This is a genomic window from Dietzia sp. NPDC055340 (genome assembly GCF_053645335.1).
In genome coordinates, this window is the sequence record NZ_JBSHML010000011.1 from 1 (window position 1) to 57,671 (window position 57,671).

Consider the following 57,671-nt stretch of genomic DNA (forward strand, 5'->3'; position numbering starts at 1 on the left):
GCCCGGTCCCATTCCGAACCCGGAAGCTAAGCCTGCCAGCGCCGATGGTACTGCACTCGCGAGGGTGTGGGAGAGTAGGTCACCGCCGAACACAATTTGATAGACAGCGGGAGGGACACCACGTCCCTCCCGCTGTTTCTATTTGTCATGAATGTCTATCTGTAAACCCGAACCCGAGCCGGCACCCCGGCGGACGTAAGGTGAACGACGTGAACGAACCCCGGTCAGACAGCGCAGACCAGTCGCCCAGCCGCGGTGACCGCGACGTACCCCGTCGTGGTGACCGGGCCGAGACCTCCGGTCGACGGGACAACAGCTCCTACGGTGAACGTCGCGGCAATCGGTACGACGGCACCGACCGCGGCGCCGGCGATGGCGGAGCGCGTCGCGGCCGGCCGTCGGACGGTGAACATTCCGGCTCACGCGCCAGCGATGATCACCGGGGCGGCGGCGACCGTCGTGCCGCGGGCGCCCGCCGGGAGGACGGTCCTCGTCGTGACGGGGGCGGCCCCCGTCGTGCTTCCCGGCCGAACGACCACCGGGGCGGGTCGCGGACGCGGAGTGGCGGCGTCCGCTCCGAGGGCGACCGTCGGCACGCCGGAGACCGGCGCGAGGGTTCTGATCGCCGATATGGTTCGGATCGCTCCGGGGCGGGGCGTCCCGGCCAAGATGCACGGGCCGCGGCCCGAGCTGACGAGCCTGCGCTTCCCGAGGACATCGAGGCCGCGGATCTGGACATGGAGATCCGACGGGATCTCCGAAGCCTGGACAAGGCCAATGCCGAGATCGTGGCGAAGCATCTCGTCGCGGCGATGTTCTTCGTCGACGAGGACCCCACGCTGGCTCTGGCCCACGGTCGAGCTGCCAAGAACCGTGCCGGCCGCATCGGCGTCGTGCGGGAGACGCTGGGCGTACTGGCGTATCGCGCTGCGGAGTGGGCTGAGGCTCTCGGGGAGCTGCGTGCCGCTCGACGAATCTCGGGCGGCCCCGGACTGCTGGCCATGATGGCGGACTGCGAACGTGGTCTCGAGCGACCTCAGCGGGCTATCGAGATCGCCCGCGGTGAGGAGTCGCGCATGCTCGAGGGCGAGGATCTCGTGGAGCTCCGCATCGTGGAGGCCGGGGCCCGCGTGGACATGGAGCAGCTCGATGCGGCCCTGGTGACGCTGCAGGACGCCGGAGTGTCGGCGGAGGCGCAGGGTGAGTCCGCCGCGCGTCTCGACTACGCCTACGCCGAGGTGCTGCTCGCCGCGGGTCGCAAGTCCGAGGCCGCGGAGTGGTTCGGGTACGCGGTGGCGGCGGACCCGGAGCAGAACACCGACGCCGAGGCGCGACTCGCAGAGCTGGGGGACTGATTCGGCGGTGAGTACGTCCAGCCTGTCCAGACTTCACGATGCTCTTCTCGTCGACCTCGACGGCACCCTGTTCCGGGGGAGTGAGCCCATTCCGGGTGTGGCGGAAGGTCTCGAGCAGTCCGGCATTCCCGTCGTCTACGTGACGAACAACGCGAGCCGCGCCCCGGCGGATACTGCCGCTCACCTGCGGGACCTCGGCTTCGCGGCCGGGGCGGACGAGGTCATGACCAGCGCGCAGGCCGCGGTCGTCATGGTCGCGGCTCAGGTGCCTGCCGGTTCCAAGGTGCTCGTCGTGGGCCACGACAGCTTCCGGGACCTCGCGCGACAGGCGGGTTTCGAGGTGGTCCTGTCTGCGGATGACAATCCCGACGCCGTGCTTCAGGGACTTTCCAGGGAACTGACCTGGGGTGAGCTCGCCGAAGGCTGCCTCGCGATCCGCACGGGGGTCCCGTGGGTGGCCTCCAATACCGATGCGACCCTGCCGACCGAACGGGGACTGTTGCCGGGTAACGGTTCGCTCGTCGCCGCGATGGAGACGGCGACCGACCGCAAGCCTCTGGTGGCGGGTAAGCCCGCGGCCGGGGTGCTCCGCGCCGCCGCCGACCTAGCCGGCTCGACGCGTCCGCTTGTCATCGGTGACCGTCTCGACACCGATATCGAAGGTGCCGTCGCAGCGGGTATGCCGTCGCTGATGGTCCTGACCGGAGTCCACGGTGCCACGGACCTGCTGTCGGCGCCGCCGGCTCGTCGGGCTACCCATCTCGCCCGGGATCTGACCGCGGTGAACGTGGAGGGCGAGGACTTCCTGATCGCCTCCGCAGCCGAGATCGGCGTGTCCGCCCGGGATGGGGTCCTCCATGTGGACTCGGTGCCCGATCACCTCGGGGATGTGCCGCTCGCCCGTTCCGTGATCCGGATGGCCTGGGCGCAGGATGTCGACCGTGTGGACGGCGATACCCCGGGCATCACGTCCCGGTTGACGGATGCGGGTTTCGTCGTCGGCTAGCGTGGAGTCGTGAGCTCTCCCGCACCGCACCCTCGACCCGGGCCCTCGGGGCCCGACATCGACGCGCTCCGCGTGGCATTCGACGACCTCCTCGTTGAGTCCGCAGGGCTGGCCGGCCAGAGCGGCGGTGAGGAGATCGGCGCCGTTCGAGACGACCAGGTGGCGGCACTCGATGCGGCGCACGAGTTGCTGTCCGACGCGCTCTCGGCACTGGACTCCCAACGCTGATGGCCGCACGCCGTATGCGACTCGACGCCGAGTTGGTCCGCCGAAAGATGTGCGACAGCCGGGAACGGGCAAGGGATCTGATCGCCGCCGGCCGGGTGATCGTCAATGGTGTGGCGGCGAGCAAGCCGGCGACCCAGGTGGAGCCCACCACCTCCATCGCGCTGACCGCCTCCGACGAACCCGACTGGGCCTCGCGCGGCGCCCACAAACTGCTCGGCGCCCTAGACGCCTTCGACGTCGTCGTCGACGGGGCCCGCTGCCTGGATGCGGGAGCGTCGACCGGTGGGTTCACCGACGTGTTGCTCAGTCGTGGGGCCGGCCGTGTCGAGGCCGTGGACGTCGGGTACGGCCAGTTGGTGTGGAGACTGAGGAGCGACGAGCGCGTCGGTGTCCACGACAAGACAAACGTTCGATCGCTCACCCCCGAGGACATCGGGGGACAGGTCGACCTCGTGGTCTCGGATCTCTCGTTCATCTCTCTGGCGCTGGTCCTGCCGGCGTTGGCCCGCTGCGTGCGCCCGGAAGGAGTCCTGCTGCCCATGGTCAAGCCCCAGTTCGAGGTAGGACGCGACAGGGTCGGGCAGGGAGGAGTCGTCCGCGATCCGGCGCTGCGGATCGAGGCGGTGACCGAGGTCGCCAGAGTCGCTGCGGAGAACGGGCTCGAGGCGATGGACTGCGTTGCGAGTCCCCTGCCCGGCCCGTCGGGCAACGTCGAGTACTTCCTGCACTTGCGTAAGGTCGACGCCGGACAGACCGTGGAATGTGGTGACTCCGCGGTGGCCGCGATCCGTAAGGCTGTAGAGGAGGGGCCCAGATGAGCACATCGGAGCCGTCAGGCCAGGGTCGTCGGATCCTGCTCGAGCCAAACTTCGGCCGCCCGGACATCGTGGCGACCGTGGCGCAGGTCGTCGAGGCGTGTGCGGGACACGGGATCGCCGTGCGGATGCTGGAGGACACCAGTGCTCATGTGGCCACCGGTATCGGCGTGGAGACGGTTCCGGACACGCCGGACGCTGCGGACGGGTGTGAACTCGTCCTGGTGCTCGGGGGTGACGGGACCTTCCTCCGGGCCTGCCAGTACGCCAACGCGGCAGACGTGCCGGTGCTCGGGGTGAACCTCGGGCACATCGGCTTCCTCGCCGAGTCAGAGGTCGAATCCCTCAGCGGTGTGGTCGAGCAGATCGCCGCCCGCGACTACCGGGTGGTCGAGCGGATGACCGTGGAGGCGACCGTTATCCACGGCGACGAGGTACTCGGTCGGGACTGGGCGCTCAACGAGGTCAGCATCGAGAAGACCTCCCGTCAGGGGGTGCTCGAGGCATCGGTGGAGATCGACGGCCGGCCGGTGAGCGACTACGGATGCGACGGCATGCTCGTCTCCACGCCGACCGGCTCCACGGCGTACGCGTTCTCCGCCGGCGGTCCCATCGTGTGGCCCGAACTCGACGCGATCCTCGTCGTCCCGAACAATGCCCACGCGCTGTTCGCCCGCCCGATGGTGGTCGCTCCCACCTCGCGGGTCGCGGTCGAGACCGGCGTGCGGTCCGGTTCTTCGGCGGTGGTGCTCGACGGGCGCCGGACGATCGACGCGCCGGCGGGTAGCCGGGTCGAGGTAATCCGAGGTCGGCGGCCGGTCAAGTGGGTCCGACTGGACGACTCACCGTTCACCGACCGGCTGGTGACGAAGTTCGAGCTTCCCGTCACAGGGTGGCGCGGGCGGTCAGGTGTCCGTCCCCTCGCCTAGGGTGGGTGCGTGCTCACGGAACTCCGGATTAGCGGCCTCGGCGTCATCGACGAGGCCGTCGCCGACTTCTCGCCCGGCCTGTCGGTTCTCACCGGGGAGACCGGGGCGGGAAAGACGATGGTGGTCACGGGCCTGAGGCTGCTGGCTGGCGGCCGCGCCGACCCCGGCCGCGTACGCCGTGGTGCGGACAAGGCGCTCGTTGAAGGCCGGTTCGACCTCACGGCGGCTTCCACGATGGACGAATCCGATCGGCGGGAACTCGACGGACTGCTCGAGGACTCGGATGCCGAGTTCGATGAGGACGGCAGCGTCATCGCCGTGCGGCGCGTAGGTGCTGACGGTCGCTCGCGCGCCCGGCTCGGGGGCCGATCGGTTCCCGCCGGGACCCTGGGACGCTTCTGTGCCCCGCTGCTCGCGGTTCACGGACAGAATGACCAGCTTCGCCTGCTGCGGGCGGATCATCAGCGTGATGCCGTCGACACCCATGGCGGGGACGCGGCCAGGGCTGCCCTCGAGGCCTATCGCGAGACCTTCCGCCGCTGGCGCCGGGCCGAGGCGTCGCTGGCCGAACGCACGGGCAGAGCCCGCGAGCTCGCGCGCGAGGCGGATCTGTTGCGGATGGGGCTCGAGGAGATCGACGCGTTGGCCCCGCAGTCGGGCGAGGGCGCCGAACTCGACGCGCTCATCCGTCGGCTCACCGATTCGGAGGAATTGCGGGAGATCGCCGGCCGGGCACACGAGGCCCTCGCCGGCGACGGCGAGACCGCGGAGCCGATGGTCGGGGTCCTCGATCAGCTCCGTCAGCGGCTGTCGGGCGCTGACGACCCGGCGCTTGATCCCATCGCCACCAGCATCGGCCAGGCCGTGGCGGCCCTCGGCGACGCAGCCACCGAACTCGGCCTCTACCTCGCTGAACTCCCGGTCGATGCGGCGGATCTCGACTCGGCGCTCGAGCGCCGGCACGATCTGCGGGCATTGACCCGCAAGTACGGCACCGATGTCGACGACGTGATGGACTGGGCCGAGAAGGCCAGGGTCCGGTTGGCCGAGGTCGACACCTCGGACTCCGCGGTCGCCGAGCTCGAGGCCACCGTCGCGCGGCTGGCCGCCGAGCTGGCCGACCGGGGCGCAGCGCTGACGGACGTGCGGCGTGCAGCGGGCGCGGACCTCGCGGACCGCGTCTCCGCCGAACTGGCGGACCTGTCGATGGGCGGAGCGCGGCTCACGGTCCGGGTCACCCCTTCAGGGGACGGCCTGGAAGGGGCGACCGAGTCCGGTCTCGACGATGTCGTCCTCGAGCTGGACGGCCCCTCGGGCGCGGTGCCGCTGGGCAAGGGGGCGTCCGGAGGCGAACTCTCTCGCGTCATGCTCGCCCTCGAGGTGGTGCTCGCCGAGCGCTCCGGGGGAGGGACCCTGGTGTTCGACGAGGTCGACGCGGGGGTCGGCGGACGAGCGGCGCTGAGTATCGGTAAGCGTCTGGCCAGGCTCGCCCGAACCCATCAGGTCATCGCTGTCACGCACCTCGCACAGGTGGCCGCCTACGCGGACACCCACCTGGTCGTGCACAAAGACTCCGACGCGGACGCGGGCGACACCGTGGTCTCGGGCGTCCGTGCGGTCGCCGATACCGACCGGGTCACCGAGCTGGCACGGATGCTGGCCGGCATGGAGGACACGGACACCGGGCTCGCCCACGCCCGCGAGCTGCTGGAGACCGCCCAGAACCAGAAGTCTCAAGCTCTGGTCGACCGTTAAGCCGACACGCCGGGTCGACCTCCCTGTTCACAGGAATCACACGCGTGATACTCGTGCACATGAAGATGTCGGGTCTGCTCAACCGTCGTTCCAATGATCTCGCCGGTGTCGTCGGTGCTGTCCGCCAGGTCCCCGCGGGGGCACCGGCTCCGAAGAGGCTCGGCGGCAAGGACGTCGTCGTGCTGGACCTCAACCGCACGTCCGCTGCGACCGCCCGGGCGCTGGTCGACGCCGAGGTGGCCGCGGTCGTCCACGTCGCTCGTCCGGGAGAGGAGATGTTGCCGCGCGCGGCATTCCGCATCCTCGCCGGATCCACGGTGCCGGTGATCGAGGACGCGGACCTGTCCGAGGTGGCGGACGGCACCCGTGTCCGCATCGACGAGGGCGTGGTCTACGCGGTCAAGACCGACGAGGAACTGGCCACCGGACGCGAGGCCGGCTCGACCGATCTGCTCGCCGAGGTCGACGCGGCAGAGAGCTCCTACGTCGAATCCGCGCTGGCTCACCTGGCCAATTCCACCGAGTTCCTGAGCATCGAGCACCAGCTCCTCCTGGACGGGGAGGGGCTACCGGAGATCGACGTGGACTTCGTCGACCGTCACGTGGTGGTGGTGACCGGCTCGGAGGCCTCGAAGGATCAATTGGCGGACCTCAAACCGTTCATCCGCGAGTACCGGCCCGTCCTGGTGGGTGTCGACGGCGGCGCCGAGTTGCTGCGCGCAGCGAAGCTGACCGCCGATCTCGTCGTCGCCACCCCCACCGCGGTCTCCGACGAGGTTCTCACCGACGGCGCCGTCCTCGTGGTGCCCGCGGATCGCGACGGTCGCGCGGAGGGCCTGGAGCGCATCTCCGAGCTGGGGATCGGTGCGACGACCTTTCCCGCCGCGGCGACCGCCCGCGACATGGCGCTGCTGCTCGCCTACCACGGCGGCGCCGAGATGATCGTCGCCACCGGCGAGGCCCGGGGGCTCGAGAACGCCTTCGGCGCGTCGTCGTCCCCGTCGTCGACCATGGTGGACACCACCGTGGCGTCCCGCCTTGTCCATGCCGAGGCCTGCGCGACCCTCTACCGCTCGCGTGGTGCCGGGATCGGCCTGGCGCTGGTCGTGCTGGCCGCTCTCGTCGCCGTCGCGGTGGTGGTGCTCATGCGCGATTCCGCGCAGGACCTGCTCGTCTGGGCTGTCGAGAGCTGGAACTCCTTCGCGCTGTGGGTCCAGGGGCTCATCCGGTGATCTCCCTGCGTCGCCACGTCCTCACCCTGGTCGCGGTCTTTCTCGCGCTCGCGGTGGGGGTGGTACTCGGATCGACGTCCGTGGCGACGTCCATCCGGGACGCGGTGGTCGACAAGGAGGAGACGACCGCCGGGCAGCTCGAGGCCGCCCAGCGGGAACTGGACCAGAGCCGACTGGCGAACGATCGACTCGGCGCCCTGGCCGGCGATCTCACCCCCGCTGTGGTCGACGGTCGACTCGCGGACCGGCCTGTGCTCGTCGTGGTGGCCCCCGGTGCTTCGGCCGAGGACGTCGACGCGGTCACCGAGGCGATCTCCCTGGCGGGTGGGATAGATGCCGGCCGGATCCGACTGACGGACCGGGCTGTCGACCCGGAGGCCGACTCCGAGTTGGCGGCCCTCGTGGCCAATCTCCCCATCGGGGACGCACCCGCCGGGGACGCCGACATGGGAGCCCAACTGGGTACGGCTCTCGGGCGGGCCGGCCTTCTGCGCGGCGAGGACGCCGAGCCGCACCTCGACGACGAGGACCGGGCGACAGTGCTCACCACGTTGGCCGACGCGGAGATGATCGCCTACGAGCCGGGGACCATCCGTCCCGGCCAGCTGGCCGTGCTCGTGACAGGGCCCGGGGGCGACGAGGCGGCTGCTGTGCGGACCGCCTCCCTGGCCCGGACGCTCGACAGCGAGGGCGCAGGCGTGGTCGTGGCGAGCGCGATCGGTGCCGGGGCGGGTCAGGACGCCGTCCTGGTACTCCGGTCCTCGGGGCAGGAGGACGCGTCGACCGTGGACAACGCGGGTACCGCGGCCGGGCGCCTGGCCACGGTCCTGGCGCTGGCGGAACAGCTCGAGCGCGGGCAGGGTGACTATGGCCTGCGACACGATGCGACCGCTGCGGCGCCGTCGCTCCCCCCGACGCAGACTCGGTGATAGCCTGAAGCCCCGTGGGGTGCACCGGAGCCGCACCAGCTTTCATCCATTCCGGAGTCTTGACACGGGAGTCCCCTTGGCACTGAACCGAGCCGGATCGCGGTCCGCGACCAAGCATATTTTCGTCACCGGTGGCGTGGCGTCGTCGCTGGGCAAGGGGCTCACCGCCTCGAGTCTGGGGCAGTTGCTCACCGCCCGCGGGCTCCGGGTGACCATGCAGAAGCTCGACCCGTACATCAATGTCGATCCCGGTACGATGAACCCGTTCCAGCATGGTGAGGTGTTCGTCACCGAGGACGGCGCGGAGGCGGACCTCGACCTCGGACACTACGAGCGGTTCCTCGATCGGGATCTGAGCGCCAATGCCAACGTGACCACCGGTCAGGTGTACTCGGCGGTCATCGCCAAGGAGCGTCGCGGCGAGTATCTCGGCGACACCGTGCAGGTGATCCCGCACATCACGGATGCCATCAAGGAGCGCATCATCGCGATGGGCGCCCCCGACGCCGAGGGCCGGACCCCGGACGTGGTGATCACCGAGGTCGGTGGGACCGTCGGCGACATCGAGTCGCAGCCGTTCCTCGAGGCATGCCGGCAGGTGCGCCACTCGGTCGGCCGCGAGAACATCTTCTTCCTCCACGTCTCCCTGGTGCCGTACCTCGCGCCGTCCGGTGAGCTCAAGACCAAGCCCACCCAGCACTCGGTGGCAGCCTTGCGCTCGATCGGCATCGTGCCGGACGGGCTGGTGCTGCGATGCGATCGTGACGTCCCCGACGCGCTCAAAGCCAAGATCGCGCTCATGTGCGACGTCGACCTGGAGGGTGTGGTCTCCACCCCTGACGCGCCGAGCATCTACGACATCCCCAAGGTGCTGTTCTCCGAGCACCTGGACACCCACGTGATCCGCAAGCTCAACCTGCCGTTCCGCGACGTGGACTGGACCGTCTGGGGCGACCTGCTCGCGCGCGTGCACGAGCCGCGCGAAGAGGTCGAGATCGCTCTTGTCGGCAAGTACATCGACCTGCCGGATGCCTACCTCTCGGTCACCGAGGCCCTGCGTGCGGGTGGCTTCGCCCACCACGCCCGGGTCAACATCCGGTGGGTCGAGTCCGACGTCTGCGCGACCGAGGCGGGCGCGCGGGAGGCACTGCGGGGCGTCGACGGCATGCTGATCCCCGGCGGGTTCGGTATCCGTGGCATCGAGGGCAAGCTCGGCGCCATCTCGTGGTCGCGCAAGAACCGCATCCCGTTGCTCGGGCTGTGCCTGGGCCTGCAGTGCTCGGTCATCGAGGCCGCCCGCTCGGTCGGGCTCGAAGATGCCTCGTCCACCGAGTTCGAGCCGGACACCCAGCACCCGGTGATCTCGACGATGGCCGATCAGGTCGACGCGGTGTCCGGCAACGCGGACCTGGGCGGCACGATGCGACTGGGCGCCTACCCGGCCGTTCTCGGCAAGGGCTCCCTCGTGGCGGAGGCCTACGGTGCCACGGAGATCTCCGAGCGCCACCGTCACCGCTTCGAGGTCAACAACGCCTACCGCGACAAGGTCTCCGAGTCGGGTCTGCAGTTCTCCGGCACGTCCCCGGACGGCCACCTGGTCGAGTTCGTCGAGTACCCGCGTGACCAGCACCCGTTCTTCGTGGCCACGCAGGCCCACCCGGAGTACAAGTCCCGGCCCACCCGTCCGCACCCGCTGTTCGCGGCGTTCATCAAGGCTGCGTTGGACTACGAGAACGAGATGCGTCTGCCCGTCGAGCCGTGGCGCGAGGGTCAGCAGGGCGAGACCGCCGTGGCGGACGACGACGGCTGAGCCATGTCGGATCCAGGTACTCCCGGTTCGCATGACTACCGGACTGTGGCGAGTCGCGAGATCTTCGACGGCCGCGTCGTCCGCCTGCGCGTCGACACCCTGACCATGCCGGGCGGGGGCACCGCGGACCGGGAGATCTGTGGCCATGACGACGCGGTGGCCGTAGTCGCGCTGGACTCCGAGGGGCGGATCGTCCTGGTCCGCCAGTACCGCCACGCCGTGGGAGAACGCCTGTGGGAGCTGCCCGCAGGCCTGTGCGATGTCGAGGGCGAGCCGCCGGTGGAGACCGCGCGGCGCGAACTCGTCGAGGAGGCCGGGGTCGAGGCCGACGACTGGCGGTCGGTCGTGGAAATCGTCCCGTCCCCGGGTTTCAGCACCGAACGTGTCCACGTCTACCTGGCCACCGGCCTACGTGACGTCGGTCGGCCGGAGGCCCGGCACGAGGAGGCGGACATGGAGGTCACGCGCATGCCGCTGGCAGACGCCGTCGACGCGGTCCTGGACGGTCGGATCGTCAACGGCATCGCCGTGGCGGGCATCCTCGCGGCCCGGACGCTGCTCGACCGGGCCTGACGGCTCGTCAGAGCATGGTCGAGACGGTGACCGTGGAGTCGCAGATCCGCGGGTATCTCGATCACCTCGTCGTCGAACGGGGGGCCTCGACCCACACCCTCGCCGCCTATAGGCGCGACCTCGACCGGTACCGGCGGCACCTCGACGCGGCGGGGGTGACGGACCTCGGGGCGGTGAGCGAGTCCCACGTCGAGGACTTCCGCACCGCCCTGTCCACCGCGGACCCCGAGGCCGGCCGTCGAGCACTCGCGCCCAGCTCGGTCGCGCGGGCACTCGCGGCGGTGAGGGGCCTGCACCGTTTCTCGACACGGGACGGGGCGACCCCCGTCGACGCGGCTGCGGCGGTCACACCCCCCAGCCCGCCCCGCAGGCTCCCCAAGGCCGTACCGGTGGACCGGATGATCGCGATGATCGAGGCCGCCGGCGGGACGGAGACCGATACCGAGCCCGCCCGCCTTCGTGACCGCGCCATGCTCGAGTTGCTCTACGCCTCCGGGGCACGCGCCGCCGAGCTGATCGGACTGGACGTCGATGACCTCGACGGACTCGACCGGCCCGAGGGGGGTGCGGTGATCCTGCGCGGAAAAGGCGGTAAGGAACGCATCGTGCCCCTGGGGCGGCCGGCGTGCGAGGCGGTGAACGCCTACCTCGTGCGGGCCAGGCCCGCACTGGCGGTGAAGGGCGGAGCCGCCCTGTTCCTCAACACCCGCGGCGGCCGTCTCTCCCGACAGACACTGTGGAACGTCGTGTCCGCTGCGGCGCGACGCGCGGGCTTGGCAACCGATGTCTCGCCGCACTCTTTCCGGCACTCGTTCGCCACCCATCTTCTCGACGGCGGCGCGGACATCCGGGTGGTCCAGGAGCTCCTCGGACACTCGTCGGTCACCACGACCCAGGTGTACACGCTCGTCACCGTCGACACGCTGCGCGAGGTCTGGGCCGAGTGTCACCCGCGGGCACGGTAACGTGGCCGGGGATACGGCCCGGGTGCGGGTGAGGGCGACGAGAGGAGACGCGGGTGGCGCAGAACACTGGGGCGATGGACCCCGCACTGTTCTCCCGCGCGGAACTGTTGGGAGCCGACGACCCGGCAGCAGGTGAGGGTTTCTCCGCGATCCCCGACCCCGAGCCGCTCACCACGCACGGCCCGGCGATCGTCCTGTCGATGTGCAACCAGAAGGGCGGCGTCGGCAAGACCACCAGCACCATCAACCTCGCGGCCGCGCTCGCCGAGTACGGGCGTCGGGTGCTCGTGGTGGACCTCGACCCGCAGGGCGCGCTCTCCGCGGGGCTGGGGATCCGGCACCACGAACTCGAGTTGACCGTCTACAACCTGCTGGTCGACCACAGCGTCTCCACGGAGGAGGTGCTGGTGCGCACTCGGGTCGAGGGCGTGGACCTCATCCCGGCCAACATCGACCTGTCGGCGGCCGAGATCCAGCTGGTCAACGAGGTCGGGCGCGAGCAGGCCTTGGGTCGGGCGCTGTACCCGGTGCTGGACCGCTACGACTATGTGCTGGTCGACTGCCAGCCCTCGCTCGGACTGCTCACGGTCAACGCGCTGGCCTGCTCCGACGGCGTGCTCATCCCCATGGAGTGCGAGTACTTCTCGCTGCGTGGTCTGGCACTGCTCACCGACACGATCGACAAGGTGCGCGATCGGATCAACCCGCGCCTGCACCTGACGGGCATCCTCATCACCATGTTCGACCGCCGCACCGTCCACGCGCGCGATGTGCTGGGTCGGGTGGTCGAGGTGTTCGGCGACAAGGTCTTCGACACCCTGGTCACCCGGACCGTCCGGTTCCCGGAGACGACCGTGGCCGGCGAGCCCATCACGACGTGGGCGCCGCGTTCGGGCGGCGCCCAAGCGTACCGGGCGCTGGCCCGCGAGGTCATCCAGCGCGGTAGATGAGCGGCCCGGTGTCCGACGTACAGGCCCCTCAGGGGGAGGGGACACCGACGGTCGACGAGGCGATCGCTCCGGAGGAGGCGGTCGCCCGCGCTTTCACCGTTCACCTGACCAACTTCACGGGCCCGTTCGACCTGCTCCTCAAGCTGATCGATTCCCGCCGCCTCGACGTGACCGAGGTGGCGCTCCACGCCGTCACCGACGAGTTCATCGCCCACACGCGGCAGCTGGGGGCGGAGGCCGGACTCGAGGAGGTCACCGAGTTCCTCGTGGTGGCCGCGACGCTGCTCGATCTCAAGACCGCGCGCCTGGTGCCCTCGGGTGAGGTCCAGGACCCGGAGGACCTGGCACTACTGCAGGCCCGCGATCTGTTGTTCGCCCGGCTACTGCAGTTCCGGGCGTTCCGGCGGGTCGCCGAACTGTTCGCCGAACTCGATCGCACCGCGCGCCGCGCGTACCCGCGGACCGCGGGCCCGGACGAGGAGTTCCTGGGCCTGCTGCCTGAGGTCGAGCTGGGGGTGGATGCAACCCAGCTCGCCACCATCGCTGCGGTGGCGTTTCGGCCGCGCCCGGTCGACGAGGTGGGTGTGGCGCACGTCCATGCGCCCGCAGTGTCGGTGCCGGAACAGGCGGGCCGGGTCCTGGAACTGTTGCGGTTCCGGGGGCACGGGGAGTGGGTGGACTTCCGTGAACTCGTCTCCGGGTGTGAGGAATCCCTCGTCGTCGTCGCACGCTTTCTGGCGCTGTTGGAGTTGTACAGGGCGCGCGCGGTCGCGCTCGCCCAGGACGAGGCGCTGGGCGACCTCCTGGTGAGTTGGACGGGCGAGGAGGCCGACGAGGTGACGCGGGGAAGGGACGAGTGGACGTGAGTGACGACGACGACAACGCCGGAGCCCCCGGCACGGACACGGGCCTGGCGGCGGACCCGGATCCCGATGCTCCGCCCCTGCGCGCTCGACTGGAGGCGCTGCTGCTGGTGGTGGACCAACCCACGCCGGAGTCGGCACTGGCCTCGGCCGCCGGTGCATCGGTCGGTGAGGTGGACGCCGCCCTGCGGGCCTGGCGCGATGAACTGACGGCGACGGGCAGCGGGATGGATCTGCGACGCACGGGCGAGGGGTGGCGCCTCTACACCCGTCGCGAGCTCGCCCCGTATGTAGAGCGGCTCCTGACGGACGGCACGCGGTCCACGCTCACCCGCGCGGCGCTCGAGACCCTCGCGGTGATCGCCTACCGCCAGCCGGTCACGCGTTCACGCATCGCGGCGGTGCGCGGCGTCAACGTCGACGGCGTGATGCGGACCCTCGTCGCGCGCGGATTGGCCGTGGAATGCGGCACTGACGCCGATACCGGGGGCATCCTGTATAGGACCACGGAGCTATTTCTGGAAAGATTGGGCCTCGTGTCGCTCGATGAGCTTCCGGACATCGCCCCGTTGCTACCGGACGTCGACCTGGTCGATGAGATGAGTGACGATCCCGCGGAGGATCCGCGGATCCCCGTGGGGCGGCGCCGGACGTCGGCGACCGCACCCGAAACCGAACCCGACCACGAAGAGATGTGACATCCCCATGACTGAATCCGCTGGCCGAGAAGGCGCACCGGTCCGGCTCCAGAAGATCCTCGCCCAGGCAGGTGTGGCCTCCAGGCGCGCCTCCGAGGACCTGATCGCGAGGGGAAGGGTCGAGGTCAACGGCCGGGTCGTCCGCGAGATGGGCATCAAGGTCGATCCCGCGACCGCGGTGATCCGCGTGGACGGCACGAGGATCGTCCTCGACGACACCCTGGTCCACCTCGCCCTGAACAAGCCGCGCGGCTACCACACCACGATGTCCGACGAGCGGGGACGGCCCTGCGTGGGCGACCTGGTCGCGGACCGCATCGACGCGGGGCAGCGACTGTTCCACGTGGGTCGGCTCGACGCCGACACCGAGGGCCTGCTCCTGGTCACCAACGACGGAGAGCTGGCGCACCGGCTCATGCACCCGTCGTACGAGGTGTCCAAGACCTACATGGCGACCGTGACCGGTGTCGTGGGCAGGGGAGTGGGTAAGCAGCTGCGGGACGGTGTCGAGCTGGAGGACGGCCCGGCGAAGGTCGACCAGTTCTCACTACTCGACGTCCACGACGGCAAATCGCTCGTCAAGGTGGTCCTGCACGAGGGACGCAAGCACATCGTCCGCCGGATCCTCGCCGAAGTGGGGCACCCGGTCGAGGCGCTGGTGCGGACCCGGTTCGGCGCGGTGGCGCTCGGTGACCAGCGCGCGGGGAGCTTTCGCAAGCTCAACCGTAAAGAGGTCTCCGACCTGTACGCGGCGGTGGGGCTGTGAGCGCGTCACGTCCGAGCCGCCGTATCGCGATCGACGGGCCCGCCGGAACGGGCAAGTCCACGCTCGCACGTACCCTCGCCGGGCGTGTCGGTGGTGCCTATCTCGATACCGGCGCGATGTACCGGGTGGCGACCCTGCACGTGCTCCGTGAGGGGATCGACCCCGAGGACGGCGAGGCGGTGAGCGCCGCGACCGCGGATCTCCCGCTGGAGATCGGTACCGACGCCGGGGCCGAGCGGATCCTGCTGGATTCCGAGGACGTGAGCGAGGAGATCCGGACTGCCCCCGTCACCGCGAACGTCTCCGCGGTGTCCGCAGTCGCGCAGGTGCGGGAGAATCTCGTGAGGTTGCAGCGCCGTCTCGCGGCCGGCGGCGGCACCGTGGTCCTCGAGGGCCGGGACATCGGGACTGTGGTCCTGCCCGACGCGGAGGTGAAGGTGTACCTCACCGCCAGCCCCGAGGTGCGGGCCCGGCGGCGTACCGATCAGGACCGGGCCGCAGGACGCGCGGCCGAGTACGACGAGGTGCTCGCCGCGGTCATCGAGCGCGACCGCAAGGACTCCACGCGCGCGGCGAGCCCGCTTCGGCCGGCGGCCGACGCCGTGGTGATCGACACCTCAGACCTCACCCTCGAGGAGGTGCTCGACCGCCTGGTCGCGCTCGCCGAGGGAACCGAGGCGTCGCAGGGCGCCACCGTAGAAGGGAACGCACAGTGACCGGCACCGAGGATTTCGACCTGCCCACCGGCCCGGCCGAGGAGACCGTCGAAGACGGCTGGAGCGACGAGACCGACTGGGAGTCGATCGCGGCCGAGTACGCGGACCAGATCGGGACGGAGGCCGAAGGCGTCGAGATCCTACCGACCGTCGCGATCGTCGGCCGGCCCAACGTCGGAAAGTCCACCCTGGTGAACCGGATCATCGGACGGCGTGAGGCGGTCGTCGAGGACGTCCCCGGCGTGACCCGGGACCGCGTGTCCTATGAGGCGCTGTGGAACGGCCGGGCGTTCATGGTGCAGGACACCGGCGGCTGGGAGCAGGACGCCAAGGGGATGCACCGGTCGATCGCCCAGCAGGCGGAGATCGCGATGGGGACCGCCGACCTCATCGTGTTGGTGTGCGACGGCACCGTGGGGATCACCTCTGGGGACGAGACCGTCGCCAAGTCGTTGCGCCGGTCCGACACCCCCGTGATCCTCGCGGTGAACAAGGTCGACAGTGAGAAGGCGGAGCTCGAGTCCGCCGAGTTCTGGGCGCTGGGCCTGGACCAGCCGTATGCACTCTCGGCCGCGCACGGACGGGGCACGGGCGACCTCCTGGACGCGATCATGAGCGGGTTGCCGTCCAAGGCGACGATGCGGGAGGTGACCGACGTCCCCCGACGCGTCGCGCTGGTGGGCAAGCCCAACGTGGGCAAGTCCAGTCTTCTCAACAAGCTCACCGGCGAGGACCGCTCGGTGGTCGACAACGTCGCCGGCACGACGGTGGACCCGGTGGATTCGCTGGTCGACCTCGGTGGCCGGACCTGGCGATTCGTGGATACCGCGGGCCTGCGCCGAAAAGTCAATCAGGCCTACGGGCACGAGTACTACGCGTCCCTGCGGACCCGCGGCGCGATCGAGGCGGCCGAGGTGGTCGTGTTGCTCCTCGACGCCTCCGAGCCGATCACCGAGCAGGACCTGCGGGTCATCTCGATGGTCGCCGACGCCGGGCGCGCATTGGTGATCGCGTTCAACAAGTGGGACCTCGTCGACGAGGACCGGCGTTACGACCTCGACCGGGAGATCGACCGCGAGCTGTCCAAGGTTCTGACGTGGGCGCATCGCGTCAACATCTCCGCCCAGACGGGACGGTCACTGGCCAAGTTGGTCCCCGCGATGGAGACGGCCCTGGAGTCGTGGGACAAGCGGATCCCGACCGGACCGCTCAACACGTGGATGAACGAGGTCGTGGCGGCCACGCCACCCCCGATGCGGGGTGGGCGTCTGCCCAGGATCAGGTTCTGCACCCAGGCGACCACCCGGCCGCCCACGTTCGTGTTCTTCTCGACCGGGTTCCTCGAGGCGAATTACCGCCGATTCCTCGAGCGACGGCTGCGGGAGACCTTCGGGTTCGACGGTTCCCCGGTGCGCGTCAATGTGCGGGTCAAGGAACGCCGACAGCGGAAGTGACCCCGATTTCCAGTTGCGACCGGGGGTGCGATACTCTGTTGCAGTCGCCGCGGTGAGAGCCGCGGGAGACGGGCTGTGGCGCAGCTTGGTAGCGCACTTGACTGGGGGTCAAGGGGTCGCAGGTTCAAATCCTGTCAGCCCGACACTAAAGCCCTGGTGGGAATTCCCGCCAGGGCTTTTTGTCATTCCTGCGCGTGAGGCGAATTCTGGGGACGTTGCAACACCTGAGTGCATTTGAGATGTTGCGTTGTGGCTGTTGAGGGCTCTTCTTGGGAGTGTCCGTCGGCGCATTCGCGCACTTGGCCGGTGGCGGCGGCGTAGCGGCATTCGACCGGTGATGAGCGTGCCGCGATCAGGGCTGCTTTGGCGTCGGGAATGGAATCGATGGATGTTGCTCGCGCGGTCGGTGCCAGTTCGTCGTTGGAGTATCGGGCCGGGATGGCTGCCGGGCTGTGAGTACGCCACCCAGAGGGATGACTCGTACGTCCATGGCCGAGCGGTGCGGGTACCACTTGTTGCGGGCTCGAGCGATGGATCGTCGCGGAGCTGCCGTGCCGGTTGAACCGACCTCGGCGTCTTCGGCCCTGTGGATCTCGAGCACGTAGCCCAGGAGCACAACGGCCGACCCTGCACGACCCTGAACCTAGACACACCCGCCGGGCGGATGCGAGACCTTACAGCCTCAGTTTAGGGATCATCGCGCTGCGACGATCTATAGAACCCACGTGACCGTTGTGTCCCGGGTGCAGATGGAACCCGATCCGCGCCACAGGATCTCGAGGTGGCGTGGTCGGCCAGCAGAGGTGTGAGCGGCGCCCAAGTCTGCAAGTACCGATACGTCTGTGCGCTCATCAGGGATGGCTTATATTTCTGGGGTACCGTTAGGCCAGCTGGGAGGCAAGAGGGCCGGAGGGTCATTGAGGTTTGCCGGAAAGCGACCGACCATCCGTTCACGTCGTCCGCCCTGCTATCCGATAGCCGAGAGAAGTGAGGACCCACGTGTCAGAGACGTACCGCGACGCCGCTTCGCAGTCAGCCGCTACGCAGCTGGAGATCAACCCGGTGTTCGCACGTCCGGGTGAGGCGACTTCCCTGCCCAAGTTCAAGATGCCCGAGGACATGATGTCCGGTGAGACGGCCTATCAGATCGTCCACGATGAGGCCATGCTCGACGGGAACTCGCGATTGAATCTCGCGACGTTCGTCTCCACCTGGATGGATGAGAACGCGCAGAAGATCTATGCCGAGACCGCCGACAAGAACATGATCGACAAGGACGAGTACCCGGCCACGGCGGCCATCGAGGATCGTTGCTGGCGAATTCTCGCCGACCTGTGGAACGTCCCGGACACCGAGGACACCATCGGAACCTCCACTGTCGGGTCCTCCGAGGCCTGCATGCTGGGCGGGCTCGCGCTCAAGCGCCTGTGGCAGGAGAAGCGCAAGGCAGAGGGTAAATCCACCGAGAAGCCCAACCTCATCCTGTCGGCCGGCGTCCAGGTCGTCTGGGAGAAGTTCTGCAACTACTGGGACGTCGAGGCCCGCTACGTGCCGGTCACCGAGGAGCACCTCGTGCTCGACGGCTTCGAGCTGGAGAAGTACGTCGACGAGAACACCATCGGTGTGGTTGCCATCCTCGGCCAGACCTACACCGGTCTTTACGAGCCGGTGAAGGAGATCGCCGCAAAGCTGGACGAGATCCAGGCCTCGACCGGTCTCGATGTGAAGATCCACGTCGATGGTGCCTCGGGAGCGATGGTCGCCCCGTTCTGCCAGCCGGAGCTGGAGTGGGACTTCAAGATCGACCGCGTCAACTCGATCAGCACCTCGGGCCACAAGTACGGTCTGGTCTACCCCGGCGTCGGCTGGGTTGTGTGGCGGAACAAGGCCGTCTGCCCGGAGAGTCTGATCTTCCACGTGAGCTACCTGGGTGGCGACATGCCCACCCTGGCACTGAACTTCTCGCGTCCGGGTGCGCAGGTGCTCTTGCAGTACTACCAGTTCCTGCGTCTGGGCCGTGAGGGCTACCGGGCGGTCCAGCAGGGATCGATCGACGTCGCGACCTACCTGTCCTCCGAGATCGGGAAGATGGGTCAGTTCACCCTCGTCAGTCGAGGTGACACGATCCCCGTCTTCGCGTGGAAGCTCAACCCGGGTGACCGGAACTGGGACCTGTACGACCTCGCCGATCGTCTGCGGATGCGCGGGTGGCAGGTGCCCGCTTACCCGATGCCCGACAACCTCTCCGACATGGTCGTCCAGCGCATCGTCGTCCGCCTCGGCCTGAGCCGGGACCTCGCAGGCCTGCTGCTCGACGCCATCAAGGAAGAGGTCGATTTCCTGGAGAACCTCGATGCGCCGATCCCACGCGAGCGTCCCCGGACCAACTTCACGCACTGACGTGAGCCGGGGCCGAGCCCGTTGCGCCCGGCCTGGGCGCGACGGACGCGCCCTCAGCGGATGAACCGCCCGGGCCGGAGGTTTCCGGCCCGGGCGGACTTCCGTCTCCGACCCCCTGCACTCTTCTGACCCGCTGGATGGTGGACATTTCCATGACCCGTTCCCGAGCTGGCTCTGCCGCCGGCCGAGCGCTCCCGATCCTGGTTCCGACGCTGACCAAGCAGTCCTGGTCCTTCATGATCGGATCAACGTTGTTCGCGGTGGGCGCGGCAGTGGCGATCTGGGATCTCGGCTCGTCGAACCTGACCAACATGCTCTGCTTCATCGGAGCGTGGTTCTTCACCGCCGCAGGACTCATGCAGACGATCCTCAGCGGGCCGGCCACGACCGAAGTCGACTACGGGCGGGGGAGGATGTTCCGGGCAGTCTGGCTGGCCGCAGCCATCCAGAGCGTCGGCACGATCCTCTTCAATGTGAGCACCAGTGCGGCTCTGAGTGCACAGACCGTGCAGGCTGATGAGCGACTGGTGTGGAATCCGGACGCCGGCGGTTCTGTCGCCTTCGTCATCAGCGCCGCGTTTGTTTACGTCGCCTACTATCGCGAGCGGTCCACCCTGTGGGAACCGGGCCAGTCCGGGTGGTGGTCCGCGCACATCAACATGGTCGGCTGTATCGCTTTCGGCGTCTCCGCGGTAGGTGCGTTCGTCCTCTCGAACGGCTCGCTCGAGAACGCGACGGTGGCCAATTGGGGCACCTTTATCGGTGCAATCTGCTTCTTCTCCGCCTCGGCTATCGCGCTACCCCAGCTCAGCTGGAACCATCGGGAATCCGAAGCCGCGCCAGCGGCATCCTGACCCGCGCGCCCACAGTTTTTCAGACAAGATCCATGAGAAAGGACGTGCCTCTCACATGTGCACGCGAGTTTTGTGGCCAGATGCCAACGGGGCGGTCATCGTCGGCAGGAATATGGATTTCCACATGGACCTGCTGACCAACCTCTGGAAGGTCCCGCGAGGGGTCGAGCGGAATGACGGTGTGCAGGGGAACCTCACGTGGACCGCGAAGTACGGCAGTCTCGTGGCCACCGCCTTTGATCTCATCGCCACTGACGGAATGAACGAGGAAGGGTTCGCAGGCCACATCCTGTGGCTGACGGAGTCCGACTATGGAAAGCCCGAGCCGACGTCAACGCAGCTCAGCCAGTCGGTCTGGCTGCAGTACTACCTGGACAACTTCGCGACGGTCGCCGAAGCGGTGGAGTGGACCCGGTCCACCGAGGTCGGGATCGCCCAGCTCTTCGACCCCACGGGACACCTCGTCCCCACGCTGCACCTGGCGATCAACGACGCGACCGGCGACTCCGCCATCATCGAATACGTCGATGGCACGCCCACCATTTACCACAGTCGTGACCACAAGGTTATGACCAATTCTCCGACGTTCGACAAGCAGCTTGAGCTCGTAAAGCAGATCCGGGGACTCGGGGGAGACGCACCGCTCCCCGGCTCGACGTTGGCGAGCGACCGTTTCGCGCGGGCGTCGTTCTACGTCGAGAACCAGGTCCAGCCCGAGACCCAGCTCGACGCGATCGCCGCGATGTTCAGCATCATCCGCAACGCAGCCCAGCCTTTCCGCACCCCGGAGCCGGGTAAGCCGGATGCCTCTCAGACGATCTGGCAGGTGGTGCTTGATCTGACCAACAAGCGCTATGTCTTCGAGTCGACGACCCGCCCCAACATCGTCTGGGTGGATCTCGCGGACATGGACTTCGGCGAGGGCTCCGGCAGTAGCCGGCTCGACCTCGTGGGACGGATGGCCCTGGAGGGCGGACTCGCGGGAAACGTGTCCGAGGAGTTCCACGAAGTGGACGACTTCACCTCTGAGGTGCTCGCCACCGGCGTCCGGGCTCTTGAGTACATAGCCCGGAAGCAGGACGAGTTCGCCGTGCTGGCAGCCTCCGTGCAGAACCTGGTCGGCACCCGGAAATGATGCAGCTGGGACGCAGGGGCGCCGGCCATTGCGTGCCGGCGCCCCTGGGTCGTCTCCGCGGTGACGTCGGAATTCGGTAGCAGCGCGAAACGGTGACGGCCCCGGCAGCAGAGCGCGAAACCACGGGTGACGAGGAGATTCCGATGACGACGAAACTGACGATCGGCACGGTCGCCGGTGAACCCGGGGCTGACGCGGTGCTGGATGCGAGACGCTTCAACCGCCACACCTTCTGGTGTGGTCAGAGTGGTAGCGGAAAAACCTACGCGCTGGGCGTCGTGCTCGAGCAGTTGTTGCTCGAGACGGACCTGCCCATGGTGATCTTCGACCCCAACGCCGACTATGTCCGGCTGTCCGAACCGAGGGTAGACGCAGACCCTGCTGACGCCTCCCGATTGACGGATCGCGATATCAGGGTCTTCCGCTCATCCTCGGGGGTAGGGGAGCCGCTGAGGGTCCGCTACCTCGACCTGTCGTCGTCATCCAAGGCGGCGCTGCTCCAGCTCGATCCGATCGCCGATGCAGAGGAGTACAACGTCCTGTTGCGTGCCGACGTGCGCCGCGACGCGTTCGACGAGGACACGGTGGTCGAACGGCTGCGGACGTCGTCCGACCCCGGTGAGGTGCGGCTGTCGTATCGGATGGAGAACCTCGAGGTGCTCGAGTGGAGCCTGTGGTCACGCGGTTCCGGTTCTGTCATCGACGAGATCGACCGGCGTCCGCGGGCGACGGTGATGGACCTGGGCGGGTTCCCCCACCCCTCGGAGTCGAAGGTCGCGGCGTTGGCGGTACTGGAGCACTTGTGGGAGCGACGGGAGGAGCGGCGACCGCTCCTCATCGTGATCGACGAGGCGCACAACGTGTGTTCACCCGCGCCCGAGACCGACGTCGAGCGTGCCCTGACCCGGCAGCTGATCCAGATCGCCGCGGAGGGACGGAAGTTCGGCCTCTGGCTCCTGTTGTCGACCCAGCGTCCGGGCAAAATCCACCCCAATGTGCTGTCCCAGTGCGACAACCTGGGTCTCATGCGGATCAACTCGCCGCGAGACCTGACGGAGCTGGCCGAGGTGTTCGGCTTCGTCGGAGACGATCTGATCCAGCAGGCGAGCGGTTTCCCACAGGGGCAGGCTCTGTTCGCCGGGGGCTTCATCTCCGCGCCGAGCGTCATCCAGATGGGTCGTCGTCTGACAGAGGAAGCCGGAGGTGATGTGATGGTGCCGATTCCCGGGATGGAAGGGGAACAGGCGTGACTCGTCCTTCGTTATATCCGTTGTGGTATCCCGTGACATCGAGGTGCCATTGTGGGTACCGGGCGAGGAGGGTGCATGGAACGCGAGAGCACGGCGCGCACGGCACGGGATCGGATCGTCTCCGACGTCGACAGGATGTGTCACGGGGAGGGCGACCCCCCGATTTCCGAACTGTCAGACCGCGCCGCTCTACTGGTGGCATGTGGCCTGGTGGAACCACGGATAGCTGAAGTGGTTCGCGCCCGGCTGCACCGCAACCTCGCGTTCCCCACAGTCGGCGGCTTCCACCAGGTCAGGGTCATCGAAGAGCAACGCCATGATCTACGGCGGATCATCGACTCCCCGGCACCGTCGATGCTTCGGATGGCGCTTCGCACCCGATTGGCTGACCTCGATCGTAAATACATGGTCTTACGTACGGGCTTCACCAGGGGCGCCGGGGTCTTCGCGTTCCGCATCAAGGACATCCGGGCAGATCGCAGGAGAGGTGTCCACCTGGACACCGACGACCGAGGGCGTCTGTTCGATGCGTTGGCGTCGACTCCGACCATGGCACCGGTGCCACTGGTGCCTCGCACCCTGGGGGAACTCGGAACCGTCGCCGCCGCATTCGGGCAACGCGAGATGGGACGGGTGGTTCTTCCACAACGGATGCAGTCCGTCGTTCAATCGCTGCCGTCGCTGCCTCAGATCCGTTCGGATCGTCGGAGGATCCCGGAGATGTACACCGCGATGCTCATGGAGGTCGGGGGTCTGTATGACCGGCTGTCGGCGGCCTTCGTACGCGGTGGTCGCTCCGTGGAGGAGATCCGCCTCCAGTTCGATGCGGAGAGCGAGGTCATCGGACTTTCCGGCGATCTGTGCCGTCTTCGCGAGGCCGCGGCGTCGGCCGGGGTGCCACCGGCCGGTGACGGCTTCACCACACTCACCGGTATGGGGGCGTTGATCGACGGGGCCTGGGCCGAGGTGGTCGAGCGGGCCGTAGCGCTTCGAGAGCTGGTGGAATCCGTGGAAACACGTGCCGACACGGCTGTCGCCGAAGCGGAACGGCTCGCCGGGATCGCCAGGGCGAACGGCGTTCGTCCGCCTTCGTCACGTCACCAGCCGAGTCACGCTGACCTTGCCGCCGAGCATCTGGCGGCCCGGGCGGGGGACCGGATGCTCTCGACAGAAGCGATGCGCAGATTGCGTGGGCAGATCGACCCGGATCAGTAGTGCCCGCGACCGGCGGGGCGAGGGCCCCGGCCTGTCGTGGTCTGCGTACGGTGGGAGCATCTGTTCGTGACCGGGAAGGACGCCGCGCGTGGGATTCGCCAACCGCTTCTGGAAGCTGATGGGCTCCACCCAGGGCCGGGACACCTCACGTGCGCAGAGCGCGGTCGAGGCCTCGCATGATTTCGACGACTGGGCGGCCGGATTGGCCGACGGCGAGTTCGCGGACACCGCCCACCGGTTGAAGCTCTTCGGCGAGTCCGCGGAGGACCTCGCCCGGTTTCTCGCGCTGGCCAGAGAGTCGGCCACCCGGACGGTCGACCTTCGACCGTTCGACGTCCAGCTCCAGGGCGCGCTGAGAATGTTCGAGGGAGACGTCGTGGAGATGGCCACCGGTGAGGGCAAGACGCTCTCCGGTGCCATCGCGGCAGCCGGCTACGCCCTCCAGGGCCACACGGTGCACGTGATCTCGGTGAACGACTACCTCGCAGTCCGCGACGCCCGGTGGATGGGACCGATGTTCGAGCTCCTGGGCCTTTCTGTCGGCTTCGTGACAGAGGGGGCGACGCGCGAGGAACGGCGCGCGGCGTATGCCAGCGATATCACCTACGGTTCGGTGTCGGAGATCGGATTCGACGTGCTGCGCGAGCAGCTCGTGACCGATCCCGACGACCGGATCTCGCCGGCCACCGATGTGGCGATCGTGGACGAGGCCGACTCGGTTCTCGTGGACGAGGCCCTGGTCCCGCTGGTTCTCGCCGGTTCGAAGTCGGGAGACGCGCCCACGGGAGAGGTCCTGGCGGCGGTGAGAAAGCTCCGTCCCGGACGGCATTACGAGACCGACTCGGAACGACGCAACATCTATCTGACCGATGATGGCGCGGAGGCCGTCGAGAAGGAACTGGGGATCAACGACCTCTACGACGCGGACCATGTGGGCAGCACTCTCGTCCAGGTCAATGTGGCGTTGCACGCGTGCTTCCTCCTGCGGCGGGATGTCGACTACATCGTCCGTGACGGCAGAGTGCAGTTGGTCAATGCCTCGCGTGGTCGCGTGGCCGAGCTGCAGCGCTGGCCGGACGGCCTCCAAGCAGCGGTCGAGGCCAAAGAGGAGGTGGCCGTATCGGAGTCGGGAGAGATCCTCGACAGTCTCACCGTCCAGGGGTTCATCGGTCGTTACGCCAAGGTCTGCGGGATGACGGGAACCGCGTTGGCCGCCGGCCCCCAGCTACGGGAGTTCTATTCGCTCGGGGTCTCGCAGATCGAGCCCAACCGGCCGAACATCCGATTCGACGAGGCAGACCGGACCTACATCGATTCCGACAGTAAGACCCGCGCCATCGTCGATCATGTCGCCTCGATACATGAGACCGGGCGGCCCGTGCTCGTCGGCACACATGACGTCGCCGAGTCCGAAGCGCTCGCGGCCCGGCTGGCGGAGAAGGGCGTCGAGTGCGCCGTGCTCAACGCCAAGAACGACGAGGAGGAAGCGACGATCATCGCGGAGGCCGGTGACATCGGCAATGTCACGGTATCCACGCAGATGGCCGGTCGAGGTACGGATATCCGTCTGGGAGGATCCGATGAGTCGCGTCGCGATGAGGTGGTGGAACTCGGTGGCCTGCACGTGGTCGGGACCGGCAGGCACCGTACCGAGCGCCTCGACAACCAGCTCCGAGGCCGGGCCGGACGTCAGGGCGATCCGGGCAGCTCGGTCTTCTTCGTCGCCATGGACGACCCGGTCGTCACCTCCGCCCTCGAGCCGGAGAAGCTGCCCACCGCCCACGACCGGATCTCCGGGGTACTCAAGGGCAATCGCGGGCGGGATGCCGTGGATCATGCGCAGCGGGTCACTGAGGGACAGATGCTGGAGATCCACTCCAATACCTGGCGTTACAGCCGACTACTGGCGGAGCAGCGTGACATCCTCGCCGAGAGACGCTCGACGCTCCTGCTCACTGACAAGGCGTTCGAAGAACTGACAGAACACGACCCGGAGCGCAGCGCGCGCCTGGTCGACGCCCACGGTCGGGACGCCGTGGTCCGGGGCTGTCGGGAGATCATGCTCTGGCATCTGGACCGGGGCTGGGCCGAGCATCTGGAAGCGATGAACGACGTCAGGGAATCGATCCACCTTCGCGCCCTGGGTCGTGAGAACCCACTCGATGAATTCCACCGGATCGCTATCGATCACTTCCGGGATCTCGCCTCCGATGCGGTCACCGAGTCGGAGAAGACCTTCGACGAGATCGAGTTCTCCGACTCCGGTGTGGATCTCGCGGCCAACGAGATGGCGCGGCCCACCTCGACCTGGACATACATGGTTCACGACAACCCGATGGCGGCCGGAGGAAGTGTCTTTTCCGGGATGATGTCCACGTTCCGATGAGCGCGGCACGCGACGGCAGGCGAGAAACAGATCTGCGCGAATGGCGAACCGGCGAGGGCAAGGTTCTCGGGGCCAAGATCCCGCCGCCCCGGGGAGGACACCTCTCGGCAGCGGTTCCGCCGGGGCTCGGCGCCGAGGTGTCGCCCCGCGCAAGAGGGGTGAGCGACCGATTCTGGACGCTTCCCAACGCGATCTCGCTCTGTCGTATCGCCCTGATTCCCGTCCTGGTCGTGGCGGTCCTGGTGTGGGACGCACCGACGCTGGCACTGTGGTTGCTCGGGGTGGTCGTCGTCTCCGACTGGCTCGACGGCAAGATCGCGCGATTGTGGAACATGCGGTCGACCTGGGGGGAGAAGCTGGATCCGATCGCTGATCGGATCCTCGTCGCGGTCGTCCCCGTCACGTTCGTGATAGCCGGCTATATCCCTCTGTGGGTTGTCGTCGTGCTGCTCGTCCGTGACGCGTTGCTGCTGGTGACGCTGCCGGTCTATCGCCGGCGGGGACTGGAGCCGGAGGTGACCTACCTGGGCAAGGCGGCGACGTTTGCGCTGTTCTGGTCCCTGCCGCTGATTCTGGCGGGTAATGCGGGGGTCGTGGGAGCCCCGGGTCTGGAGGTCGTCGGCGAAGCATGTCTCTACTGGGGCGTCGGTCTCTATGTCTGGAGTGGGGGCATCTATGTCTGGCAGGCACGCAGAACCACTGTGGCTCTTCCCGCTCGTGACGGATCGACTGATGTGAGGGCGTCCGACGGTGTGTAATGTCGCCAGATGGAATCTGTAGTGAGCCACTCGAGAAGGGCACGTCAGTGAGCGATCAGAACATCCCCGACCAGCTCCGGTACACCGATGAGCATGAGTGGGTGGAGCGGGTGTCGGATACCCGCGTCCGCATCGGCATCACCGAGTACGCGCAGTCCAAGCTCGGCGATATCGTCTTTGTCCAGCTCCCTGAGGTCGGCGGGGAGACGGAGACCGGTGAGTCCTTCGGCGAGGTCGAGTCCCCCAAGAGCGTCTCCGATCTGTACGCACCGCTGACCGGAAAAGTCGTCGAGGTCAACTCGGCGCTCGAGACTTCTCCGGAACTGGTCAACTCGGACCCGTACGGGGAGGGTTGGATCATCGTCCTGGAGATCTCCGATGTCGACGACCTCGAGGCGCAGCTCGAGCAGACCCTGGACTCGGACGGGTACGCCAAGATCACGGAGGGGTGAGCGGATCGACTGGTCCGCCCCCCGGCCCCGCGGATGGGTAGTCCGGCATAGAATCAATTGCAGCGCACCGTGAGCCCCACGCCCGGGCTCAGACGAGGAGAGACGAACGTGACCGAGAACAAGAACATGCCCGAGGCGACCGCCGAGACCACCTCCGTGTTCCGCGCGGAGCTCCTCAATGAAACCGATCAGCAGGCGGCTCAGTCGGACTCGTCGGTGACCGGTGTCGAGGGGCTCCCCGAGGGGCAGGCCCTTCTCGTGGTCAAGCGTGGCCCCAACGCCGGATCGCGCTTTCTGCTGGACCAGGCCACGACCTCCGCCGGTCGGCATCCGGACAGCGACATCTTCCTCGATGACGTGACGGTGAGCCGACGGCACGCGGAGTTCCGCAGCGAGGGTGGCAGCTTCACCGTCGTGGACGTCGGGTCGCTGAACGGTACCTACGTCAACCGCGAGCCGGTCGATTCCGCGTCGCTCGCCAACGGCGACGAGGTGCAGATCGGCAAGTTCCGTCTGGTGTTCCTGACGGGTACGCCCGGGCAGTGACCGCAGCCGGTCATGGCGCCGCCGGGGAGGAGTTTCTCTCCATCGGCGGGGTCATCGCACTACTGACGCCGGAGTTTCCGGATCTGACGGTGTCAAAGGTCCGGTTCCTCGAGAACGAGGGGTTGGTGACGCCGCAGCGGACGCCGAGTGGTTACCGGCGGTTCAGCGTCGAGGACCGCGAACGACTCCGGTATGTCCTGACGGCGCAGCGTGACCGGTATCTCCCGTTGAAGGTGATCCGGCACGAGCTGGATGCCCTCGACGCGGCGATCGCCGACGGATCGACGACCACTCTGCTTCCGCGCCCCGGATCCGAGGGCGTTCCGGGGTCCGAACCTGACGATTTCCGCAGCGATGCGCTGAAGCGGATGACCCGCGAGAACGTTGTCGAGCAGGCCGGCGTGGAGGCGGAGCTCGTGGACTCCCTGATCGACGCCGGACTCATCACGGCCGGACAGGGTGGCTTTTTCGATCCCGAGTCGGTGCTGATCGCTCGCGCCGCCCACGACCTGGGCGCCCATGGTGTGGACGTCCGGCACCTGCGGGGCTTCCGGACGGCGGCGGATCGCCAGACCGGCCTCATCGCTCAGATCGCCGGGCCGGTCGCGCGCCAGGGGGATGCCGATGCGCGCGACCGTGCCGCAGAGTTGGCTCGTGAGATCGCGGCGCTGTCTGTTGCGCTTCACTCGACTCTCGTGACCGTCGCCGTGCGCCACGCGCTCGAATCCTGAACCTGCCGGCCCGCCCGGCGCGCGCTCCGCTCGCCGGGCCGCGGATGAAGGCTACGCTGGAGATGTCGAGAGGCGGAGACAATGGTGAGCAATATGCGTGAGGTCGACGTGGTCGGAATCCGTTTCGAGGAGCCCGAGTACGCACCCGTCCTGGTCCTGCATGAGAAGGAGGGGGGCCGGTACGTGCCGATCTGGATCGGCGCGTCCGAGGCCGCCGCGATCAGTCTCCAACAGCAGGGCGTCAAGCCGAGCAGACCACTGACCCACGACCTCGTGGTGACTCTTCTCGAGACCTTCTCTCAGTCCCTGGAGCAGGTCGAGATCGTCGGGGTGTCCGAGGGGACGTTCATCGCCGAGCTCGTGTTCGGAACGACGAGGGTCTCGGCGAGGCCGTCCGACGCGGTGGCCGTGGCGCTGCGCACCTCTGCACCGGTCCTGGTGAGCAAGGAGGTACTCGACGAGGTCGGGATCTCTCTGGTGGAGCAGGGCGAGGAGGAGGTCGAGGCCTTCCGCGAGTTCCTCGACCAGGTCAGTCCCGATGACTTCCTCGGAGAGGGCGGGCCGACCGAGGATCCCGGAAGTCCGTCGTCCTGAGTGTGCTGACCTGCAGTTTTTCAAGTCACATGAGTCACTTGACTACCTTCTCCCAGGCAGGCGAAGACTCTAAAGTTCAACTTGAGGTTGAGGTTTACCGCGTGTCCTATTGATCGAGGGGGACGGCAGGCATAGCGTTGCCCTCAGTGAACTACACCGATGGTGTTCACGCGTCCAGGATTCGGGCCTCGCGGCCCGGTACCGTGCGGCCACGAAGGTGGCGGCACCCGCAGCTTGAGGGAGCAAACGTGGCCGACCACCCCCGGATTCCGGAGCCGACCGTCGTTGCAGAGTCGAACAATCCCTTCGGGGATGTGAACGAGGCCACGCAGGCCACGTTCGACGAGGTGCAGCCCGGGCTGTTCCCGGACGACGGGATCCCGGACGGAACGAGCGGATACCGCGTTCCGATCGCCTGCCAGATCGCGGGCATCACGTACCGTCAGCTGGATTACTGGGCTCGTACGGACCTGGTGGTGCCGTCCATCCGCAACGCGGCCGGGTCGGGAAGCCAGCGCCTGTACTCGTTCAAGGACATTCTCGTCCTGAAGATCGTGAAGCAATTGCTGGATACCGGCATCTCGCTGCAGAACATCCGCAAGGCCGTGGATCAGATCCGGTCGCGCGGTGTTCAGGACCTGGCCACGATCACTCTCTTCTCGGACGGGCGAACGGTGTTCGAGTGCACCTCCAAGGAAGAGGTGTTCGACCTCCTGCAGGGTGGACAGGGAGTATTCGGGATCGGCATCGGCGGTGCCATGCGCGAGCTGGCCGGGTCTATCTCGGAATTCCCGGCGGAGACCGTCACCGAGGACGACATCGTCGCCCCGTTCGAGGACGAGCTCGCCGCCAGGCGGCGTGCGCGGGCGTCACGGCGTACCGGTTAGGGCGCCCGCGTCGTCTAGACTCGGGGACGCGTTCACGCGACTCACGGGAGAGTCCCGCGGCCTCGTGCCGCGGGCGCCGAAGGAGCAACTCCTCTCCGAGAATCTCTCAGGCACCCGGACCGTGTAGTCGACGAGCGCCTCTGGAGAGCGGTGGAATCGACCACCCGCCCACGGGGAAAGTCGGCCGGCGGTCCGGTCGGCGAATCTCTCAGGCGCCGGCGTCAGTCGGCAGGGGACAGAGCGGAGAGGGTAGCACCGGCCCGCCGGCCGCCCATCCCGGGTGGCCCCGCCCTTCGAGGAGCACCTGTGACGACGACCCCGCACACCGCCCGGACCGGAGGCGAGTTCGTCTCCCGCCATCTGGGGCCCGACGACGACGGGCTCGCCCGCATCCTGGACACCATCGGGGTGTCGTCTCTCGACGAACTCGCGGACAGGGCTTTCCCGTCGGTGATCGTGGACGAGGTGGGGTCTGACGGTCGCGCCGCCGGAATCGATGCCCTCCCCGAACCACTGTCGGAGGCGGACACGCTCGCGGCGCTGCGAGCATTGGCGGACCGCAACACGGTGGCGGTGTCGATGATCGGTCAGGGCTACTACGACACGCTCACCCCGCCGGTCCTCATCCGGAACATCATCGAGAGCCCCGCGTGGTACACGGGCTACACCCCGTATCAGCCGGAGATCAGCCAGGGGCGACTCGAGGCCCTGCTCAACTTCCAGACGATGGTCTCGGACCTGACCGGTATGGACATGGCCAACGCCTCCATGCTCGACGAGGGCACCGCGGCTGCCGAGGCCATGACGATGCTGCGGCGGGCCAACCGTTCGTCCAAGAGTCACCGTTTCGCCGTCGACGTCGATGTCTTCGCCCAGACCGCGGCGATCCTCGCCACTCGCGCCGAGCCCCTGGGCATCGAGATCGTCACCGCGAATCTCATCGACGGCGGCCTGCCGGAGGGCGAGTTCTTCGGCGCCCTCGTCCAGACCCCCGGCGCCTCGGGCCGGATCGCGGACGTGTCCAAGCTGATCGAGGAGTGCCACGAGCGCGGCGTGATGGTCGCCGCTGGAGTGGACCTGCTGTCGGCGACCGTTCTGACCCCGGCGGGGGAGAAGGGTGCGGACGCGTGCTTCGGCACCACCCAGCGCTTCGGTGTGCCGATGGGGTTCGGCGGCCCGCACGCCGGTTTCCTGGCCTGCCGGACCGCGCACGCCCGTAACCTCCCCGGGCGTCTGGTGGGCGTGTCGACGGACGCGGACGGGCGCGTCGCGTACCGGCTCGCGTTGCAGACGCGGGAGCAGCACATCCGCCGGGACAAGGCCACGTCGAACATCTGCACCGCGCAGGTACTGCTCGCGGTGCTCGCCGCGATGTACGCCTCCTACCACGGTGCCGAGGGACTCACAGCGATCGCGCGGCGCGTCCATGCGCACGCGGCGGTGCTGGCGGACGGGCTCGTGATGGCCGGCGTCGAGGTGGTCCACGATGATTTCTTCGACACGGTTCTGGCACGCATCCCGGGCCGTGCCGACGAGGTGCTCGCCGCGGCGGCCGAGCGCGGGGTCAACCTGTGGAAGGTCGACGACGACCACGTGTCCATCTCCTGTGACGAAGCCACGACCGGGGACCACGTCTCCCTCGTGCTCGAGGCCTTCGGAGCCCGGGTCGAGGACGTGGCCGACGCCGCCGGCCTCGAAGTGATGGTCGACCCGACCTACGGTGACCGCACGAGCTCGTTCCTCGAGCACGAGGCGTTCGTCCGCTACCGCACCGAGACCGCGATGCTTCGCTACCTGCGTGCGCTGTCGGACAAGGACATGGCGCTGGATCGCACCATGATCCCGCTCGGCTCCTGCACGATGAAGCTCAACGCGACCACGGAGATGGAACCCATCACGTGGCCGGAGTTCAATCGGCTCCACCCGTTCGCGCCGGCGGACCAGAACGCCGGTATCCGGCAGCTGGTCGGCGACGTCGAGCAGTGGCTCGTCGACATCACCGGGTATGCGGCCGTCAGCCTGCAGCCGAACGCGGGGAGCCAGGGCGAGTACGCGGGTCTGCTCGCGATCAGCGCCTACCACCGGTCCCGCGGGGACGACGACCGCACTGTGTGTCTCATCCCGTCCTCGGCCCACGGCACCAACGCCGCCTCGGCGGTCATGGCGGGCATGAAGGTCGTCGTGGTGAAGTGTCGCGAGAACGGCGACGTGGACGTGGACGACCTCAAGGCCAAGGTCGACAAGCATGCGGGTGAGCTCTCGGCGATCATGATCACCTACCCGTCGACCCACGGGGTCTACGAGCACGATATCGAAGAGATCTGCGCGATCGTCCACGATGCCGGCGGCCAGGTGTACATCGACGGTGCGAACCTCAACGCGCTCGTGGGTGTGGCTCGTCCGGGCCGTTTCGGTGGCGATGTCAGTCACCTCAACCTGCACAAGACGTTCTGCATCCCGCACGGCGGAGGCGGCCCGGGCGTCGGGCCCGTGGCGGTGGCCGAGCACCTGCGCGAGTTCCTGCCGGGTCATCCGCATGTGGACGGTCTGGGCTCGGGCGGCGTGGTGGCCGCGGCGCCCTTCGGCTCGGCGTCGATCCTGCCCATCACCTGGGCCTATATCCGAATGATGGGGGCCGACGGCCTGCGGCGGGCCACGCTCACCGCGATCGCCAGCGCAAACTACCTGGCCCGCCGGATCGGCGAGCACTTCCCGGTCCTCTACTCGGGCGAGGGCGGCTGGGTGGCACACGAGTGCATCCTCGACATCCGTCCACTCATCGACTCGGTGGGCGTATCGATCGACGACGTCGCCAAGCGGCTCGCGGACTATGGCTTCCACGCCCCCACCATGAGCTTCCCGGTCCCCAACACCCTCATGGTCGAGCCCACGGAGAGTGAGGATCTCGCCGAACTCGACGCGTTCTGCGATGCGATGGCGTCGATCCGGGCCGAGATCGACCGCGTCGCGGCCGGGGAGTGGCCGGTCGACGACAATCCGCTGCGCGGCGCCCCGCACACCGCGGAGAGCGTGTCCGCGGACGAGTGGGGCCACCCGTACCCCCGCAGTGTCGCCGGCTATCCGCTCGGCACCACGTGGCGGCCGAAGGTGTGGCCTGCGGTTCGTCGAATCGACGGCGCCTACGGCGATCGGAACCTGGTCTGCTCGTGCCCGCCGTTGGAGGCGTTCGCCGACGACTGACCGGCTCCGGGGCCCGTTGATGTCGGACCCGCGTGACACCGTGAGGGTATGACCACGACCGGACCCGGCCACATTCCACCGCTTCCCGAGGCCTGCGCCGACTGGTGCAGGGTGCAGCCGCCGGCGCTGCTGGTGGCGGACGAGTACGTGGGGGTGGATCTCGACCTCTGGAATCTGAGACTGGCGGAGAAGGGCGTCGACCTTCGGCTCGTGGGTGGGGGTCCGGATGGTGGCCGGGTCGAGACAGGTACCGGCTATCTGCGGCGGAGCGACCTGTGGGCTGCGGGGAGACGGGCGCGGGGCAGTCTGGAGGAATCCGTGGTCGCGTTGTACATGTGCGCGGCCTGGTTGTCCTCGCATCCCACACGCTCGGGGATCAGGCGTGGCCTCCCGGATTTCCGGGCACCCGATCGGGACCGGGCCGGGTGGCGATCCGTCTCCTCCCACGGCTACCCGCTCGTCCTGCATGACGTCGTCGACTGGCTCGACGCCCCCGCGGAGGCGATGAACCTGCTGCGGCACGGTGCCCCCGAGGGGAGGGCCGGCCGAGGGGTTCCCGACCTCGGCTACCCCTTGGCGTCGCTCTATCTGTCCTCGCTCGCGATGGCGTGGTCCGATCAGCGCATCGTTCCTGTCGACCCCGCGGGGATCGGGACGTTGATCCACTCGGGTTGGACCGAGGTGGACTCCGCGTCGCGGCTCACCCCTCGTCGGTTCCAGCGCTACCTGGACGTGGTCGAGGAGTGGGCGGCGGAGTGCGCCGTCGATCCCCTGGTGGTGGAGATGTGGCTCGTCCGGGTCTGGCATCATCGCCGCTCGCGGACAGCGGACGCGGCCGCGGTCGCCCGGCCTCCTCGGGACAGGCGGCCACGGTGAGCAGTCCGAGGCGATAGTGTCCGGCCATGAGGCTCCGCAGCAGGACGGTCGACATCCAGGTCGGACAACTCGATGTGCTCGTGTGGGATGCGGTCGAGCCGCTACCCGGTGGACAGCCGGCGCCCACGGTACTGGCTCTCCACGGCTTTCCCGAGAGTGCCCACGAGTGGCGGCCTGTGGCGGAGCTTCTCACTCGCAACGGTGTGCGGGTCGTGGCCCCGTTGCAGCGCGGGTACTCGCCCGGGGCCCGGCCGGCCGAGGTCGGGGACTACGCGATCGAGCGCCTGACGGAGGACGTCCTCGCCGTTGCGGGGCATCTGGAACTCGGGCCCGTCCATCTCCTCGGACACGACTGGGGCGCGTCCGTGGCATGGTGGCTGGCAGCGCACCGGCCGACCGCGCTCGCGTCGTTGACGGCGGTCTCCGTTCCCCACCTCGGAGCATTCGCGGACGCGGTGGCGACGGATCCTGACCAACAGCAGCGCTCGGCCTATTTCGCTCTGTTCCGCCAGCAGGGAAAAGCTGAGGACGTTCTGCTGGCGGACGGGGCACGGCGGCTGCGGGAGATGTTCGCCGGCGACGTCCCCGAGGAGCTGGTGGCCGAACACCTGAACGTGGTGGGTGTTCGAGCCGGATTGACCGGAGCGCTCAACTGGTACCGGGCGATGCGGAGATACGAGTTGCCGGACGTGGCCGTGCCCACGACCTTCGTCTGGGGAGACCGGGACATGGCGATCGCACGCAGCGGTGCGGAGGCCACGGCGAGCCGGATGGCCGCCGACTACCGGTTCGTCCCGGTCCGGGGAGGGGGACACTGGTTGCCGGAGCAGTACCCTGAACTGATCTCCGAAGAGGTGCTGGCCCGGATTCGTCGGAGCACCGTGTGATCGATACGCCAGCGTCCCCGGGGCGGGACCGGCTCAGTCCTGCCGGAGCTCGCGCTTGAGGAGCTTGCCGGACTGGTTGCGGGGGAGTTCATCGACAAAGACGACGCGCTTGGGCACCTTGAACGGTGCGAGGTGGGCGCGGGTCCCGTCGATGATCTCGGCCTGGGTGGCGTCGGCGCCGTCCTTGAGGACGACGACCGCGGTGACGGCCTCGATCCACTTGGGATCCGGGGTGCCGATCACGGCGACCTCGGCGACGCGCTCGTCCCGGTAGACCGCGTCCTCGACCTCGCGTGAGGCCACCAGGACCCCGCCGGTGTTGATGACGTCCTTGATGCGGTCGACGACCTCGAGGAAACCCTCGGAGTCGCGCACGACCAGGTCCCCGGAATGGAACCATCCGCCGCGGAACGCCTCCTCGGTGGCCTCGGGCTTGTTCCAGTAGCCGCTGCACAGCTGGGGCGAGCGGTACACCACCTCTCCGCGCTCCCCGTCGGGGACCTCCGCACCCGTCTCGTCGACGACACGGGCCTCGACGAAGAACACTGAGCGACCGGCGCTGGCCGGGCGGGCATCGTGCTCCTCGGGCCGGAGTACACAGGCGAGCGGGGCGACCTCCGACTGGCCGAAGCAGTTGTAGAAACCCAGGTCCGGGTACTTCGTCCGGAGCCGCTGGAGGACGGTGACCGGCATGATCGATGCGCCGTACTGCGCCTTGGTGAGGCTGGACAGGTCGCGCGTCTCCAGATCCGGATGCGAGGCCAGCGGGACCCAGACCGTCGGCGCCAGGAAGAGGGACCTGATGCCGTCCTCTTCGACGCGGCGGAGGATCTCCGGGATGTCCGGCGCGGCCATCAGATGCACCGTGGCGCCGAGCGAGAGGTACGGCAGCGCGAAGACATGCATCGCCGCCGAGTGATAGAGGGGCATCGCGACAAGCGGCTCGTCGTCGATGTCGAAGTCCAGCGCCAGGATGCAGCTCACGTACTCGTGGATGAGCGCGGAATGCGTCATCATCGCGCCCTTGGGCCGCGAGGTGGTCCCCGAGGTGTAGAGAAGCTGCGCCAGGCTGGTGCCGGAGGCGGGGGAGTCCACGGGCGTGGTCTCACCGGACGCCAGTGCGGTGCCGAGCACCGTACCGTCGACGTGCCCGCCGGCGGCGGGCTGAAGGTCGAGTGAGCTGAGGCCGGGCAGGTTGCCGAGCACCGCATCCAGCGTCGGCGCCTGCGCCGGGTCGACGAGCACCAACGACGCCCCGGAATCGGTGAGGAGGTACTCGAGTTCTCCGCCGGTGAGCGCGTAGTTGACAGGGACGTGGGTGTAGCCGGCGCGCGAGGTCGCGAGGAAGGCGATGAGATACGCGTCGGAATTGACCCCGTAGGCCGCGATGCGGGAGCCCGGTTCCAGGTCCCGCGAGGTGAGCTCGGCTGCGACCCTGTCCACGGCGGCGTCGAGTTCCGAGTACGACCAGCGGCGGTCGGCGAAGGTCAGGGCGACCCGATCGGGGAATCGGGAGGCGGAACGGCGAAGCACGGCATCGACGGTCCCGGCGCTCGCGGCCGACATGACGGGGAGAGGGGGTGTTGTCATGTGGTGACCCTATAGCGGGTGCCCTACTCCCGTTCGGGCGACGTCAGTCTTCGGCGCGGAGAATCTCGAGGACCTCCGGCGGGATGTGCCCACTGGCCTCGCGTGGGGTCCAGTGCTCGCTCGGAACCCATTGCGAGCCACAGCCCCGGCAGGCGAACAGCGGCTCCCCGCGACGCTCCACGGGGGTCGCGTTCCAGTTGCACAGGTCTCGACACGACCGGACCCGCAGAGGTGCGAGATCGGGGTCGGAGCGGCGGCGCGCGAGCGACCGCAAGGAGGAAAGGGAGGCCATGACATGGGCCAGGCTAGTCCCTTCCGTCGCCCGAGCACGGCGCCGCGCGCCCGAACGGGGGCGGGACCCCGGGTAGCCTGGCCGGGCGCTGAACGAACGGAGAACACCATGACCCCATGCCCGTGCGGAGGCGCGGACTACCGGCACTGCTGCGGACCCCTCGTCGATGACGGGGTCCCGGCGAGGACCGCCGAGCAGCTGATGCGGTCCCGCTATACGGCGTTCGCGCTGGAGCGACCGGACCATCTCTGGCGCACGTGGCACCCACGGACCAGGCCCGAAACCGTGGAGGTCGGCGGGACGAAGTGGACCGGGCTCACCGTCCTGGAGGTGGTCGCGGGAGTGGATGACGACGACGGCGGCGTCGTCGAATTCGAGGCGCGCTTCACCGACGTGGACGGTCCCGGCATCATGCGGGAGCGATCCGAGTTCCGGCGCCGCGGCGGACGCTGGGTGTATCTGGACGGCGCGTGATCCGGGCGGCTCAGGATGCGGACGAGTTGGTCGTCTGGACGGCGGGATCGGCGGGCTGGAGTGTGACGGTGACCGAGGCCAGCGTCCGCGGCGTGGTCACCTCGAGACGACCGATGCGGTCCGTGGCGGGCATCTTCCACGCCACCATGCCCCGGATCTCCTGACCCGGTGAGGTCATGACGGTGGGGACGAGCGGGTCCGGTATCAGCCCGGCCGGGTCCTCGATCCGTTCGAACTGAGCACCGGAGGGGGAGTAGGCCGTGATGGTCGTTGGTCCGATCTCGGGTTGTCCGGCGGACTGGACCGCGCGCACGTCGACTGCGAGCACCGTGTCCGCGTAGGCGCTGGCGGGGACTATCCGGAGGTTCGAGAGGGTGACGGTCGCGTCCCAGGATTCACCGGCGACCGGGAACGGGCGGTCGAACTGCCGGGATGTCGGCACCGGACCCGCAGCCGAACCGGCCGGGGCGTGGGTGGGGCGATGCTCGTCGGAACCGAACGGGGACGACGAGCAGGCGCCGGAAACGGCTGCCGTGGCCGCGAGTATGGCGGCGAGGACGACGCGGCGCATGGGACGCTCCTGGGACGGGCCGTACACCGGGCCGGTCCCGGCAGAGTCACATATTACTGTTCGCCGGGCCCGGAGTCGTCAGCAGAGTGCAGGTCGCGCCATTGTTTGCCGGCGACGCGACGAGCGAGATCCGAGTAGACATCATCCAGTTCCGCCACGATCTCGGCGAGTTGGATCTTGAAATTGACCGGGACGAAGACCCTGTCGACGAATTCCGACTCGGCCACGATGGTCTTGCCGTCGAAGACGTACCGGCACCACTGCGAGTCACGATTGAGGATCGCCACTTCCGTCTCGGCGGCGGCGGCGTCCTCCACCGTCGAGACCAGCGGGCTGCGGAACACGATGAGGGGCATCGATCTGTGTGCCCGGACGAACAGGACCACACAGCCGGCGGGAACGGTGAACACGTCATGCTCGTCCGCCTCGACGCGGCCGTGGTACACCTCGGACAACGCCGCGCCCAACGCCCGGGTCGCCTGGTCCGGGTCGGTGATCGTGATCGGCCGGAAATCGACGTCGTCGGCCACCGGAGCTGCCGGGCCGGCGGTGGCCGCCAGAGCCGTCTCGTGATGGTTGTGCGGGCCGGCGCCGGGGCGGCTGCCCTGAGCGGCCGCATCGGAATCCACCACGTCATGCAGGAACACGGGGTGGGGGATCCCGAACACACGCTCCATGGTCCCGGCCACCAGGTGCGAGAGATGACTGGCCTCGTACGCGGGCAGTCGTAACCGGGGGCCGGCGGTCGACGACAGCTCGTTCGGGATCTCCCAGCCCAGGCCCGCGAGCTGGTCGAGTTGGGCGGTACGCAGCGGGACCGGGTCGTCCTCGGTACCTCCACCGGACACCTCCGCCTCGACCGAACCCGGGCCGGCGGCCGCCCCGGGGGTGTCGGCAGCGTCCGATGCGGTGAATCGGATGAACGGCGGTTGCCCGACATGCGAGCCCAGTACGGGCACAGTCAGGTCGACGATCGCGCCGGGGACGAGGTCACGCAGAAACCCGGCCAGGCGGACGGCGAAGCGCTCCCACCCGGCCGCGATCGACGCATCCACGTCGAACTCGAAATCCGGCATGCCTCGCAGTCAACCACCGAGTCACGCTGTCCGTCAGCGGTTCGCGAGTGTCCGACGCGGGCGTTCAGGCTTCGGCCCCGGCGTGGCCTCTCTGATAGTCCGCCCAGTACTCGTCGGAACCGTCGAACCCCACCCGGATACCGCCCTGATGCTCGAGGATCGCCGGCTCGATCGGGGCGATCGACCGCTCCGAGGCGAGGGCCGACGCCACGTCGTCGAACTGCGACAGGGTGTGAAGCTGTACCCAGGTGGGAGGCAGGAGCATGGACCGCCCGGAGCGGAAGTCGCCCAGCAGATCGGCCGGACGCGCCCACATCGTCAGGTCGACCTCGGTCGTCTGATCGTCGGGCTCCTGGCCGACGGGCAGTGCCGCGACGAAGAACCGGGTGTCGTAGCGACGCTTCTCCACGGCGGGGGTGATCCAATGGTCGAACGGGCGGAGGCGGCCGGCTGCCAACGAGAGTTCTTCGGTGGCGAGGAAGTTGCTGAAGGTCATGCGATGGCCCTCGAGTTCGGCGCGCGCCGCGTGATAGCGCCCGGCGTCCGAGACCGGGGAGCCGTCGAGATGATCGGCCAGCAGTACGCCGCACTCCTCGAAGGTCTCCCGCGCGGCGGCACAGACGAGCCGACGGGCCCGGGCTTCCTCACATCCGAGGCGGTCAGCCCACCAGTGCGGCTCGGGGCCGGTCCAGGCCAGGTCCGGATCGTCGTCAGCGGCATCCACTCCGCCGCCGGGAAATACCGTCATCCCGCCGGCGAACGCCATTCCCCTCACCCGGCGGGCCACGAACACCTCGGGGCCCGCGTCGGAGTCACGGATCACCATCACAGTGGAGGCGTCCTTCACGGGACGCTCGGTGTTGTGCTCTGCCTCGCTCATGAGGCCAGTCTGACCCGTCGCCGTGACGAGGCCGGCAACGGGGTGCGGTTCCGAGCCTTCCGCGCACGCTCCCGGGGGAGGTTTTCAGCGCGATTCGGCGCCGACCGCGGATGCGGCGGCCAGGGTCCCGTGGAGCACCCGCCGCACATGTTTGCGGAGTTCCCCGCGGTGGTCGAGATCAGGCGATCGATCGACTCCGGAGCGCACGATCGTCATGTACATGACGTCGAAGACGGTCTGGGCCGGACCGGTCAGCCGCGCGGCGGTCGCCGTTCCACCGCAGTGCCGCGCCAGCACTTCGGCGATGCTGCCGCGGAGCTCCACGAGGATCTGCTGGGCCTCGTCACGGTGCGGACCGGGCTCGCCGAAGAGCGTCTCCCGGTGGTAGGCGGCGACGTTCTCGGGTTGCCTCTCGAGTGCCCGGACCAGTGGTTCACACAGTTCGACGAGATCCTCGACCGGGTCGCCGGTGTCAGGGACGGATTCGACCATGAGCCGGAAGTCCTCGTTGGCGATCATGCACAGCAGTTCGCCCTTGGATCGGGCGTAGCGGAACAGGGTCCCCGTGCCGACCTCGGCGAGTTCCGCCACCTCCTGGGTGGTCACGGACGAGTAGCCGCGCGAGGAGAACAGCTGACGAGCCGCCTGGTGGATGCGCCGCTGCTTGTCCGCCTTGTTCAGTTCGCGTCGCCCCGGTTCGCGCGTGGAGCTCAACTGAACCACTCGGTCGGCTTGCCCGCGACCAGGAGAAGCGTGAAGACGATCGCCACGACGATCACCGTCACGATGAGAGCGAGGATCGGGGAGCGAAGAGCGGTCGCGAGGAGCCGCTCCGGCAGCGACCGGGGGGACTCCCCGTCCTTCCCCAGCCGCCAGGGGCCGGCGAGCAGCCCACGTCGCTGGACGGACCTCTCGAACGGGTAGGTGGCGTAGGGGATGATCGCGGAGGCCAACCCGAGGACTCCCGTGCCGAAGGACCAACGTTTGTCGATCCAGACGGCGACGGTCGTCACCGCGTAGCAGAGGAACACGAACCCGTGGATGCTGCCGCCGACAGTCGTGGCCCACTCCAACCCGAAGGCGTACTTGCCGATCATGCCGAGGATCAGCAGGGTCCACGTCACCATCTCGGCGAGCGCGAGCCTCAGGTACAGGGTGCGGGGGGTCACAGGTGTCCTCCAATGATCGTGTCAGGGTCCGCTCGATATCGTACGGACTCTCTGACCAGCCATTCGGAGCAGGCTCCGGAAGCGTTCACCCGCGCAGCGCGATCGAGGCGAATCTGGCTTCGCCGGCCTCGTCACTGGCTGCCAGATCCACCACGGCCTCGATCGCCCAGCCGTGGTCCCCCTGCGGATCGTCGAGAACCTGGCGGACGCGCCACGTGCCGGCATCGACCCCCGGGCCGGACTCGGTGACGGAGAACAGCGCAGGGCCTCTGGCGCCGGGTCCTGTCCCGATCTCGTCGTACTCGTCCCAGTACGGGTCGATCTCGGAATCCCAGTCGGGATGCTCGGGGACGGCGTCGTCGAGTTCGACGAGCCGTTCGATGTCGTCCCGGGCGAGCAACTCCACCCGGCGGAACATGGCGTTTCGCACCATCACCCGGAAGGCGCGCCGATTCGCGGTGACAGGCCTGGACGCGCCGGCCGATTGACCGAAGGCCAGCTCCGCGACCTGTTCAGAGGACACGTCGGGATCGGTGAGCAGCTCCCATTCGTCGAGCAGGCTCGAGTCGACCTGACGGACCAGCTCGCCCAACCACTCCACGAGGTCGTCGAACTCCTCGGACCTCAGGTCGGCGGGGACCGTCTGGCGGAGGGTCCGGTAAGCGTCGGTGAGATAGCGCAGGACCGCCCCCTCCGAGCGGCTGAGACCGTATGCCGAGATCAGGTCGGAGAAGGTCATGCCCCGCTCGACCATCACCCTGATGACGGACTTGGGTGACGGCTCGATCCCCGTAACCCAGGGATGCCCGGCCCGATAGGCGTCGTACGCGTCGGACAGGAGGTCGTCGAGCGGTCTGGGCCACGTGATGTCCTCGACGAGCTCCATCCGCTCGGAGTACTCGACACCGTCGGCCTTGAGCGAGGCGATCGCCTCGCCGCGGGCTTCGCGCTGCTGCGCATAGAGAACGGGCCGTGGGTCGTCGAGGACGGCTTCGATAACCGAGACGATGTCGAGCTCCGGGGTTGGGGAGTCGGGGTCCAGGACCTCCATCGCGGCCAACGCGAACGGCGCCAGCGGCTGGTTGAGGGCGAAATCGCGCTGGAGGTCCACAGTGAGTCGAACGTGCCGTCCGTCGTCGTCGGGCTCTGCCAGCCGCTCCACGATGCCCGCGGTCTCCAAGCCACGGAACAGCTCGATCGAGCGCAGTACGTGGTGGCGTGTGCGGGCCCGGGTCTCGTGGGACGAGAGCAGGAGGTGCCGCATGTGGCCGTAGCAGCTGCCCGGCCGCGAGATGACGTTGAGCAGCATCGAGTTGCTGACCTCGAACCGGCTGGTGAGCTGCTCCGGCTGGGCGCCGACGAGCTTGTCGAAGGTCGATTGTGACCAGTTGACGAAACCCTCCGGCGGCTTCTTCTTTGCGGTCCTGGCCTTCTTCTTGGGGTTGGCCAGGGCCTTCGCCGCCGCCTTGGCGTTCTCGATCTCGTGCTCCGGGGCCAGCACCACCACGAACCCCTCGGTGTCGAATCCGGCGCGCCCTGCGCGCCCGGCGATCTGGTGGAACTCCCGGGCCTTGAGGACTCGCTGACGGCGGCCGTCGAATTTGGTCAACCCCGTGAACAGCACCGACCTGATGGGGACGTTGATCCCCACCCCGAGGGTGTCGGTGCCGCAGATGACGTTGAGCAGGCCATCCTGCGCGAGCTTTTCGACGAGGCGGCGATACTTGGGGAGCATCCCCGCGTGGTGGACACCGATCCCGTGGAGCAGGAGCTTGCGGAGGGTCCGGCCGAACGACGTGGTGAAACGGAACCCGCCGATCTCGTCCGCGATGGCTCGTTTGCGATCACGGTCGGCCACCGAGAGGGACGTGAGCGCCTGGGCCTGCTCGAGCGCGGCAGCCTGGGTGAAGTGCACGATGTAGACGGGTGCCTTGCCCTCGCGCAGCAGGATCTCCACCGACTCGTGAACGCCGCTGAGGGCGTAGTCGAAGCTCAGCGGGACCGGACGCTGCGTGCCGCCGATGTGGGTGCAGGGCCGACCGGTGCGTTCCTCGAGGTCGGCCTGCAACCAGCCGACGTCTCCGAGCGTGGCGGACATCAGCAGGAACTGCGTGTCGGGGAGCTCGATGAGCGGCACCTGCCAGGCCCATCCACGGTCGGGCTCCGAGTAGTAGTGGAACTCGTCCATCACCACTTGGCCGATCTCGGCATCGGCCCCCTCGCGAAGCGCGATGTTGGCGACGATCTCGGCGGTCGCGCAGACGATCGGCGCATCGGGGTTGACCGAGGCGTCCCCGGTGATCATTCCCACGTTCTCGGCGCCGAACACCTCGCACAGCGCGAAGAACTTCTCGCTCACCAGGGCCTTGATCGGCGCGGTGTAGTAGCTCCGCACGCCGCGGGCCATCGCGGCGAAATGCGCACCCAGCGCCACCAGCGACTTACCGGACCCCGTGGGGGTGGCCAGGATGACGTGGCTGCCGGCGGCGACCTCGAGGACCGCTTCCTCCTGTGCCGGGTACAACTGCAGGCCCCGGTCCGCGGCCCACGCCACGAACGCGTCGTACACCGCCTCGTCGTGGAGGCCGGCGGGAACGTCGTCGAGGTCAGCGAGCAGATCGGGCAGATGCACCCGTCCGAGCCTAGTCGCCCGGCCTCGTCACTCGCCCGGCTGCGGTCCGCCGTCGGAGTCGCCGCCTGACTGCTGGGCGAGGAAGCGCTCGAACTCCGCACCGATCTCGTCGCCGGAGGGCAGCGGCTTGCCTCCGGGATTGAGCGAGTCCGAGCCCATCCGTGCCTCCATGAACTCGTCGTACTGCTTCTCCATGTGCTCGATGGCCGTGAGGATCTCCGCGTTGTGGGCGATCTGCGCGTTCACCTGGGACGTGAACTCCTCCGCTGACTTCTCCAGTTCCTCGGTGGGCAGATCGAGTCCGCCGACCTTGGCGATGCTCCCGACCAGGTTGAGCACGGCCGCCGGGTAGGCGGTCTGCGAGAGGTACTGGGGCACGTGAACGGTGAATCCCGCCGACGGGATGCCGTGCTCGGACATCCGGAGTTCCAGGAGGGAGCTGACGTTTCCAGGCACCGAGAACTCACCGGGCCAGGCGGTGAAGCCACGGATCAGGTCCACGTCGCTGGCGTGGGCGCTGGCGTTGGTGGGCCGGGTGTGGGGCACGCCGAGGGGGATCGAACCGAGCCCGATGGACATGCGGACGCCGAACGCCCCCGCCAGATCGATGACGGACTCGGTGAAGCCGTCCCACCGCAGGTCCGGCTCGAGACCGGACAGCAGCAGGAAGGAGCCTCCGTCCGCGTCCTTGACGGCATGGATCTGAATCGTGGGCTCGTCGTAGCTCGCGAAGTGGTCGAAGGAGTACTTCAGATGCGGGCGCCGTGATCGATAGTCGACGAGCTGATCCGCGTCGAACTCGACGATCAACTGCGAGTCCAGGGAGTCACGGAGGTGCTCGGTGGCGCCCTCGATCGCCTGCCCCGCATCGGAGAACCCCTCGAGTCCGTGCACGAGCACCGGCCCCCGGCCGTCCGCGGACCGCAGATCGGGAAGGGGTTGGATCAGTCGGTACAGATCGCTGTGCCTGGCCATGTCGACTCCTCTCATCACCGCACCTCGTCAACGGGGCGACGAAGCTCGCGCGGTCGTCCATTCGGGACGGGTACTCACCCCTTTGCCAACGTCAGGCCGCGGCGGATGATTCCCCGCGCGCACCGCTTCCTCCACAGGCGCGCGTCACAGACGTCCGCAGGAGCGGGCGGCGCGACCCGGATGCATGAGGGTTGGGGCGGTGGAGGACACCCGCGGACCGCGCTCCCAGATCCGGGACGGGGCCGCGCGAGGAGAGACGGGTGGACGGCGATGACGACACGAGGCCGAACCGGAGACGACGGTCGGGACGAGCGGGAGCGGGTGGTGATCAGTTCGCCGGAGGAGATGATCGCCTCCGTCCCGGCGATGCTCGGTTTTCCTCCACCCCCGGGGTCAGTCGTGCTGGTGGGCGGGAGGATGTCCGACGGCGGCAACGCGCCGGTCATGCGGGTGGATGTGCCCGGGCTCCAGGACGAGGACACGATCGCCCCCACGGAGGGCGAGTTGTTCGATGAACCCGGTCTCGATGCTCCGGACGGGGAGCCGGGGCTGGTCGGCAGGATCGATCCGGGCCCGGCCCAGAGCCTGGCTCAGTTCTGCGCGCGGGAAGGGGTCCGGTCCGTGCACCTGATCGTGGTGCGGGAGGACTGCATCGACGGGCATCTCGCCGCTCAGCGGGCGATGGACGCTGCGGCCGCGTTCGACTACTGGCTGGGGTTGGCGGGCACGGAGGTCGTCAACGCCTTCGGGGTGGAGGAGTTCGCGGCGGGTGCCCCGTGGGTGGATCTGTTCGGGATGGTCCGGGGAATCCAACTCGATCCCGACGCCACGCATCTGGCTGCGGTGTACGCGTTCCAGGGACGGTCGGTCGCGGCATCGAGGAGCGACATCGAGCGCCTGTACCTGACCCGCGACCCGGACGCGAGGGACACGGATGGAGGCGGCACCGATGCAGCGGCGACGGCGGGGACGTCCGCGCTGGTGGCGCGGCACGACTCCGCCGCCGCGCGCCTGGGAACCGGGGAGCGGGTCGACGACAACGAGCTTGCCGTGATCGGACGCGGCCTGCTGTCGATCGACGTCCGTGACGAGGTCTATCGGAACCTGGCCCAGCGCCCACTGACCGACGACGACGGCCGCCGCCTGCTCTGGTGGGCCCTGGCTCGTCGACGACCCCCGAAGGAGCGTTCGGTGGCTCTGCTCCTCCTCGGTGCCGCGGCCTACTTCGCGGGAAGTGGCGTCCATGCGAACGCCGCACTCTCCGCAGCGGTGACGGCCGATGGCGCGAATTCGCTGGCGCGGCTCATCCTGAACGGTCTGATCGAAGGGATCGCACCGGAACGCCTCAGGCAGGTGGCGGCTGCATGAGGAGCTCGCGGCGCCGGATCAGGGCAGCGGTGAGAGGGGAGGGGCCGTGACGAGGTGCTGACAGGCGGGGCCTGCCGCAGGGGCTCCGCGTCGACTGGTTCGCGCACAGCCCGCCCGGCACTGATCTTCCGGGTGCTCGGCGGGCTGTGCGTGCGTGCTCGTGTCGCTCGCCGTCAGCGGCGGTGTCGTCAACGAGCAGCCGAGTGAGCGCGATCTCCGAGCGCCTCGGTGAACTTCCATGCATCCTCGACGACCGTGCGTAGATCGGTACGGCCGGGCGTCCAGCCGAGCTCGGTGATCGCCCTGGCGCTGGACGCGACCAACACCGCGGGATCTCCGGCCCGTCGAGGCGCGATGACGTCCGGGATCGGGCGGCCCGTGACCTCGCGACAGACGTCGATGACCTCACGCACCGAGAACCCCTCGCCACTTCCGAGGTTGAGGATCCGGTGGACACCCGGGGAGTTGGACTCGAGGGCGAGGACGTGCGCATCGGCGAGATCTGCGACATGGATGTAGTCGCGGATGCAGGTGCCGTCCGGGGTGGGCCAGTCGTCACCGAACACCTTGATGTCCTCGCGGTGTCCGAGCGCGACCTGCAGAACCAGCGGGATGAGGTGGGTCTCCACGACGCGGTTCTCGCCCGCGGCCCCGTAGGCGCCGGCCACGTTGAAGTATCGCAGGCTGGTCGCCGCCAGCCCGTGGGCCGCGGCGTACGAGCTGATCGCGTGATCGATCGCGAGCTTGGTCGCCCCATAGGTGTTGGTGGGCCTCGTCGGCATGTCCTCGGTGATCGGTACCTGCTCGGGCTCGCCGTAGGTCGCCGCGGTGGAGGAGAAGACGAGGTTCCCGACGCCGGCGGTGCGCATCGCATCGAGCAGCGTCAATGAGGTGACGACATTGCCCTGCCAGTACTCGCCGGGCTTCTCCACCGACTCGCCCACGAGGGAGCGAGCCGCGAAATGCAGGACCCCGTCGAAGGACGGGTCGAGGACGTCCCCGACGCTCTCGGCGACATCGCCTTCGATGAAGGTCGCGCCCTCGGGGACACCCTCACGATTGCCGGTCGACAGGTCGTCGAGGATCACCACCTCGTGACCGCGCTCGACGAGGACGGTGGCGCAGACCCCGCCGACGTATCCGGCGCCGCCGGTGACGAGGAGCTTCACGGGAGGAGCTCGACCTGGATCGCGTGGGCATGATCCCCGTCGATCTCCACTGTGTGACCGGACCCGGAGTTGAGCTCCACGAGGTGCCCGCGACGGGTGGCGGTGACGGTCTTGAGGGGCTCAACGCCGGTGGCCCGGAACTCGGAGATGAGCTCGGTGTCGATCTGGACGTTCTCGCCGATCGCCTGGATGCGCACCTGGTGGGGCACGTCGGGTTCGAGTTCCGAGAGTCGGATGTACGTCAGCTCCTCACCCGTCGCGGAGCTGTACCCGATCCGCTCGAGACCGGGGATGGGGTTGCCGTACGGGGAGGTACGGGGATCGTCGAGCACCTCGATGAGGCGACGCTCGACGTCGTCACTCATGACGTGTTCCCATCGACACGCCTCGGAGTGGACCTTCTCCAGTTCCAGTCCGATCACATCGACCAGGAGCCTTTCGGCGAGGCGGTGCTTACGCATCACGTCCACCGCGAGCTCCCGGCCGTGGGGAGTGAGCTGGAGATGGCGATCCGGGGCCACCAGCACAAGCCCGTCCCGCTCCATGCGCGCGACCGTCTGGCTCACGGTCGGGCCACTCTGCTCGAGGCGCTCGGCGATCCGCGCACGCAGCGGGATGACCCCTTCCTCCTCCAGCTCGTAAATGGTGCGGAGGTACATCTCGGTGGTGTCCACCAGGTCCTTCACGCTGCAGTCCTCCGAGTCGAAAAGCCGGTAGAGAGATTGTCCTACTGATCCGCGGGCGACCCGCGCCCGTGGATCTCGTCGGCACCGAGCCTACCGTCGCGGCACCGACCGGGGTGGAGCGCTCTCAAACCCGGGCCGCACCGCAGTACGTTGCGTAGATTCGCGGGTGACGCAGACCTCGGTTCAAGCCGGGGAGGCGAGGCCGGGAACCACCCGGCGGAAACGGGAGGACGGTGACCATGACGGGCATCCGGGACGGAGTCGCGGCGGGGGTGGTGTGGAGTCCGTCGTTGTTGGAATACCGCCACTCGGCGGACCACCCGATGAGTCCGAGGCGACTTGATCTGACGATGTCGCTGGCCACCGAGCTCGGTGTTCTCCAGGGAGTGGAGCTGATCGATCCCGGATCGGCGACGGACGAGGAGCTTCTCCGCGTCCATACCTCGCGATATATCGACTCGGTCATAGCCGCCGGCGATCTGCCGCCCGGTGAGCACGTGGGAATGAGTCACGGGCTGGGAACCGCCGACAACCCGACGTTCCCGGGGATGCACGAGGCCAGCGCGGCTGTGGCCGGTGGAACACTCGCCGCGGCGCGCGCGATCGCGGACGGTGTCGCCACGCGGGCGGTGTCGGTCGCGGGTGGGATGCACCATGCGATGCCGGCTGCCGCCGCCGGCTTCTGCGTGTACAACGACGCCGCGGTGGCGATCAGCTGGTTGCTCGACAACGGCTACGACCGCGTCGCCTATGTCGATATCGACGTCCACCACGGCGACGGGGTCCAGACCGCCTTCTACGAGGATCCGCGGGTTCTCACGGTCTCGTTGCACCAGCACCCCGCCACGCTGTGGCCCTCGACGGGCTGGGCGTCCGAGACCGGCGTGGGCCGGGCCGAGGGCATGTCCGTCAACCTCGCCTATCTGCCCGCTGTCACCGATCCGCTGTGGCTACGCGGTTTCCATGCCGTGGTGCCCGGGCTGTTGCGGGCATTCGAGCCGCAGATCATCGTCCTGCAGGCCGGATGCGACTCGCACCGCGAGGACCCGCTCGCGGACCTGTCGCTCAGCGTCGACGGGCATCGTCGGTCCTATCTGGACATGGTCGCGTTGGCGGACGAGATCTGCGAGGGTCGGCTCATCGCGATCGGGGGCGGCGGGTACGAGCTGGTCCGGGTGGTCCCGAGGTCGTGGACCCACCTGATCGGGGCCGTGCTCGGTGTGCCGGTGGACCCGGACACCGTAGTGCCGGAATCGTGGCGGACGATGGCCGGCCGACTCACCGTGCCGGACCGGGTGCCGCAGTCCATGAGCGACGGGGAGATCCCGGAGTACACCCCGTGGGAGCCGGCCGGGGCCGACCGGGGTGTCGAGATCGACCGGTCGCTGGCTCGACTGGACCAGTCCATCCTCGATACCAGGCGCTCGGTGTTCCCACTGCACGGGCTCGACCCCGACGATCCGAGGGACTGACCCCATGGGTGACCGCCCCGTGGTCAACCCGCACGACGACCATTGACCGACCGATGAACTCCGCCCCTGGAGGACCACACATGGCGCACCCCGGAGACACTCCGACCGGCGATCCGATGAACCAGACCTCCACGACCGGTGGGCCCCCGGCGGTGGAACCCCCGGAGCACGCCTCGACCGACACCTCGGTGGACGTCTACCCGGACGGGTATCCACACGAGTGGGCGGCCGACGTCCTCGGCTCCGACGGCCGAGCGGTCCGGGTCCGGCCGATCCTCCCCGAGGACGCCGAGAAGATCTCGCGATTCCACACGAGCTTGTCAGAACGGACCCGCTACCTGCGGTATTTCGGATCGCGGGATGTTCTCTCGGATCGGGAACTCCGGCGGATGACCAACGTGGACTACCGCGATCGGATGGCGTTCGTGGCGGAGCTCGGTGCGGAGATCATCGGGATCGCGATCTACGAGCGGCTACCCGACTCGACGTTCGCGGAGGTCGCGTTCACCATCTCGGACCAGCACCAGGGCCGGGGCCTGGGGTCGATCTTCCTCGAACATCTGGCCGGCGCGGCCGCGGAGTGCGGTATCGACCATTTCGAGGCTGAGGTCCTGTCGGAGAACCGCTCGATGATCCAGGTCTTCCGTAGGGCCGGGTACGAGATCTCACGGTCGTTCGACGGCTCGACCCTGCACCTGGAATTCGCCATCGACCCGACCGAGGCGCTGACCAACGTCCGGAACTCCCGCGAGGCTGCGGCCGAGTCGCGAAGCGTCGCCCGGGTTCTCAACCCCGCGTCGGTGGCCGTGATCGGAGCGTCGGACCAGGTCGGCAAGATCGGCCACACGGTCCTGCGAAACCTCATCGCCAACGGGTTTTCCGGGCCGGTGTACCCGGTCAACTCGGACGCCAACTCGGTGCAGTCGGTACGCGCCTACGCGAGCGTCCGGGACATCCCGGATCCGGTGGACCTCGCGGTGGTCGCCGTCCCGGCCGCGTCGATGTCGGAGGTCCTCGACGACTGCCTGTCCAAGGGCGTGTCGACCCTCGTCGTCATCTCGGCGGGGTTCTCCGACGTCGGAAGTGCGGGAGTCGTTTCGGAGCGGCGTCTCGTGAGCGAGGCGCGCGCGCACGGCATGCGCGTGGTCGGACCGAACGCGCTGGGCGTGATCAACACCTCCTCCGACGTCCAGCTCAACGCGACCCTGGCGGAACTGGTCCCCGGCCCCGGACGGGTGGGGTTCTTCTGCCAGTCCGGTGCTCTGGGGATCACGATCCTCGCCGCGGCGGCACGGCGTCGGCTCGGTCTGTCCACGTTCGTCTCCGCGGGAAACCGCGCCGACGTCTCGGGTAACGACCTGATGCAGTACTGGGACACCGACTCGGCCACCGAGGTGGTGTTGCTGTACCTCGAGAGCTTCGGTAACCCGCGGAAGTTCTCCCGGATCGCGCGGCGGATAGCCCGCAACAAGCCGGTCGTGGTGGTGCGGCGCGCCGCCGACGACCTCGAATCCGGCGTCGAGGGGCTCACCGCATCGGCGATCCGCGGACTCTTCCGCGACTCAGGTCTCATCCAGGTCGACTCGATCACCGACATGTTCGACACCGCGACGCTCCTCGCGTATCAGCCGCTACCCGCCGGTGGTCGGCTGGGGATCGTCGGGAACTCGTCGGCCGTGGCTCGCCTCGGTGGTGACTCGGCGCGGTTGCAGGGCTTCACCGTCGCCCATTCGGTCGATCTCGGGGCCGGAGCGAACCCGGAGGAGTTCCGGACCGCGATCTCCGACGCCCTCGACCGTGATGAGGTGGACTCCGTTCTGACGGTCTTCGTACCGCCTGTGGCCACGGAACCGGACAAGTTCGCCGAGGCCATCCGTGCCGCCGCTGCGGAGAGCGAGAAGCCCGTCGTCAGTACGTTCCTCGCCGGGGAGGGTCTTCCGGAGGGGCTGACCGTGACCGATGAGTCCGGCGTCGCCTCGCGCGGATCCATCCCCTCGTATCCGTACCCGGAGCGAGCGGTGTCCGCGCTGGTGCGGGCCCGACGCTACGCCGAATGGCTGGATCGCCCCGCAGAGGAACCCGCCGAGTTCGAGGACATCGACCGCGTGCGTGCCCGCGAACTCGTCGACTCGCTGTGCCACCTCAACGCCGGTACCGACTCGTTCGAGCTCACGCAGGGCCAGGTGCGGGCGCTACTCGAGTGCTACGGCATCGACATCGTCGACTACCGCGTCGCCACCGACGTCGAGCAGGCCGTGATGGCCGCCGACGAACTCGGGTACCCGGTCGCGGTGAAGGCGATGAGCGAGAAATGGCGCACCCGGAGCGATCAGTCCGGGGTCCGGCTCGATCTGGCCGACGCCGGCGCCGTCCGGCACGCGTTCGACTACCTGCAGTCCTCCACCGGGTCGCGCTCACTTCACGTGCAGAAGATGGCCACCAAGGGAGTCGCCGTCACGATCCGGGTCGCCGACCATCCGATCTTCGGGTCGCTGATCTCGTTCGGGCTGTCCGGGCTGCTCTCGGACCTCCTCGCGGACCGGGCCTTCAGCACCCTGCCGATCTCCCCGACGGAGGCCGCGGCATTGCTCGACCGGCCCCGGGCGGCCCCGATCCTGGACGGGTACGCGGGCGACACCCCGGCGGACCGGGGGGCGCTCGTCGACCTCATGGGACGAGTGTCCTGCCTGGCCGAGGATGTACCGGAGATGCGCAAGCTCTCGCTGGATCCGGGGCTGGCCACGCCCAGCGGTCTGTCCGTGCTCTTCGCGAGCGTGCAGCTCGGGCCTCCGCCGTTGTTCAGCGGCGACGAAGGACCGCGCCGACTTCGCTAGAACCAGTCCGCACCGGAAGCGGCCCGCAGACGACGAAACGGCCCCGCCTCCGGGGCCGTTTCGGGTCGATGGGGTCCTACGCGGCCCCGGCACCGGAGCCACGACCTCGTGGCGTCAACGTCTTGGTCGCGACGTCGTGGCCGCTACGCGGTCCGCGGTATCAGACGGCGTACGACCGCAGCTTGTCAGCGCGGCGGCCCTCGCGGAGCTTGGCCATAACCTCGCGCTCGATCTGACGCACGCGCTCACGGGACAGGCCGAAGCGCTTGCCGATCTGGTCGAGGGTCCGCGGCTGACCGTCATTGAGGCCGAAACGCAGCGTGATGACCTGCTGCTCACGCTCCTCGAGCGTGGCCAGGACGGCGCGGACATCCGAGTGCATGACGTTGGTCACGACCGTGTTCTCGGCGCTGGTCGCCTCGGCGTCCTCGATGAAGTCGCCCAGCGGCGCCTCTTCGTCCGCACCCACCGGCATGTCCAGGCTGACCGGGTCGCGCGAATGGTCGAGGAGCTCCTCGATCTTGTGCGCGGGGATGCCCGACTCCTCGGCGAGCTCCTCCAGGGTCGACTCGCGGCCGAGCTGCTGGTGCAGCTCACGCTTGATCCGCGCCAGCTTGTTCACCTGCTCGACGAGATGCACCGGAAGCCGGATGGTGCGCGACTGGTCGGCCATACCGCGGGTGATGGCCTGGCGGATCCACCACGTGGCGTAGGTCGAGAACTTGAACCCCTTGGCGTAGTCGAACTTCTCCATCGCGCGGATCAGCCCGAGGTTGCCCTCCTGGATGAGATCGAGGAGCGGCATCCCACGGCCCGTGTAGCGCTTGGCCAGGGAGACCACCAGACGAAGGTTGGCCTCGAGGAGGTGGGCGCGGGCGGCCTCGCCCTCCCGGACGATGGTCGCGAGATCGGCCTTCTTGACGGGGCCCAGGCGCTTCTTGGTGGCCAGCAGATGCTTGGCGTACAGACCGGCCTCGATGCGCTTCGACAGCTCCACCTCGTCCTCGGCGTTGAGCAGGGCGGTCTTGCCGATCCCGTTGAGGTAGACGCGGACCAGGTCGGCGCTGGGGCTCTGGCCGTCCGAATCCGCCTCCGTCCGATGGTCCGAACGGGTGGTGGCTGACGTCATGTCTCCTCCTCCTGCCTTGCCCGGGGGGTGGGCCGGCGGTCGGTCGCTGGTGGACGGATCAGGATCGTGTCCGTATTCCGGTCACGTACACCTACAACGGCAGAGGTACCGGGAATGTTCCCGGGTGGATGATTTCGGTCACGACATGTGGCGGAATGAAATACCCGTCACCGTGAGTTCCGGGTTTCGATGAGCAGCGTGAACGGGCCGTCGTTGACCGAGCGCACCTGCATCATCGCGCCGAAGACCCCGGTCGAGACCTCGAGCCCGCGGTCACGAAGACCGCGCACCACGGCCGCCACAGCCAGCTCGGCCACCTCACCGGGTGCGGCCCGGGACCATGACGGGCGCCGCCCCTTGGCTGTCGAACCCATCAGCGTGAACTGGCTGACCACCAGGACCGGGGCGCCGACCTCGACCGCGCTCGTCTCCTCACGCAGGATCCGCAACTCCGCGATCTTGCGGACCATCGTGTCGATGTCCGCCTCGTCGTCGTCGTTCGATACCCCCAACAGCACCAACAGCCCCGGGCCGGGGAGGGCGCCCACCACGGCGTCGTCGACCGTGACCGACGCCTCGGTGACCCGCGAGACCACGGCCCTCACCCGTCGGCCCCCGGCGATGACGCGCCCTCCGGGGCGTCGGCGGGGGACGATCCCCCGGGAGCCGCGGCCTCGGCCCCCGGCGGCAACAAACCGGGGACCCCGGCGGGTACGAGGAAGCCGTGCAGGAACAGGTCGACGACCACCCGACGTACCGGCGCCGCGAGTTCGTCCGGATCGGCGCCCGCCGCCGCGCCCGCGAGGATCACCAGATCCGCCAACGATAGGGCGCCAGTCCGCGCGCCCCGCAGCACCGTGGCGGTGAACTGATCGATCTCGTGTCGCCACCGCGCGCCGGTGACCCGCTCGACCACGACGGTGGCGGGACCCGCCGGCAGGCCGTCCGGGCCGGTGGGCGCCAAGGACTCCGACACGTGCAGATGGACGTCGGGGGAGACGGTGAACACGGTCCGGTCCAGCGCGACGTCCTCGCTGCCATGACGGTGCGCGGCCTCGCGCAGCCACGCGGTGCGGGCGAAATAGGCCTCCGCCTCGTCGCCCAGGCCCGCGTCGAAGGGGTGCGTCAGGTCCTCACACAGCACCGACGACGGGCCGTCGATGCGTCGCAGATACACGTAACCGAACCCGATGCCCGCCACGCCCTCGTCACGGAAGTGGTCCAGCCAGGCGTCGGCCGCCTTCCACGTGGACTCGTCGCGCGGGTCCATCCCCTCGTCGGTCAACCATGTCCACGCGTAGAGGCCCGGATCGGACGAGTCCCTGCGGAGGAACCAGGCATCGACCCCGTCGGCCGGCACCCACGCGGCCACATGCGAACGCCAGTCCACGTCCTCCCGCTCGACCCAGGACGCCAGCAGGATCGCCGTCCCGCCCTCGGCGAGATGTTCCGGAGCGCCGGACACGACCGTCCGACTGGCGCCGTCGAGTGCGAGCCCCGACTCCCGGTACGAGTGACCCATCTCGGACGGGCCCACCACGAACGGCGGGTTGGCGACGATCCGGTCGAAAGTCCGCCCGGCGACGGGGCCGAACCACGGGCCCTGGACGAGCTCGGCCTCCATCGCGTTGATCGCCAGAGTCGCCTCCGCCAACTCGAGGCACCGCGGGGTGATGTCCGTGCCGGTCCCGGCCTCGCCGGACTCGAGCGCGTGCACCAACTGGATGCCGCAGCCCGTTCCCAGATCAAGAACGGAACCGGCGGGGGAGGTGGGCGTGATCCGCAGGAGGGACAGCGTGGCCTGGCCCACGCCGAGCACGTGGTCCGGCCGGGTCCCGGTGCGGACCATCGACCCGTCGACGTCAGAGAACACCCAGCGGGTCCCGTGGCCGGTGTCGACGGGACGGAGGTCGACGAGTGCCTGCACCGCGCCGTCGTCACCGACGGACCACAGGCCCGCCCCGATGCCGGCCCCGAGGTCGACCTCCGGGAGCAGTTCGGTGACCACAGCGCGGGGGAGCGCATCACCCAACACGAACAGACGCACCAGCGCGCCGGCCGCGCCGGAGTTCCGGGCGTGGCGCCGGACGACCGCAGCGTCCGAGCGGGCGAGCGCCGAGACGGCCTCCTGTCCCAGGGCCCGCTCCAGCCCCGGAACGGTGTACCCGTGCTCGCGGAACGCCGCGGCCAGAAAGGGGGAGAGAACCGCGAGGGAGTCGGTGGAACGGGTCACGGGTTCAGGGTCGCTTTCGTCAGTGGTCGCCGCTGGTGGGTTCGTCGGTGTCACCGGTGTCGTCGGCCTCATCGGCCTCATCGGCTTCCTCGGGGCCATCGGTGTCGGCCTCGCCGTCGCCGTGGGGGTCGGTGTGGGCATCGGTGGTCTTGCCCGTCAACCCGGACGGCAGGGCCACCGTCCGCGGCGCGGACAGGCGCCCCGCGTTATAGGTGCGGGCCTGCTGCTTGGGGAGCGGCGGGCGATCGTTGGCGCCGATCACGGCGATCCACGGGATCGGGATCGATCCCGCGACGATCGCCAGCGCGATCCACGGGTTGTTCCAGAGCGCGAGCGCACCCGCAGCGAGCAACAGTGCCGGGATCCGGACACTCATCAACAGGAAATACCGCTTCTTCCGGGCCGCGAGTTCGTCCTGGTACGACTGTCGCGCCCCGGTGATGAGGACGGGGCTCGAGGTGTCATCCCGATCCCCGGACCGCTTTCGTCGGAAGTCGGGTGCCATGGACCCCAAGGTACTCCGGGGTGCGCGCTGGAGCGTTGGCGCGGTGACGGCCGGGTGCGGCATCATGAGGGGGTGAGCACCACCCGGACCAAGACACTCGAGCGTCCCGAGGTCACTACGACCGAGGAGACGGAGGACGACGCCCCGAAGTTCTTCCACTACGTGGACAAGAGCAAGATCGCCGAGAGCGCGGTCATGGGAACCTACGTGATCGCCCTGTGCGGTGAGGTCTTCCCGGTCACCCGCTCGGCCAAGCCCGGTTCTCCGGTATGCCCGGAGTGCAAGCGCGTCTACGAGACCCTGAAGCCTGGTGAGTGATCCCGGAGCGGTCCCGGGCACCGAGGAACTGACCGCAGAACCCATCACCCCGCCGGCCGGCGGGCCGTCGCTGCGCGCCTGGCAGCGCACAGCCCTGCGCAAGTACCTCATGGCCCGGCCCAAGGACTTCCTCGCCGTGGCCACGCCGGGTGCCGGCAAGACGACGTTCGGCCTCCGGGTCGCCAACGAGTTGCTGGCGGACCGGACCGTCGACACGATCACGGTCGTCGCGCCGACCGAACACCTGAAGTACCAGTGGGCGGCCTCCGCGGCCCGTGCCGGGATCGCGTTGGACCCCGAGTACAGCAACTCCTCGGGGGCACTCGCTCCCGAGTTCCACGGTGTGGTGGTGACCTACGCGCAGGTCGCAGCGCACCCGTTCAAGCATCGCGGGCGCACCACGGCACGCCGCACACTGGTGATCCTCGACGAGATCCACCACGGCGGTGACGCGAAGAGTTGGGGCGACGGTATCCGCGAGGCGTTCGAGGACGCCGAGCGCCGCCTCTCGCTGACGGGGACACCGTTCCGCTCGGACGACAGTCCGATCCCGTTCGTCACCTACGAGCCCGACGGTCAGGGTCATCAGCGTTCGAAGGCCGACCACGCCTACGGCTACGCCGACGCGCTGGCCGACGGCGTCGTCCGTCCCGTCGTCTTCCTGGCCTACTCCGGTGAAGCGCGCTGGCGTTCCAACGCCGGCGAGGAGTTCTCGGCCCGCCTCGGTGAGCCGCTCAGCGCGGACCAGATGTCCCGGGCCTGGCGAGTCGCGCTCGACCCGCACGGCGACTGGATGCCGGCGGTTCTGCAGGCGGCCCACACCCGGCTGCGCCAGATCCGCGCGGGCGGTGTTCCGGACGCCGGCGGCCTGGTGATCGCCACCGATCAGGAGCGCGCGCGGGAGTATGCGGCGTTGCTGACCGAGATCACCGGCAAGCCGCCGACGGTGGTCCTGTCCGACGACCCGACGGCATCGAGCCGGATCGGTGCCTTCTCGGATTCGACCGACGAGTGGATGGTTGCCGTCCGCATGGTCTCGGAGGGCGTCGACGTGCCCCGACTCAGTGTGGGCGTCTATGCCA

The 57,671-nt window shown here is 68.5% G+C and carries 52 protein-coding genes, 1 tRNA gene, 1 rRNA gene, 2 pseudogenes and 1 riboswitch (1 of these 57 running past the window's edge); of the genes and pseudogenes, 41 read left to right on the top strand and 15 right to left on the bottom strand.

All coding sequences use genetic code 11. The annotated features are described in order from the left end of the window. The 35 genes and pseudogenes from rrf to ACWIFB_RS09840 all read left to right on the top strand — a co-directional run. Positions 1-91 (top strand): 5S ribosomal RNA (gene rrf, locus ACWIFB_RS09670); the annotation flags it as partial. Between the two features lie 646 nt (positions 92-737). Further along, entirely contained in the window at positions 738-1,355 is a 618-nt protein-coding gene (locus tag ACWIFB_RS09675) for a hypothetical protein (RefSeq protein WP_454058139.1), read from the top strand. A gap of 7 nt (positions 1,356-1,362) precedes the next feature. Then, positions 1,363-2,361 (top strand): HAD-IIA family hydrolase, encoded by a 999-nt coding sequence (locus ACWIFB_RS09680; protein WP_454058140.1) that lies wholly within the window; start codon positions 1,363-1,365, stop codon positions 2,359-2,361. Positions 2,362-2,370: 9 nt separating this feature from the next. Then, positions 2,371-2,589, top strand: a complete 219-nt coding sequence (locus tag ACWIFB_RS09685; RefSeq protein WP_452098747.1) for a hypothetical protein — start codon at positions 2,371-2,373, stop codon at positions 2,587-2,589. Next, a complete protein-coding gene (locus ACWIFB_RS09690) occupies positions 2,589-3,407 on the top strand; it encodes a TlyA family RNA methyltransferase (protein ID WP_452098749.1) in 819 nt (272 codons plus the stop codon). The genes ACWIFB_RS09685 and ACWIFB_RS09690 overlap by 1 nt, the downstream gene beginning before the upstream one ends. Beyond that, positions 3,404-4,333, top strand: a complete 930-nt coding sequence (locus tag ACWIFB_RS09695; protein WP_452098750.1) for an NAD kinase — start codon at positions 3,404-3,406, stop codon at positions 4,331-4,333. The genes ACWIFB_RS09690 and ACWIFB_RS09695 overlap by 4 nt, the downstream gene beginning before the upstream one ends. Positions 4,334-4,342: 9 nt before the next feature. Beyond that, a complete protein-coding gene (gene recN, locus ACWIFB_RS09700; protein ID WP_454058141.1) occupies positions 4,343-6,088 on the top strand; it encodes a DNA repair protein RecN in 1,746 nt (581 codons plus the stop codon). A 59-nt stretch (positions 6,089-6,147) separates the two neighbouring features. After that, positions 6,148-7,320: a putative cytokinetic ring protein SteA gene (gene steA / locus ACWIFB_RS09705; RefSeq protein WP_452098752.1), complete on the top strand. Its 1,173-nt coding sequence runs from the start codon at positions 6,148-6,150 to the stop codon at positions 7,318-7,320. After that, positions 7,317-8,249 carry a copper transporter gene (locus ACWIFB_RS09710; RefSeq protein WP_452098753.1) on the top strand — a complete coding sequence of 311 codons (933 nt, stop codon included), beginning with the start codon at positions 7,317-7,319 and terminating at the stop codon, positions 8,247-8,249. The genes steA and ACWIFB_RS09710 overlap by 4 nt, the downstream gene beginning before the upstream one ends. Before the next feature lie 76 nt (positions 8,250-8,325). Beyond that, the gene (locus ACWIFB_RS09715; RefSeq protein WP_454058142.1) at positions 8,326-10,059 is read left to right on the top strand and encodes a CTP synthase; all 1,734 of its coding nucleotides are present in this window, start codon (positions 8,326-8,328) and stop codon (positions 10,057-10,059) included. Between the two features lie 3 nt (positions 10,060-10,062). Beyond that, entirely contained in the window at positions 10,063-10,632 is a 570-nt protein-coding gene (locus ACWIFB_RS09720) for an NUDIX domain-containing protein (RefSeq protein ID WP_454058143.1), read from the top strand. 14 nt (positions 10,633-10,646) lie between these two features. After that, the gene (locus ACWIFB_RS09725; RefSeq protein ID WP_452098757.1) at positions 10,647-11,597 is read left to right on the top strand and encodes a site-specific tyrosine recombinase XerD; all 951 of its coding nucleotides are present in this window, start codon (positions 10,647-10,649) and stop codon (positions 11,595-11,597) included. Between the two features lie 74 nt (positions 11,598-11,671). Next, positions 11,672-12,547 carry a ParA family protein gene (locus tag ACWIFB_RS09730; RefSeq protein ID WP_452099053.1) on the top strand — a complete coding sequence of 292 codons (876 nt, stop codon included), beginning with the start codon at positions 11,672-11,674 and terminating at the stop codon, positions 12,545-12,547. After that, the gene (locus tag ACWIFB_RS09735; RefSeq protein ID WP_454058144.1) at positions 12,544-13,413 is read left to right on the top strand and encodes a segregation and condensation protein A; all 870 of its coding nucleotides are present in this window, start codon (positions 12,544-12,546) and stop codon (positions 13,411-13,413) included. Before ACWIFB_RS09730 ends, ACWIFB_RS09735 begins: the two co-directional genes overlap by 4 nt. Continuing rightward, positions 13,404-14,108 (top strand): SMC-Scp complex subunit ScpB, encoded by a 705-nt coding sequence (scpB, locus tag ACWIFB_RS09740; protein WP_452098759.1) that lies wholly within the window; start codon positions 13,404-13,406, stop codon positions 14,106-14,108. Before ACWIFB_RS09735 ends, scpB begins: the two co-directional genes overlap by 10 nt. 28 nt (positions 14,109-14,136) lie before the next feature. Next, positions 14,137-14,874: pseudogene (locus ACWIFB_RS09745) on the top strand (pseudouridine synthase); the annotation flags it as partial. After that, positions 14,871-15,590, top strand: a complete 720-nt coding sequence (cmk, locus tag ACWIFB_RS09750; RefSeq protein WP_452098760.1) for a (d)CMP kinase — start codon at positions 14,871-14,873, stop codon at positions 15,588-15,590. The pseudogene ACWIFB_RS09745 and the gene cmk, both read left to right, overlap by 4 nt. Continuing rightward, the gene (gene der / locus ACWIFB_RS09755; RefSeq protein WP_452098761.1) at positions 15,587-17,044 is read left to right on the top strand and encodes a ribosome biogenesis GTPase Der; all 1,458 of its coding nucleotides are present in this window, start codon (positions 15,587-15,589) and stop codon (positions 17,042-17,044) included. The genes cmk and der overlap by 4 nt, the downstream gene beginning before the upstream one ends. Before the next feature lie 69 nt (positions 17,045-17,113). Next, positions 17,114-17,187, top strand: a tRNA-Pro gene (locus ACWIFB_RS09760). 419 nt (positions 17,188-17,606) lie between these two features. Beyond that, positions 17,607-17,735: pseudogene (locus ACWIFB_RS09765) on the top strand (IS30 family transposase); the annotation flags it as partial. Between the two features lie 356 nt (positions 17,736-18,091). After that, entirely contained in the window at positions 18,092-19,444 is a 1,353-nt protein-coding gene (locus tag ACWIFB_RS09770) for a glutamate decarboxylase (RefSeq protein WP_344994970.1), read from the top strand. 152 nt (positions 19,445-19,596) lie between these two features. Further along, complete coding sequence (locus ACWIFB_RS09775; protein ID WP_452098762.1) at positions 19,597-20,298, top strand: hypothetical protein; 702 nt, start codon at positions 19,597-19,599, stop codon at positions 20,296-20,298. A gap of 55 nt (positions 20,299-20,353) precedes the next feature. Then, a complete protein-coding gene (locus ACWIFB_RS09780; RefSeq protein ID WP_452098763.1) occupies positions 20,354-21,433 on the top strand; it encodes a linear amide C-N hydrolase in 1,080 nt (359 codons plus the stop codon). A gap of 143 nt (positions 21,434-21,576) precedes the next feature. Next, positions 21,577-22,683 (top strand): ATP-binding protein, encoded by a 1,107-nt coding sequence (locus tag ACWIFB_RS09785; protein WP_452098764.1) that lies wholly within the window; start codon positions 21,577-21,579, stop codon positions 22,681-22,683. Positions 22,684-22,758: 75 nt separating this feature from the next. Then, positions 22,759-23,898 (top strand): hypothetical protein, encoded by a 1,140-nt coding sequence (locus tag ACWIFB_RS09790; protein WP_452098765.1) that lies wholly within the window; start codon positions 22,759-22,761, stop codon positions 23,896-23,898. A 118-nt stretch (positions 23,899-24,016) separates the two neighbouring features. Continuing rightward, on the top strand, positions 24,017-26,284 hold the full coding sequence (gene secA2, locus ACWIFB_RS09795; RefSeq protein ID WP_454058191.1) for an accessory Sec system translocase SecA2: 2,268 nt from the start codon (positions 24,017-24,019) through the stop codon (positions 26,282-26,284). After that, the gene (locus ACWIFB_RS09800) at positions 26,281-27,042 is read left to right on the top strand and encodes a CDP-alcohol phosphatidyltransferase family protein (protein ID WP_454058145.1); all 762 of its coding nucleotides are present in this window, start codon (positions 26,281-26,283) and stop codon (positions 27,040-27,042) included. Before secA2 ends, ACWIFB_RS09800 begins: the two co-directional genes overlap by 4 nt. Positions 27,043-27,089: 47 nt before the next feature. Then, positions 27,090-27,494: a glycine cleavage system protein GcvH gene (gcvH, locus tag ACWIFB_RS09805; protein ID WP_344994906.1), complete on the top strand. Its 405-nt coding sequence runs from the start codon at positions 27,090-27,092 to the stop codon at positions 27,492-27,494. Positions 27,495-27,620: 126 nt separating this feature from the next. Continuing rightward, positions 27,621-28,040: an oxoglutarate dehydrogenase inhibitor Odhl gene (gene odhI, locus ACWIFB_RS09810; RefSeq protein WP_230929096.1), complete on the top strand. Its 420-nt coding sequence runs from the start codon at positions 27,621-27,623 to the stop codon at positions 28,038-28,040. Further along, on the top strand, positions 28,037-28,771 hold the full coding sequence (gene ftsR / locus ACWIFB_RS09815; protein WP_454058146.1) for a transcriptional regulator FtsR: 735 nt from the start codon (positions 28,037-28,039) through the stop codon (positions 28,769-28,771). Before odhI ends, ftsR begins: the two co-directional genes overlap by 4 nt. A 93-nt stretch (positions 28,772-28,864) precedes the next feature. After that, positions 28,865-29,365, top strand: a complete 501-nt coding sequence (locus ACWIFB_RS09820; protein ID WP_452099055.1) for a bifunctional nuclease family protein — start codon at positions 28,865-28,867, stop codon at positions 29,363-29,365. Between the two features lie 314 nt (positions 29,366-29,679). Further along, positions 29,680-30,252 (top strand): MerR family transcriptional regulator, encoded by a 573-nt coding sequence (locus ACWIFB_RS09825; RefSeq protein WP_295647885.1) that lies wholly within the window; start codon positions 29,680-29,682, stop codon positions 30,250-30,252. 34 nt (positions 30,253-30,286) lie between these two features. After that, a riboswitch (glycine riboswitch) is annotated at positions 30,287-30,384 on the top strand. Between the two features lie 174 nt (positions 30,385-30,558). Further along, positions 30,559-33,453 (top strand): aminomethyl-transferring glycine dehydrogenase, encoded by a 2,895-nt coding sequence (gene gcvP, locus ACWIFB_RS09830; protein WP_452098768.1) that lies wholly within the window; start codon positions 30,559-30,561, stop codon positions 33,451-33,453. Positions 33,454-33,501: 48 nt separating this feature from the next. Continuing rightward, entirely contained in the window at positions 33,502-34,329 is an 828-nt protein-coding gene (locus tag ACWIFB_RS09835; protein ID WP_452098769.1) for an 8-oxoguanine DNA glycosylase OGG fold protein, read from the top strand. A 26-nt stretch (positions 34,330-34,355) separates the two neighbouring features. Continuing rightward, a complete protein-coding gene (locus ACWIFB_RS09840) occupies positions 34,356-35,216 on the top strand; it encodes an alpha/beta fold hydrolase (RefSeq protein WP_452098770.1) in 861 nt (286 codons plus the stop codon). A gap of 33 nt (positions 35,217-35,249) precedes the next feature. On the opposite strand, the gene ACWIFB_RS09845 is transcribed toward ACWIFB_RS09840, so the two are convergent. Continuing rightward, the gene (locus ACWIFB_RS09845; protein WP_452098771.1) at positions 35,250-36,806 is read right to left on the bottom strand and encodes a fatty acyl-CoA synthetase; all 1,557 of its coding nucleotides are present in this window, start codon (positions 36,804-36,806) and stop codon (positions 35,250-35,252) included. A 43-nt stretch (positions 36,807-36,849) separates the two neighbouring features. Beyond that, complete coding sequence (locus tag ACWIFB_RS09850) at positions 36,850-37,098, bottom strand: hypothetical protein (RefSeq protein ID WP_452098772.1); 249 nt, start codon at positions 37,096-37,098, stop codon at positions 36,850-36,852. A 108-nt stretch (positions 37,099-37,206) separates the two neighbouring features. Here ACWIFB_RS09850 and ACWIFB_RS09855 point away from each other — a divergent pair, with 108 nt between their 5' ends. Then, a complete protein-coding gene (locus ACWIFB_RS09855; protein ID WP_452098773.1) occupies positions 37,207-37,572 on the top strand; it encodes a YchJ family protein in 366 nt (121 codons plus the stop codon). Positions 37,573-37,582: 10 nt separating this feature from the next. Here the strand turns inward: ACWIFB_RS09855 and ACWIFB_RS09860 are convergent, their stop codons facing one another. From ACWIFB_RS09860 to ACWIFB_RS09890, 7 genes are all read right to left on the bottom strand, one after another. Then, positions 37,583-38,143 (bottom strand): hypothetical protein, encoded by a 561-nt coding sequence (locus ACWIFB_RS09860; RefSeq protein WP_452098774.1) that lies wholly within the window; start codon positions 38,141-38,143, stop codon positions 37,583-37,585. A 53-nt stretch (positions 38,144-38,196) separates the two neighbouring features. Then, a complete protein-coding gene (locus tag ACWIFB_RS09865; protein WP_452098775.1) occupies positions 38,197-39,219 on the bottom strand; it encodes a T3SS (YopN, CesT) and YbjN peptide-binding chaperone 1 in 1,023 nt (340 codons plus the stop codon). Between the two features lie 64 nt (positions 39,220-39,283). Beyond that, positions 39,284-40,099 carry an NUDIX hydrolase gene (locus ACWIFB_RS09870; RefSeq protein ID WP_452098776.1) on the bottom strand — a complete coding sequence of 272 codons (816 nt, stop codon included), beginning with the start codon at positions 40,097-40,099 and terminating at the stop codon, positions 39,284-39,286. Positions 40,100-40,183: 84 nt separating this feature from the next. After that, positions 40,184-40,813 carry a TetR/AcrR family transcriptional regulator gene (locus ACWIFB_RS09875; protein ID WP_230929033.1) on the bottom strand — a complete coding sequence of 210 codons (630 nt, stop codon included), beginning with the start codon at positions 40,811-40,813 and terminating at the stop codon, positions 40,184-40,186. Beyond that, positions 40,810-41,268: a DUF3817 domain-containing protein gene (locus ACWIFB_RS09880; RefSeq protein WP_452098777.1), complete on the bottom strand. Its 459-nt coding sequence runs from the start codon at positions 41,266-41,268 to the stop codon at positions 40,810-40,812. Before ACWIFB_RS09880 ends, ACWIFB_RS09875 begins: the two co-directional genes overlap by 4 nt. An 85-nt stretch (positions 41,269-41,353) precedes the next feature. Next, complete coding sequence (locus ACWIFB_RS09885) at positions 41,354-43,900, bottom strand: DEAD/DEAH box helicase (protein WP_452098778.1); 2,547 nt, start codon at positions 43,898-43,900, stop codon at positions 41,354-41,356. Positions 43,901-43,927: 27 nt separating this feature from the next. Then, complete coding sequence (locus ACWIFB_RS09890; protein ID WP_454058147.1) at positions 43,928-44,875, bottom strand: proteasome assembly chaperone family protein; 948 nt, start codon at positions 44,873-44,875, stop codon at positions 43,928-43,930. 270 nt (positions 44,876-45,145) lie between these two features. On the opposite strand from ACWIFB_RS09890, the gene ACWIFB_RS09895 reads away from it, so the two are divergent. Next, positions 45,146-46,243 (top strand): DUF4192 domain-containing protein, encoded by a 1,098-nt coding sequence (locus ACWIFB_RS09895; RefSeq protein ID WP_452098780.1) that lies wholly within the window; start codon positions 45,146-45,148, stop codon positions 46,241-46,243. 188 nt (positions 46,244-46,431) lie between these two features. Here the strand turns inward: ACWIFB_RS09895 and galE are convergent, their stop codons facing one another. Both galE and ACWIFB_RS09905 read right to left on the bottom strand, forming a co-directional pair. Then, complete coding sequence (gene galE / locus ACWIFB_RS09900; RefSeq protein ID WP_452098781.1) at positions 46,432-47,412, bottom strand: UDP-glucose 4-epimerase GalE; 981 nt, start codon at positions 47,410-47,412, stop codon at positions 46,432-46,434. Continuing rightward, positions 47,409-48,098, bottom strand: coding sequence for a metal-dependent transcriptional regulator (locus ACWIFB_RS09905; RefSeq protein WP_230929027.1), 690 nt, complete (start codon positions 48,096-48,098; stop codon positions 47,409-47,411). Before ACWIFB_RS09905 ends, galE begins: the two co-directional genes overlap by 4 nt. 239 nt (positions 48,099-48,337) lie before the next feature. On the opposite strand from ACWIFB_RS09905, the gene ACWIFB_RS09910 reads away from it, so the two are divergent. After that, positions 48,338-49,570, top strand: coding sequence for an acetoin utilization protein AcuC (locus ACWIFB_RS09910; protein ID WP_452098782.1), 1,233 nt, complete (start codon positions 48,338-48,340; stop codon positions 49,568-49,570). Positions 49,571-49,650: 80 nt separating this feature from the next. After that, complete coding sequence (locus ACWIFB_RS09915; RefSeq protein ID WP_452098783.1) at positions 49,651-52,404, top strand: bifunctional acetate--CoA ligase family protein/GNAT family N-acetyltransferase; 2,754 nt, start codon at positions 49,651-49,653, stop codon at positions 52,402-52,404. 160 nt (positions 52,405-52,564) lie between these two features. On the opposite strand, the gene ACWIFB_RS09920 is transcribed toward ACWIFB_RS09915, so the two are convergent. The 4 genes from ACWIFB_RS09920 to ACWIFB_RS09935 form a co-directional block, all read right to left on the bottom strand. Further along, positions 52,565-53,533, bottom strand: a complete 969-nt coding sequence (locus ACWIFB_RS09920) for a sigma-70 family RNA polymerase sigma factor (RefSeq protein ID WP_230929024.1) — start codon at positions 53,531-53,533, stop codon at positions 52,565-52,567. A gap of 167 nt (positions 53,534-53,700) precedes the next feature. Continuing rightward, positions 53,701-54,138 (bottom strand): D-aminoacyl-tRNA deacylase, encoded by a 438-nt coding sequence (gene dtd, locus ACWIFB_RS09925; RefSeq protein WP_452098784.1) that lies wholly within the window; start codon positions 54,136-54,138, stop codon positions 53,701-53,703. Then, a complete protein-coding gene (locus tag ACWIFB_RS09930; protein ID WP_454058148.1) occupies positions 54,135-55,766 on the bottom strand; it encodes a DUF7782 domain-containing protein in 1,632 nt (543 codons plus the stop codon). The genes dtd and ACWIFB_RS09930 overlap by 4 nt, the downstream gene beginning before the upstream one ends. A gap of 19 nt (positions 55,767-55,785) precedes the next feature. Next, complete coding sequence (locus tag ACWIFB_RS09935; RefSeq protein WP_454058149.1) at positions 55,786-56,271, bottom strand: DUF3099 domain-containing protein; 486 nt, start codon at positions 56,269-56,271, stop codon at positions 55,786-55,788. A 72-nt stretch (positions 56,272-56,343) separates the two neighbouring features. Here ACWIFB_RS09935 and ACWIFB_RS09940 point away from each other — a divergent pair, with 72 nt between their 5' ends. After that, complete coding sequence (locus ACWIFB_RS09940) at positions 56,344-56,589, top strand: DUF3039 domain-containing protein (RefSeq protein ID WP_230929020.1); 246 nt, start codon at positions 56,344-56,346, stop codon at positions 56,587-56,589. A gap of 28 nt (positions 56,590-56,617) precedes the next feature. After that, positions 56,618-57,671, top strand: the 5' portion of a protein-coding gene (locus tag ACWIFB_RS09945; protein ID WP_454058192.1) for a DEAD/DEAH box helicase. It continues 749 nt past the right edge of the window; only the first 1,054 of its 1,803 coding nucleotides appear in the window; the start codon lies at positions 56,618-56,620; its stop codon lies beyond the right edge, outside the window.

What these genes read in the sequence shown, in the direction of transcription:
- ACWIFB_RS09695 (WP_452098750.1), top strand. Translation starts at nt 3,404, where the DNA reads ATGAGCACATCGGAGCCGTCAGGCCAGGGTCGTCGGATCCTGCTCGAG.
- ACWIFB_RS09865 (WP_452098775.1), bottom strand. Translation starts at nt 39,219, where the DNA reads ATGCCGGATTTCGAGTTCGACGTGGATGCGTCGATCGCGGCCGGGTGG.
- ACWIFB_RS09840 (WP_452098770.1), top strand. Translation starts at nt 34,356, where the DNA reads ATGAGGCTCCGCAGCAGGACGGTCGACATCCAGGTCGGACAACTCGAT.
- ACWIFB_RS09895 (WP_452098780.1), top strand. Translation starts at nt 45,146, where the DNA reads ATGACGACACGAGGCCGAACCGGAGACGACGGTCGGGACGAGCGGGAG.
- ACWIFB_RS09835 (WP_452098769.1), top strand. Translation starts at nt 33,502, where the DNA reads ATGACCACGACCGGACCCGGCCACATTCCACCGCTTCCCGAGGCCTGC.
- ACWIFB_RS09855 (WP_452098773.1), top strand. Translation starts at nt 37,207, where the DNA reads ATGACCCCATGCCCGTGCGGAGGCGCGGACTACCGGCACTGCTGCGGA.
- ACWIFB_RS09785 (WP_452098764.1), top strand. Translation starts at nt 21,577, where the DNA reads ATGACGACGAAACTGACGATCGGCACGGTCGCCGGTGAACCCGGGGCT.
- ACWIFB_RS09800 (WP_454058145.1), top strand. Translation starts at nt 26,281, where the DNA reads ATGAGCGCGGCACGCGACGGCAGGCGAGAAACAGATCTGCGCGAATGG.
- ACWIFB_RS09735 (WP_454058144.1), top strand. Translation starts at nt 12,544, where the DNA reads ATGAGCGGCCCGGTGTCCGACGTACAGGCCCCTCAGGGGGAGGGGACA.
- ACWIFB_RS09690 (WP_452098749.1), top strand. Translation starts at nt 2,589, where the DNA reads ATGGCCGCACGCCGTATGCGACTCGACGCCGAGTTGGTCCGCCGAAAG.
- ACWIFB_RS09820 (WP_452099055.1), top strand. Translation starts at nt 28,865, where the DNA reads ATGCGTGAGGTCGACGTGGTCGGAATCCGTTTCGAGGAGCCCGAGTAC.
- ACWIFB_RS09920 (WP_230929024.1), bottom strand. Translation starts at nt 53,533, where the DNA reads ATGACGTCAGCCACCACCCGTTCGGACCATCGGACGGAGGCGGATTCG.
- ACWIFB_RS09730 (WP_452099053.1), top strand. Translation starts at nt 11,672, where the DNA reads ATGGACCCCGCACTGTTCTCCCGCGCGGAACTGTTGGGAGCCGACGAC.
- ACWIFB_RS09890 (WP_454058147.1), bottom strand. Translation starts at nt 44,875, where the DNA reads ATGGCCAGGCACAGCGATCTGTACCGACTGATCCAACCCCTTCCCGAT.
- ACWIFB_RS09935 (WP_454058149.1), bottom strand. Translation starts at nt 56,271, where the DNA reads ATGGCACCCGACTTCCGACGAAAGCGGTCCGGGGATCGGGATGACACC.
- ACWIFB_RS09675 (WP_454058139.1), top strand. Translation starts at nt 738, where the DNA reads ATGGAGATCCGACGGGATCTCCGAAGCCTGGACAAGGCCAATGCCGAG.
- ACWIFB_RS09720 (WP_454058143.1), top strand. Translation starts at nt 10,063, where the DNA reads ATGTCGGATCCAGGTACTCCCGGTTCGCATGACTACCGGACTGTGGCG.
- odhI (WP_230929096.1), top strand. Translation starts at nt 27,621, where the DNA reads ATGCCCGAGGCGACCGCCGAGACCACCTCCGTGTTCCGCGCGGAGCTC.
- ACWIFB_RS09845 (WP_452098771.1), bottom strand. Translation starts at nt 36,806, where the DNA reads ATGACAACACCCCCTCTCCCCGTCATGTCGGCCGCGAGCGCCGGGACC.
- ACWIFB_RS09870 (WP_452098776.1), bottom strand. Translation starts at nt 40,099, where the DNA reads ATGAGCGAGGCAGAGCACAACACCGAGCGTCCCGTGAAGGACGCCTCC.
- ACWIFB_RS09850 (WP_452098772.1), bottom strand. Translation starts at nt 37,098, where the DNA reads ATGGCCTCCCTTTCCTCCTTGCGGTCGCTCGCGCGCCGCCGCTCCGAC.
- ACWIFB_RS09790 (WP_452098765.1), top strand. Translation starts at nt 22,759, where the DNA reads ATGGAACGCGAGAGCACGGCGCGCACGGCACGGGATCGGATCGTCTCC.
- ACWIFB_RS09725 (WP_452098757.1), top strand. Translation starts at nt 10,647, where the DNA reads ATGGTCGAGACGGTGACCGTGGAGTCGCAGATCCGCGGGTATCTCGAT.
- ACWIFB_RS09910 (WP_452098782.1), top strand. Translation starts at nt 48,338, where the DNA reads ATGACGGGCATCCGGGACGGAGTCGCGGCGGGGGTGGTGTGGAGTCCG.
- ACWIFB_RS09915 (WP_452098783.1), top strand. Translation starts at nt 49,651, where the DNA reads ATGGCGCACCCCGGAGACACTCCGACCGGCGATCCGATGAACCAGACC.
- ACWIFB_RS09775 (WP_452098762.1), top strand. Translation starts at nt 19,597, where the DNA reads ATGACCCGTTCCCGAGCTGGCTCTGCCGCCGGCCGAGCGCTCCCGATC.
- ACWIFB_RS09860 (WP_452098774.1), bottom strand. Translation starts at nt 38,143, where the DNA reads ATGCGCCGCGTCGTCCTCGCCGCCATACTCGCGGCCACGGCAGCCGTT.
- secA2 (WP_454058191.1), top strand. Translation starts at nt 24,017, where the DNA reads ATGGGCTCCACCCAGGGCCGGGACACCTCACGTGCGCAGAGCGCGGTC.
- steA (WP_452098752.1), top strand. Translation starts at nt 6,148, where the DNA reads ATGAAGATGTCGGGTCTGCTCAACCGTCGTTCCAATGATCTCGCCGGT.
- ACWIFB_RS09780 (WP_452098763.1), top strand. Translation starts at nt 20,354, where the DNA reads ATGTGCACGCGAGTTTTGTGGCCAGATGCCAACGGGGCGGTCATCGTC.